The organism is Pseudomonas rosaeacicularis, assembly GCF_057128745.1.
Genome location: NZ_JBSKHT010000010.1, coordinates 169898 through 227252 on the forward strand (window position 1 = coordinate 169898; position 57355 = coordinate 227252).

At 57.6% G+C, this 57355-nt stretch carries 53 protein-coding genes and 3 pseudogenes; 32 read left to right on the forward strand and 24 right to left on the reverse strand.

What is annotated here, in order from left to right:
• The first annotated feature begins 161 nt into the window (after nt 1-161).
• The 7 genes from glnA to ntrC all read left to right on the forward strand — a co-directional run bounded on the left by glnA (nt 162) and on the right by ntrC (nt 6877).
• Nucleotides 162-1568: a glutamate--ammonia ligase gene (gene glnA, locus ACWKWM_RS14865; protein WP_483837250.1), complete on the forward strand. Its 1407-nt coding sequence runs from the start codon at nt 162-164 to the stop codon at nt 1566-1568.
• A gap of 281 nt (nt 1569-1849) precedes the next feature.
• On the forward strand, nt 1850-2431 hold the full coding sequence (locus ACWKWM_RS14870) for a chorismate mutase (protein WP_483846861.1): 582 nt from the start codon (nt 1850-1852) through the stop codon (nt 2429-2431).
• 11 nt (nt 2432-2442) lie between these two features.
• A complete protein-coding gene (locus ACWKWM_RS14875; protein ID WP_483846934.1) occupies nt 2443-2838 on the forward strand; it encodes a cupin domain-containing protein in 396 nt (131 codons plus the stop codon).
• Between the two features lie 47 nt (nt 2839-2885).
• Entirely contained in the window at nt 2886-3410 is a 525-nt protein-coding gene (locus ACWKWM_RS14880) for a DUF4124 domain-containing protein (RefSeq protein WP_483846862.1), read from the forward strand.
• Between the two features lie 28 nt (nt 3411-3438).
• Complete coding sequence (locus tag ACWKWM_RS14885; RefSeq protein ID WP_483846935.1) at nt 3439-4050, forward strand: DUF4124 domain-containing protein; 612 nt, start codon at nt 3439-3441, stop codon at nt 4048-4050.
• 308 nt (nt 4051-4358) lie between these two features.
• A complete protein-coding gene (gene glnL, locus ACWKWM_RS14890; protein ID WP_268798505.1) occupies nt 4359-5444 on the forward strand; it encodes a nitrogen regulation protein NR(II) in 1086 nt (361 codons plus the stop codon).
• Nucleotides 5441-6877 carry a nitrogen regulation protein NR(I) gene (gene ntrC / locus ACWKWM_RS14895; RefSeq protein WP_483846863.1) on the forward strand — a complete coding sequence of 479 codons (1437 nt, stop codon included), beginning with the start codon at nt 5441-5443 and terminating at the stop codon, nt 6875-6877. The genes glnL and ntrC overlap by 4 nt, the downstream gene beginning before the upstream one ends.
• A 101-nt stretch (nt 6878-6978) precedes the next feature.
• Here ntrC and mgrA read toward each other — a convergent pair whose 3' ends face one another.
• The 3 genes from mgrA to epsC form a co-directional block, all read right to left on the reverse strand.
• Nucleotides 6979-8016 carry an L-glyceraldehyde 3-phosphate reductase gene (gene mgrA / locus ACWKWM_RS14900; RefSeq protein WP_483846864.1) on the reverse strand — a complete coding sequence of 346 codons (1038 nt, stop codon included), beginning with the start codon at nt 8014-8016 and terminating at the stop codon, nt 6979-6981.
• A 60-nt stretch (nt 8017-8076) separates the two neighbouring features.
• A complete protein-coding gene (gene betT / locus ACWKWM_RS14905; RefSeq protein ID WP_483846936.1) occupies nt 8077-10035 on the reverse strand; it encodes a choline transporter BetT in 1959 nt (652 codons plus the stop codon).
• Between the two features lie 383 nt (nt 10036-10418).
• Nucleotides 10419-11372 carry a serine O-acetyltransferase EpsC gene (gene epsC / locus ACWKWM_RS14910; protein ID WP_483846937.1) on the reverse strand — a complete coding sequence of 318 codons (954 nt, stop codon included), beginning with the start codon at nt 11370-11372 and terminating at the stop codon, nt 10419-10421.
• 217 nt (nt 11373-11589) lie between these two features.
• On the opposite strand from epsC, the gene ACWKWM_RS14915 reads away from it, so the two are divergent.
• The 15 genes from ACWKWM_RS14915 to ACWKWM_RS14985 all read left to right on the forward strand — a co-directional run bounded on the left by ACWKWM_RS14915 (nt 11590) and on the right by ACWKWM_RS14985 (nt 26000).
• Complete coding sequence (locus ACWKWM_RS14915) at nt 11590-12591, forward strand: D-cysteine desulfhydrase (RefSeq protein WP_483846865.1); 1002 nt, start codon at nt 11590-11592, stop codon at nt 12589-12591.
• Nucleotides 12592-12879: 288 nt separating this feature from the next.
• Complete coding sequence (gene tcyJ, locus ACWKWM_RS14920; RefSeq protein WP_483846866.1) at nt 12880-13677, forward strand: cystine ABC transporter substrate-binding protein; 798 nt, start codon at nt 12880-12882, stop codon at nt 13675-13677.
• A complete protein-coding gene (tcyL, locus tag ACWKWM_RS14925; protein ID WP_483837332.1) occupies nt 13677-14342 on the forward strand; it encodes a cystine ABC transporter permease in 666 nt (221 codons plus the stop codon). Before tcyJ ends, tcyL begins: the two co-directional genes overlap by 1 nt.
• A 2-nt stretch (nt 14343-14344) precedes the next feature.
• On the forward strand, nt 14345-15088 hold the full coding sequence (tcyN, locus tag ACWKWM_RS14930) for an L-cystine ABC transporter ATP-binding protein TcyN (RefSeq protein WP_483846867.1): 744 nt from the start codon (nt 14345-14347) through the stop codon (nt 15086-15088).
• Nucleotides 15089-15658: 570 nt separating this feature from the next.
• Nucleotides 15659-16393 (forward strand): hypothetical protein, encoded by a 735-nt coding sequence (locus ACWKWM_RS14935; RefSeq protein WP_483846868.1) that lies wholly within the window; start codon nt 15659-15661, stop codon nt 16391-16393.
• A gap of 552 nt (nt 16394-16945) precedes the next feature.
• Nucleotides 16946-18187: an SfnB family sulfur acquisition oxidoreductase gene (locus ACWKWM_RS14940; protein WP_483846869.1), complete on the forward strand. Its 1242-nt coding sequence runs from the start codon at nt 16946-16948 to the stop codon at nt 18185-18187.
• 22 nt (nt 18188-18209) lie between these two features.
• On the forward strand, nt 18210-19430 hold the full coding sequence (locus ACWKWM_RS14945) for an SfnB family sulfur acquisition oxidoreductase (RefSeq protein ID WP_483846870.1): 1221 nt from the start codon (nt 18210-18212) through the stop codon (nt 19428-19430).
• On the forward strand, nt 19430-20794 hold the full coding sequence (locus ACWKWM_RS14950) for an LLM class flavin-dependent oxidoreductase (RefSeq protein ID WP_483846871.1): 1365 nt from the start codon (nt 19430-19432) through the stop codon (nt 20792-20794). The genes ACWKWM_RS14945 and ACWKWM_RS14950 overlap by 1 nt, the downstream gene beginning before the upstream one ends.
• Before the next feature lie 144 nt (nt 20795-20938).
• On the forward strand, nt 20939-21727 hold the full coding sequence (locus ACWKWM_RS14955; RefSeq protein ID WP_483846872.1) for a MetQ/NlpA family ABC transporter substrate-binding protein: 789 nt from the start codon (nt 20939-20941) through the stop codon (nt 21725-21727).
• A 2-nt stretch (nt 21728-21729) separates the two neighbouring features.
• A complete protein-coding gene (locus ACWKWM_RS14960; RefSeq protein ID WP_483846873.1) occupies nt 21730-22854 on the forward strand; it encodes a methionine ABC transporter ATP-binding protein in 1125 nt (374 codons plus the stop codon).
• Complete coding sequence (locus ACWKWM_RS14965) at nt 22844-23488, forward strand: methionine ABC transporter permease (protein WP_483846874.1); 645 nt, start codon at nt 22844-22846, stop codon at nt 23486-23488. The genes ACWKWM_RS14960 and ACWKWM_RS14965 overlap by 11 nt, the downstream gene beginning before the upstream one ends.
• A gap of 279 nt (nt 23489-23767) precedes the next feature.
• Nucleotides 23768-24346, forward strand: a complete 579-nt coding sequence (locus ACWKWM_RS14970) for a hypothetical protein (RefSeq protein WP_483846875.1) — start codon at nt 23768-23770, stop codon at nt 24344-24346.
• Nucleotides 24327-24581 carry an acyl carrier protein gene (locus ACWKWM_RS14975; protein WP_483846876.1) on the forward strand — a complete coding sequence of 85 codons (255 nt, stop codon included), beginning with the start codon at nt 24327-24329 and terminating at the stop codon, nt 24579-24581. The genes ACWKWM_RS14970 and ACWKWM_RS14975 overlap by 20 nt, the downstream gene beginning before the upstream one ends.
• A gap of 64 nt (nt 24582-24645) precedes the next feature.
• Nucleotides 24646-25272 carry a class I SAM-dependent methyltransferase gene (locus ACWKWM_RS14980; protein ID WP_483846877.1) on the forward strand — a complete coding sequence of 209 codons (627 nt, stop codon included), beginning with the start codon at nt 24646-24648 and terminating at the stop codon, nt 25270-25272.
• Nucleotides 25273-25502: 230 nt separating this feature from the next.
• On the forward strand, nt 25503-26000 hold the full coding sequence (locus ACWKWM_RS14985) for a hypothetical protein (protein ID WP_483846878.1): 498 nt from the start codon (nt 25503-25505) through the stop codon (nt 25998-26000).
• 260 nt (nt 26001-26260) lie between these two features.
• Here ACWKWM_RS14985 and ACWKWM_RS14990 read toward each other — a convergent pair whose 3' ends face one another.
• From ACWKWM_RS14990 to ACWKWM_RS15005, 4 genes and pseudogenes are all read right to left on the reverse strand, one after another.
• Entirely contained in the window at nt 26261-26719 is a 459-nt protein-coding gene (locus ACWKWM_RS14990; protein ID WP_483846879.1) for an REP-associated tyrosine transposase, read from the reverse strand.
• Between the two features lie 348 nt (nt 26720-27067).
• Nucleotides 27068-30109, reverse strand: a pseudogene (locus ACWKWM_RS14995) (efflux RND transporter permease subunit); the annotation flags it as partial.
• Nucleotides 30106-31176 (reverse strand): efflux RND transporter periplasmic adaptor subunit, encoded by a 1071-nt coding sequence (locus tag ACWKWM_RS15000; protein WP_483846880.1) that lies wholly within the window; start codon nt 31174-31176, stop codon nt 30106-30108. The gene ACWKWM_RS15000 and the pseudogene ACWKWM_RS14995, both read right to left, overlap by 4 nt.
• Entirely contained in the window at nt 31173-32264 is a 1092-nt protein-coding gene (locus tag ACWKWM_RS15005; protein WP_483846938.1) for an efflux RND transporter periplasmic adaptor subunit, read from the reverse strand. Before ACWKWM_RS15005 ends, ACWKWM_RS15000 begins: the two co-directional genes overlap by 4 nt.
• A gap of 202 nt (nt 32265-32466) precedes the next feature.
• On the opposite strand from ACWKWM_RS15005, the gene ACWKWM_RS15010 reads away from it, so the two are divergent.
• Nucleotides 32467-33633: an AAA family ATPase gene (locus ACWKWM_RS15010; protein WP_483846881.1), complete on the forward strand. Its 1167-nt coding sequence runs from the start codon at nt 32467-32469 to the stop codon at nt 33631-33633.
• A 51-nt stretch (nt 33634-33684) separates the two neighbouring features.
• Here ACWKWM_RS15010 and ACWKWM_RS15015 read toward each other — a convergent pair whose 3' ends face one another.
• Nucleotides 33685-34830, reverse strand: a complete 1146-nt coding sequence (locus ACWKWM_RS15015; RefSeq protein ID WP_483846882.1) for a sterol desaturase family protein — start codon at nt 34828-34830, stop codon at nt 33685-33687.
• Nucleotides 34831-35193: 363 nt separating this feature from the next.
• Between ACWKWM_RS15015 and ACWKWM_RS15020 the strand changes: the two genes are divergently transcribed.
• The 4 genes from ACWKWM_RS15020 to gcvH all read left to right on the forward strand — a co-directional run bounded on the left by ACWKWM_RS15020 (nt 35194) and on the right by gcvH (nt 39612).
• Complete coding sequence (locus ACWKWM_RS15020) at nt 35194-36195, forward strand: extracellular solute-binding protein (RefSeq protein ID WP_483846883.1); 1002 nt, start codon at nt 35194-35196, stop codon at nt 36193-36195.
• A 132-nt stretch (nt 36196-36327) separates the two neighbouring features.
• Nucleotides 36328-37944 carry an ABC transporter permease gene (locus ACWKWM_RS15025; protein ID WP_483846884.1) on the forward strand — a complete coding sequence of 539 codons (1617 nt, stop codon included), beginning with the start codon at nt 36328-36330 and terminating at the stop codon, nt 37942-37944.
• A gap of 155 nt (nt 37945-38099) precedes the next feature.
• Nucleotides 38100-39182 (forward strand): glycine cleavage system aminomethyltransferase GcvT, encoded by a 1083-nt coding sequence (gene gcvT / locus ACWKWM_RS15030; protein WP_483846885.1) that lies wholly within the window; start codon nt 38100-38102, stop codon nt 39180-39182.
• 46 nt (nt 39183-39228) lie between these two features.
• Complete coding sequence (gene gcvH, locus ACWKWM_RS15035; protein WP_483846886.1) at nt 39229-39612, forward strand: glycine cleavage system protein GcvH; 384 nt, start codon at nt 39229-39231, stop codon at nt 39610-39612.
• 281 nt (nt 39613-39893) lie between these two features.
• On the opposite strand, the gene ACWKWM_RS15040 is transcribed toward gcvH, so the two are convergent.
• From ACWKWM_RS15040 to ACWKWM_RS15055, 4 genes and pseudogenes are all read right to left on the reverse strand, one after another.
• A complete protein-coding gene (locus ACWKWM_RS15040) occupies nt 39894-40211 on the reverse strand; it encodes a DUF2388 domain-containing protein (RefSeq protein ID WP_483846887.1) in 318 nt (105 codons plus the stop codon).
• A 76-nt stretch (nt 40212-40287) separates the two neighbouring features.
• Nucleotides 40288-40749, reverse strand: a complete 462-nt coding sequence (locus ACWKWM_RS15045) for a YaiI/YqxD family protein (RefSeq protein ID WP_483846888.1) — start codon at nt 40747-40749, stop codon at nt 40288-40290.
• A 123-nt stretch (nt 40750-40872) separates the two neighbouring features.
• Entirely contained in the window at nt 40873-41802 is a 930-nt protein-coding gene (gene tagQ / locus ACWKWM_RS15050; protein WP_483846889.1) for a type VI secretion system-associated lipoprotein TagQ, read from the reverse strand.
• Between the two features lie 81 nt (nt 41803-41883).
• A pseudogene (locus ACWKWM_RS15055) lies at nt 41884-42081 on the reverse strand (type VI secretion protein); the annotation flags it as partial.
• A gap of 4 nt (nt 42082-42085) precedes the next feature.
• Between ACWKWM_RS15055 and tssI the strand changes: the two are divergent.
• Nucleotides 42086-43096: pseudogene (gene tssI / locus ACWKWM_RS15060) on the forward strand (type VI secretion system tip protein TssI/VgrG); the annotation flags it as partial.
• Nucleotides 43097-43138: 42 nt separating this feature from the next.
• Here the strand turns inward: tssI and ACWKWM_RS15065 are convergent.
• The 6 genes from ACWKWM_RS15065 to ACWKWM_RS15090 all read right to left on the reverse strand — a co-directional run bounded on the left by ACWKWM_RS15065 (nt 43139) and on the right by ACWKWM_RS15090 (nt 46724).
• On the reverse strand, nt 43139-43534 hold the full coding sequence (locus ACWKWM_RS15065) for a DUF6911 family protein (protein ID WP_483846890.1): 396 nt from the start codon (nt 43532-43534) through the stop codon (nt 43139-43141).
• Nucleotides 43535-43621: 87 nt separating this feature from the next.
• Nucleotides 43622-43897 carry a hypothetical protein gene (locus tag ACWKWM_RS15070; RefSeq protein WP_483846891.1) on the reverse strand — a complete coding sequence of 92 codons (276 nt, stop codon included), beginning with the start codon at nt 43895-43897 and terminating at the stop codon, nt 43622-43624.
• Between the two features lie 58 nt (nt 43898-43955).
• Complete coding sequence (locus tag ACWKWM_RS15075) at nt 43956-44342, reverse strand: DUF6911 family protein (protein WP_483846892.1); 387 nt, start codon at nt 44340-44342, stop codon at nt 43956-43958.
• Between the two features lie 85 nt (nt 44343-44427).
• Nucleotides 44428-44961, reverse strand: coding sequence for a hypothetical protein (locus ACWKWM_RS15080; RefSeq protein WP_483846893.1), 534 nt, complete (start codon nt 44959-44961; stop codon nt 44428-44430).
• Nucleotides 44958-46253, reverse strand: a complete 1296-nt coding sequence (locus ACWKWM_RS15085) for a PAAR domain-containing protein (RefSeq protein WP_483846894.1) — start codon at nt 46251-46253, stop codon at nt 44958-44960. Before ACWKWM_RS15085 ends, ACWKWM_RS15080 begins: the two co-directional genes overlap by 4 nt.
• Before the next feature lie 33 nt (nt 46254-46286).
• A complete protein-coding gene (locus ACWKWM_RS15090; protein WP_483846895.1) occupies nt 46287-46724 on the reverse strand; it encodes a DcrB-related protein in 438 nt (145 codons plus the stop codon).
• Between the two features lie 275 nt (nt 46725-46999).
• On the opposite strand from ACWKWM_RS15090, the gene ACWKWM_RS15095 reads away from it, so the two are divergent.
• The 3 genes from ACWKWM_RS15095 to ACWKWM_RS15105 all read left to right on the forward strand — a co-directional run bounded on the left by ACWKWM_RS15095 (nt 47000) and on the right by ACWKWM_RS15105 (nt 49586).
• Nucleotides 47000-47695: a sulfotransferase family 2 domain-containing protein gene (locus ACWKWM_RS15095; protein ID WP_483846896.1), complete on the forward strand. Its 696-nt coding sequence runs from the start codon at nt 47000-47002 to the stop codon at nt 47693-47695.
• A complete protein-coding gene (gene cysC / locus ACWKWM_RS15100; RefSeq protein ID WP_483846897.1) occupies nt 47688-48347 on the forward strand; it encodes an adenylyl-sulfate kinase in 660 nt (219 codons plus the stop codon). Before ACWKWM_RS15095 ends, cysC begins: the two co-directional genes overlap by 8 nt.
• 108 nt (nt 48348-48455) lie before the next feature.
• Nucleotides 48456-49586 (forward strand): mechanosensitive ion channel family protein, encoded by a 1131-nt coding sequence (locus ACWKWM_RS15105; protein WP_483846898.1) that lies wholly within the window; start codon nt 48456-48458, stop codon nt 49584-49586.
• 36 nt (nt 49587-49622) lie between these two features.
• On the opposite strand, the gene ACWKWM_RS15110 is transcribed toward ACWKWM_RS15105, so the two are convergent.
• The 6 genes from ACWKWM_RS15110 to gabT form a co-directional block, all read right to left on the reverse strand.
• Nucleotides 49623-50951, reverse strand: a complete 1329-nt coding sequence (locus tag ACWKWM_RS15110) for an OprD family porin (RefSeq protein ID WP_483846939.1) — start codon at nt 50949-50951, stop codon at nt 49623-49625.
• A gap of 98 nt (nt 50952-51049) precedes the next feature.
• Nucleotides 51050-52255: an acetyltransferase domain-containing protein gene (locus tag ACWKWM_RS15115; protein ID WP_483846899.1), complete on the reverse strand. Its 1206-nt coding sequence runs from the start codon at nt 52253-52255 to the stop codon at nt 51050-51052.
• Nucleotides 52256-52364: 109 nt separating this feature from the next.
• On the reverse strand, nt 52365-53141 hold the full coding sequence (locus ACWKWM_RS15120; protein WP_483846900.1) for a DUF4198 domain-containing protein: 777 nt from the start codon (nt 53139-53141) through the stop codon (nt 52365-52367).
• Nucleotides 53142-53530: 389 nt separating this feature from the next.
• Complete coding sequence (locus ACWKWM_RS15125; protein WP_483846901.1) at nt 53531-54019, reverse strand: Lrp/AsnC family transcriptional regulator; 489 nt, start codon at nt 54017-54019, stop codon at nt 53531-53533.
• A 48-nt stretch (nt 54020-54067) separates the two neighbouring features.
• Nucleotides 54068-54724: an HAD family hydrolase gene (locus tag ACWKWM_RS15130; protein WP_483846902.1), complete on the reverse strand. Its 657-nt coding sequence runs from the start codon at nt 54722-54724 to the stop codon at nt 54068-54070.
• 97 nt (nt 54725-54821) lie between these two features.
• Nucleotides 54822-56120, reverse strand: a complete 1299-nt coding sequence (gabT, locus tag ACWKWM_RS15135) for a 4-aminobutyrate--2-oxoglutarate transaminase (RefSeq protein WP_483846903.1) — start codon at nt 56118-56120, stop codon at nt 54822-54824.
• Nucleotides 56121-56404: 284 nt separating this feature from the next.
• On the opposite strand from gabT, the gene ACWKWM_RS15140 reads away from it, so the two are divergent.
• The gene (locus tag ACWKWM_RS15140) at nt 56405-57331 is read left to right on the forward strand and encodes a 2-hydroxyacid dehydrogenase (RefSeq protein WP_483846904.1); all 927 of its coding nucleotides are present in this window, start codon (nt 56405-56407) and stop codon (nt 57329-57331) included.
• Nucleotides 57332-57355: the final 24 nt, after the last annotated feature.

The window sequence follows — 57355 nt, forward strand, 5'->3', positions numbered from 1 at the left end:
TGAGCGCAAAGCCGCTAATAAGACCAGAAAACCCAACACAGGGCACTGGCATGCAAATTGCTCCCTTGTGAGGCAGGTTGCCTTGGCCGACTATCGCGCCCGGCATCACCCAAATTAAAGGGCGTACAACTACCCAGCCCTAATCCACCCCGGAGGACAACATGTCGAAGTCGGTTCAACTCATCAAAGATCATGACGTTAAGTGGATTGATCTGCGCTTCACGGACACCAAAGGCACTCAGCACCACGTGACCATGCCTGCTCGCGATGCGCTGGAAGACGACTTCTTTGAAGTCGGCAAAATGTTCGACGGTTCCTCCATCTCTGGCTGGAAAGGCATCGAAGCCTCCGACATGATCCTGCTGCCGGACGACGAAACTGCCGTTCTGGACCCGTTCACCGAAGAGCCGACTCTGATCCTCGTTTGCGACATCATCGAACCTTCGACCATGCAAGGTTACGATCGCGACCCACGCGCCATCGCTCACCGCGCCGAGGAATACCTGAAGTCCACCGGTATCGGTGACACCGTATTCGCGGGCCCAGAGCCAGAATTCTTCATCTTCGACGAAGTGAAATTCAAATCCGATATCTCCGGCTCCATGTTCAAGATCTACTCTGAACAAGGTTCGTGGATGTCCGACGCCGACATCGAAGGCGGTAACAAGGGCCACCGTCCAGGTATCAAAGGCGGTTACTTCCCGGTTCCACCGTTCGACCACGACCACGAAATCCGCACCGCAATGTGCAACGCCCTGGAAGAAATGGGCCAGGTCGTCGAAGTTCACCACCACGAAGTGGCAACTGCTGGCCAGAACGAAATCGGCGTGAAATTCAATACGCTGGTTAAAAAGGCTGACGAAGTTCAGACCCTCAAGTATGTCGTGCACAACGTTGCCGACGCTTACGGCCGCACCGCTACCTTCATGCCTAAGCCTCTGTACGGCGATAACGGTTCGGGTATGCACGTTCACATGTCCATCTCCAAAGATGGCAAGAACACCTTCGCTGGCGAAGGCTATGCCGGCCTGTCTGACACCGCTCTGTACTTCATCGGTGGCATCATCAAGCACGGCAAGGCGCTGAACGGCTTCACCAACCCGGCGACCAACTCGTACAAGCGTCTGGTCCCAGGCTTCGAAGCACCGGTAATGTTGGCCTACTCGGCTCGCAACCGTTCCGCTTCCATCCGTATTCCTTACGTCAACAGCCCTAAAGGCCGTCGTATCGAAGCACGCTTCCCGGATCCAGCAGCTAACCCGTACCTGGCGTTCGCTGCACTGTTAATGGCTGGCCTGGACGGCATCCAGAACAAGATCCACCCTGGCGACGCAGCTGACAAAAACCTGTATGACCTGCCACCTGAAGAGGCTGCAGAGATCCCACAAGTTTGCGGCAGCCTGAAAGAAGCCCTGGAAGAGCTGGACAAAGGTCGTGCGTTCCTGACCAAAGGCGGCGTTTTCAGCGACGACTTCATCGACGCTTACATCGCCCTGAAAAGCGAAGAAGAAATCAAAGTACGCACCTTCGTACACCCACTGGAATACGAGCTGTACTACAGCTGCTAATCCAGTCACGTCGGCTGTATCGACGTAAAGAGAGGCCTCCTTCGGGAGGCCTTTTTTGTTTCCGGAACAAACGCCTGCCCTTGGGCACGGACATCTGTTCAAATCCAAATCCGAAGGCAGTCGCGAGACGTTGCTTTCCAAGCGGGAGAGTCTGAACTGAAAAAACAACCTGTGTGGTGGTATCCCGTTACCGCACCTGCATCTGCGTGAAGCGTAATACTTGATGCCTCGCCCATGCTGCGAATTGGCCTGGGCATCAACTTATTTCACACGGAACCGCTATGAGAAACCTCTTCGCATATGCCGCATTGGCGCTTGCGCTCCCCTCGTTACCTCTGCAGGCGGCCGATGCTACGCGCACACTTCCCCCTGAAGCATTGACCCCACTGATCATCAAGATCAAACAGCGAATCGACATCGGTGAAGAAGTTGCACTGAGCAAGTGGTACAGCGGCAAACCTGTGCAAGACACTGATCGCGAGAAACAAGTCATCGCGGACGCAACGTCCAAGGCTAGCGAGTTCGGGCTTGGTAAGGATGACGTCCGTCAACTCATGACGGCGCAAATTGAAGCCAACAAATTGGTGCAGTACGCACGCCTGGCGCAATGGCACGCAACGGGTACCGCACCGGAGAAATCAGGGCAAAACCTGGCGAATAACATACGAGCAAGACTGGACAGTTTACAGCCAGAGTTGCTGAGCACGTATGCAGCATTCGTCCCGTATCGCAAAGACGTGGACTGCCCAACGTGGGTAAAAAACGTTACAGAACGGCAGGTGACAGACCCTGTAGTTGCCATCGCTATGCTGCGCGCGGCCGGCGAGCTGTGTACTTCATCCCGGAAAGGAAACCGCTCGTGAACAAATCATGCATGTTGATTGCAGCAACCGTATTTATGCTGGGCGGATGTGCGGCGCAAGCACCTCAGGCGGTTCAGTCTGCCGTGTTGCTGAAAACCACCTCGTCCTGGGACGGCACGCCCTATACCGCATATCCGGCCGGCCAACCCGAACTCACCGTGCTCAACATAAAGATTCCTGCCAATACAGCGCTCAAATGGCATCAACATCCCATGCCCAACGCGGCGTATGTGGTCTCTGGAAACTTAACGGTGCAGGCCAGGGAAAGTGGTCAGTCGATAACGCTCGCGCCGGGTGACGTTCTGCCCGAAATCGTCGATAAAGTGCATCGCGGTGTGACAGGCGATAGCGCTGTGGAGCTGGTTGTGTTCTATGCTGGCACCCCGGAGATGCCACTGTCACAGTAGGCGCCTGGTCACGACTCGTTGACCTGGTCGTTGTCATTGGAGCGTTCATGCGTCAAAGCCTCATCCTCTTGCTGCTGTTGTTTTCGTTGCCCGCAGTTGCGCAGATTTACAAATACACCGACGCCAATGGCAATACGGCCTACAGCAGTCAGCCGCCCAACGGCACCAAGGCTGAAACCGTGAATTTGCCTCCGTTGAAAAGCGTCAACACGGTCGTCCCGGCGGTGCAACCGTCTGCCGGGCGAAACGAGAGCAGCCCGGCACAAAGCAGCGCGGCTTACCAGACGCTGCAACTGACCGATCTGCCTGACGATGAAGCTTTGCGCGCCAACAACGGCACCTTCACCGTCGGCGTAAAAATCGATCCACGCCTGCAGTCAGGGCATCGGCTGCAGTTGCTGCTGGACGGCGCTCCATATGGTCAGCCTACAAACGTCCCGCGCCTTCAGCTCACGGAACTGGACCGAGGGGAACACAGCCTGGCGGTTCAGGTTCTGCAGGATCGGCAACCCATCCAGACCAGTCAAACAGTGACACTTACGGTGCAACGAGTTCATGTCGGCAGGCCTTGACTGCTTGGTTCTCGGCAGCCGCTGGTATGTGCGCTGCGCAGTAATCTGCCTGTTGATGGCTGCGGGGCATTCGGCGCTGGCCGACGTTTACACCTACATCGACGCAGAAGGTAATCGGGTCTACACCGATCAGCCGCACCGCAACGCGAAAAAAGTCGACATCGCCCCAAGCAACAACATGGCCGTGCCGCCTAAAAAACCACCGCCCAAATCCGCCAGTCGAACACCGCCTCCACTGTTCGTCTATCAGCTGCTGCGGATTCTCGCGCCCGAGCCTGATGCGACGATCCGTGACGTGCAGGGCAACCTGATTGTGACCGTCACCAACGATCCAGCCCTGCAACCAGGCCACAGTTACCGCTTGCTGCTCGACGGCGCCCCATACGGCGCAGCAGGACGAAGCCCAGTGTTCTCGCTGAGCAACATCGATCGCGGCACCCATCAGCTTTCGGTTGAAATCGTTGACCAGTACGGCCGGGTGGCAGAGCGCACACCCAACCAGCCGTTTCATATGCTGCGAATTTCTCTGGCCCAGAAGCGCATGACCCAACCGTGTGCCAAGGAAGATTACGGGGTCCGTCCCGAGTGCCCACTCAAAGACAAACCCGAAGAAGAAAGCAGCATCCTCCCGTTTTTCTGACTCCTTGAACCTCACCACTCCTCGCCCCATCATGGTGCGCAAGCTGAACGAATCACGCGCAAGACAGCCCATTTTGGTTCGACAATCATGTGCTTTTGCCGTGTGGTGGCGCACTCTGTCCAAATAAAGTCCGGATCGACTGAAATAACGCTTCTTTTCGGAGCTTTGGTTTGGTTTTTGCATTTTCTTACAGATAAGCAATAAATCCGCACCCTTCAGCGGCTTTACGACGCTGACGAAGACCAACCAGTGCCTGCGATTTCGGGCCCGCCCGATGTGCAATGTGCCAAAAGAGGTCAACGACGTTCATGACTATCAGCGACACGCTGCACCGATTGTTACTCGACAACTTGACCACTGCCACCATTCTGCTCAACTCGGATTTGCGCCTTGAGTACATGAACCCGGCAGCCGAGATGCTGCTGGCGATCAGCGGACAGCGCAGTCACGGGCAATTCATCAGCGAGCTGTTTACCGAATCCGCCGAAGCGCTGAGCTCCCTGCGTCAGGCAGTCGAGCAAGCCCACCCCTTCACCAAGCGTGAAGCCATGCTCACCGCCTTGACCGGTCAGACCTTGACTGTCGACTACGCGGTGACACCGATTCTGTCGCAGGGCGAAACCATGCTCCTGCTGGAGGTTCACCCCCGTGATCGCTTGCTCAGGATCACCAAGGAAGAAGCCCAGCTGTCGAAGCAGGAAACAACCAAAATGCTGGTACGCGGCCTGGCGCATGAAATCAAAAACCCGCTCGGAGGCATTCGTGGCGCCGCGCAACTGCTGGCACGCGAGCTGCCCGAAGAAAGCCTCAAGGACTACACCAACGTCATCATCGAGGAAGCCGACCGCCTGCGGAACCTGGTGGACCGCATGCTCGGCTCCAACAAGCTGCCGTCGCTGGCCATGACCAACGTGCATGAAGTGCTAGAGCGCGTGTGCAGTCTGGTTGAGGCCGAAAGCCAGGGCTGCATCACGTTAGTGCGCGATTACGACCCGAGCATCCCCGACGTACTGATCGATCGCGAGCAGATGATTCAGGCCGTGCTCAATATCGTGCGCAATGCGATGCAAGCCATCAGTGGACAGAACGAACTTCGACTGGGCCGCATTAGCCTGCGAACCCGCGCTATGCGTCAGTTCACCATCGGTCACGTTCGTCACCGGCTGGTGAGCAAGATCGAAATCATCGACAACGGGCCCGGCATTCCTGCCGAGCTACAAGAAACCATTTTTTACCCGATGGTCAGCGGCCGCCCGGATGGTACGGGGCTCGGTCTTGCCATCACCCAGAACATTATCAGTCAGCACCAGGGGCTGATCGAGTGTGAGAGCCATCCTGGCCATACCACGTTCTCGATCTTCTTGCCGCTGGAACAAGGAGCAGCTTCGACATGAGCCGTAGTGAAACTGTCTGGATCGTCGACGACGACCGTTCCATCCGCTGGGTACTGGAAAAAGCCTTGCAACAAGAGGGCATGACCACGCAGAGCTTCGACAGCGCCGATGGCGTGATGAGTCGTCTTGCGCGTCAGCAGCCGGACGTGATCATTTCCGACATCCGCATGCCCGGTGCCAGTGGTCTGGATCTGTTGGCACGGATTCGTGAGTCGCACCCGCGTTTGCCCGTCATCATCATGACCGCCCATTCAGACCTCGACAGCGCAGTGGCCTCGTATCAAGGCGGCGCGTTCGAATACCTGCCCAAGCCGTTCGACGTCGATGAAGCGGTCTCGCTGGTCAAGCGCGCCAATCAGCACGCTCAAGAGCAACAAGGCCTGGAAGTCGCACCCACGCTGACCCGTACCCCGGAAATCATCGGTGAAGCGCCGGCGATGCAGGAAGTGTTTCGCGCCATCGGGCGCTTGAGCCACTCCAACATCACCGTGCTGATCAACGGCGAATCGGGTACCGGTAAAGAACTGGTCGCCCACGCCCTGCATCGCCACAGCCCACGTTCAGCCTCGCCGTTCATTGCGTTGAACATGGCGGCGATCCCGAAAGATTTGATGGAATCCGAGCTGTTCGGCCACGAGAAAGGCGCGTTTACCGGCGCGGCCAACTTGCGCCGCGGTCGTTTCGAGCAAGCTGACGGCGGTACGCTGTTTCTCGACGAGATCGGTGACATGCCAGCTGACACCCAGACGCGCCTGTTGCGTGTATTGGCGGACGGTGAGTTCTATCGTGTTGGCGGTCATACGCCGGTCAAGGTCGATGTACGCATCATCGCCGCGACACACCAGAATCTGGAAACCCTGGTGCAAGCTGGCAAGTTCCGTGAGGACTTGTTCCACCGCCTGAACGTTATCCGCATTCACATCCCGCGCATGTCCGATCGCCGGGAAGACATTCCGACGCTGGCCAGACACTTCCTGGCTCGCGCGGCGCAGGAACTGGCGGTCGAGCCGAAACTGCTGAAGACCGAAACCGAGGAATACCTCAAGCACCTGCCGTGGCCGGGCAACGTTCGTCAGTTGGAGAACACCTGCCGCTGGATCACCGTCATGGCCTCGGGTCGTGAAGTGCACATCAGCGACCTGCCGCCAGAACTGTTGAGCCTGCCTCAGGACTCGGCGCCAGTCACCAACTGGGAACAAGCGCTGCGTCAGTGGGCCGATCAAGCACTAGCTCGCGGCCAGTCCAGTCTGCTCGACAGCGCAGTGCCGACCTTCGAACGCATCATGATCGAAACAGCCCTCAAGCACACCGCCGGCCGCCGTCGCGACGCCGCTGTATTGTTGGGCTGGGGCCGCAACACCTTGACCCGCAAGATCAAGGAGTTAGGCATGAAGATCGATGGTGGGGATGACGATGATGGGGATGAGGCGTAACCGCCCCTGATCTGTAGGAGCCAACTTGTTGGCGAGCCAATCGACGCGGTATGTCAGATACGGCGTCTCGCGAACAAGTTCGCTCCTACAGGGTTATCGCATCACTCCGCCGTTGACGGTTTTTCCCACAGATTGATCCCGCCTTCCACTGCAAACCCATCGATTTCAGCCAGCTCTTCCGGGCTGAATTCGAGGTTTTTCAATGCGCCGACGTTCTCGATGATCTGCTCGGGACGACTCGCGCCGATCAACGAGGTGGTCACCCGTGGATCACGCAGCGTCCAGGCCAGAGCCATTTGCGCCAGGCTTTGACCACGACGCTTGGCGATCTCGTTCAAGGCTCGCACATGGGCAATGTTCTGCTCGGACAGGTGCGAGGCCTGCAACGAACCACCCCCCGGACGATTGACCCGAGCATCTTCTGGAATGCCGTTCAGGTATTTATCCGACAACAACCCCTGAGCCAGCGCGGTAAAAGCAATCACGCCCGCGCCCACCTCTTCTGTGACGTCAAGCAGGTCCTTTTCAATCCAGCGATTGAGCATGTTGTAGGCCGGTTGATGAATCAGCAGCGGGACTTTCCACTCTTTAAGCAGTGCTGCCATCTCACGGGTTTTGGTGCCCGAGTAGGACGAGATACCGATGTACAGCGCTTTGCCCTGCTGCACCGCAGTGGCGAGCGCGCTGGCGGTTTCTTCCAGCGGAGTGTCGGGGTCGAAACGGTGCGAGTAGAAAATATCGACGTAATCCAGCCCCATGCGCTGCAGGCTTTGATCCAGGCTCGCCAGCACATATTTGCGTGAACCGCCGCCCTGACCGTACGGCCCAGGCCACATGTCCCAACCGGCTTTGGTGGAGATGATCAGCTCGTCGCGGTACTGCTGAAAATCCTCCTTGAGCAAACGACCGAAGTTGACCTCGGCACTGCCATACGGCGGGCCATAGTTGTTCGCCAGATCGAAATGATTGATGCCGTGATCGAACGCAGTACGCAACATGGCGCGCTGGGTATCGATTGGCGTGCTGTCGCCGAAGTTATGCCACAGCCCCAGCGACAGTGCTGGCAGCACCAGACCACTGCGCCCGACGCGGCGATAAGGGATGACGTCGTAACGGTTTTCGGCAGCAATATAAGTCATCGAATCCTCTCTTGTTGTCAGCAATATCTTGTATGGAGTCCGCCACAGAGTAACCCGCCGCTAGCGCACCAAATGTAAAAACTGCAGGTGCCGCTCGTATTGATCGAGGATGTCGTTGATCACCTGTTCTTTGGTGTAGCCCACCAGATCGTAATCCTGACTGCCCTCGCTCAAATGCACTTCAGCGCGGTAGTAACGTCGATTGTTCAGCTGTTTGGAGCCCATTCCACCTCGAGCGAACGATGGCGTGAAGTAGCCGCGCATCGTCACTTGATAGATGAACGGACGCTCTTCGCCGTGGCCAATCTCCAGGCCTACCGTGTGATTTTCAGGGTCCGGCTGGGTGACGACGCTCAAGCCCTTCTCAGCGAATACCGCCGTGACGTCTTCAATCGCCGGGCGCACGGTCTGCTCAAGGAAGCGATACACCTCGTCACGGGACGGGAACGCCACTGCTTGAGTCAAACGCTGTCGCCAGCCGCCCCGTCGAGCGGCGCCAGACACGGGCGCAAGCGAATACAACTGCGCGATCTGACGCTGTGACTCCATGTAGAACGCCTTGTGCAGCCCCCACATCATCAACAACAAAATCAGCGAGAACGGCAGCGAAGTCAGCACCACTGCGGACTTCAACGCATCGATACTGCCGGAGAACAACAGCCCGCTGGTGATCAATGCAGTCATCACGCCCCAGAACACACGCAGCCATTTAGGCCCGTCTTCGTCAGGGCTCCCGCCTTTGGCCGAGAGGGTCGACAACACCACGGTGCCGGAATCGGCTGACGTCACAAAGAACACAAAGCTGATGAACACCGTGACGGCAATGACCGTTTTGCTCCACGGGTAGTTTTCCAGCATCAGATACAACGCCATGGACGGATCGTCGATGGCGGCCTGGCCCAAGGCGGTCATGCCGTGGTTGAGCACTTGATCGATGGCGCTGTTGCCGAAGATCGACATCCACGCCAGCGTGAAACCCAGCGGGATCAACAGCACGCCACAGACGAACTCGCGGATGGTACGACCACGGGAAATACGGGCGATGAACAGGCCCACAAACGGTGACCAGGCGATCCACCAGGCCCAATAGAACACGGTCCAACCGCCGAGCCAGTCGCTCTTCTCGTTGTAGGCGTAGACGTCGAAACTCTTGACCGGCAACGCGCCCAGGTAATCGCCGATGTTCTGCACCAGCGTATTGAGCAAGTGCTGAGTGGGGCCGGCAAACAGTACAAACAGCAGCAACGCGCAGGCCAGCAGCATGTTGATATCGGACATGACGCGCACGCCTTTATCGACACCGGCAATCGCCACCAGAATCGCTGCGCCCATCATCAGCGTGATCAGCCCCACCTGAATCCATTGGGTGTGCGGGACGCCAAACAGGTAATCGAGCCCGGAGTTTAGGTGCAACACCCCAAAGCCCATGTCGGCGCCCAGACCAAAGATCGTCGCGATGATGCCGAAACCGTCCACCGCGTAGCCGATCGGGCCGTTGATGCGCTTGCCGATCAGCGGGTACAGCGCCGAGCGCAGGGCCAGCGGCAGGTTGTGGCGGTAAGCAAAATACGCGAGCGCCATGCCGACGAACGCGAATACCCCCCAACCGTGCAGGCCCCAGTGCAGAAACAGCAGCTGCATGGCCTGCCGCGCAGCTTCCGGATTGCCGCCTTGACCTTGGGGCGGCTGAAGCATGTGAGTCAGGGGTTCGGACACGCAGAAGAAAAACAGTGTGATGCTGATCCCGGCGGCGAACAGCATGCCGGCCCAGGACAGATAGCTGAACTCGGGCTCGTCATGGTCGGCGCCGAGCTTGATCTTGCCGTAGCCGGAGAGCGCCGTGAACACGACGAACAGCAGGTACAGGGTCATCGCCAGCATGTAGTACCAGCCGACCGTATTGGCAGCCCAGTTTTGGGCCGCCAACAACCATGCCCCAGAGGCCTCTGGAAAAGTGATGACGACTATGCCGAATATCAGAATGAAGCTGGCTGCAAAATAGAAAACCGGCCCATTCATGCGCACCGGTGAGCTGGAGTGAGCGTTGACGGCGCTCATGTGCGGCACGCGTCGGTGAATCGGACGTGAGAAGAAAAAAGCGGGTACGGCAAGGGTAAGCCTCCTGTTGTGAGCGGGCAGCGAACCACCGGTTTATATTGAACGAGCGTTCAATTAAAACACAAATAGCTACAAAAGGACCAATTGACGGCCTTTGGACGCTGGCTGACGCGAGGCTAAGACGTGCGGGATAAAGGGATCGTTCCCACTCGTCGGAGGCAGGTTTACTGACCGCGCAGATCGCCAAAACCCTGTAGGAGCCAACTTGTCGGCGAGCGCGTTCAACGGGCGAGACGCTTCGCGAACAAGTTCGCTCCTACAGATTGAGCTCCGACTTCGGCCGTTTACTTTTGACTGCCGTCATCATGCTGCAGGCTGGCCTGATTGACGTTGCTGCCGGCGGGCACGCCCCGCGTCAGCCAGACATTGCCACCGATAGTCGAACCCTTGCCGATGACAATCCGGCCCAGAATCGTCGCGCCGGCGTAGATCACCACATCGTCTTCAACGATCGGATGGCGGGCGTGGCCCTTCTGCAACTGACCATCTTCGTCTGCCGGGAAGCGCTTGGCGCCTAAAGTCACTGCCTGATAGATGCGCACACCCTCGCCAATGATCGCAGTTTCGCCGATGACCACACCCGTTCCGTGATCAATAAAAAAGCTCGGACCAATCTGCGCACCGGGGTGGATGTCGATGCCGGTGGCCGAGTGAGCCAGCTCCGAACTGATCCTGGCCAGCAACGGCAGGCCATTGCGATACAAGTGGTGCGCGAGCCGATGATGAATCACCGCCAGAATCCCCGGATAGCACAGCAATACCTCATCGACGCTGCGCGCGGCAGGATCGCCGTGATATGCCGCAAGCACATCGGTGTCGAGAATCCTGCGGATTGCTGGCAGGGCACTGGCGAAATCCTGAATCAGCCGCTCGGCATGCACGTCGGCACAGCTCGCGTCTTCCCCGCGTTGACGTGCGACATAACGCAATTCAAGACGCGCCTGGTGCAAGAGCGAGTTAAGAGCGACGTCGAGGGTGTGGCCGACGTAGAAGTCTTCGCTCTCTTCACGCAGATCGACCGGACCCAATCGCATTGGGAACAACGCCCCGCTCAGGGATTCGAGAATATCGCGCATGGCCTCGCGGGACGGCAGCTCACGACCGCCCATTTCGCCACTGACACGCCCGTTGAGGGTGCGCCAATCATCACGGGCAGCGCGCAGCTCACCGACGATCCGGTGCAATTGCCAATGACCGGTCAAGCCTTCGGCGCAAGCCTCTGAAGACGGTTCGGGAATAGTGCTCACGCAGGTTTCTCCTCAATTTGACGGTGCATCTGCCAAGACCCAGCCGACGGTTGCGCCACTCTACGGCAATCTTTTACGGCGAAAAAATAACAATTTTCGTGAGGCTTTAGAGCATAGGCCGTAAGTAATCGTTTGGTTGCCCTGTAGGAATCGTCTGCCTATAGTCCTGCGACCGGTCCTGCGACTCATTTGAAGACTCACCACCATCATGATCAAAGAACAACTCGCGCGCTTTAACCGTCTTCAATTGCTCGGCGCTCCAACGCCGCTGGAAAAGCTCGAGCGTCTGTCGAGGTGGGCCGGGCGCGATCTTTACGTCAAACGAGACGACATCACGCCATTGGCGCTGGGCGGCAACAAGCTGCGCAAACTTGAATATCTGGCCGCCGATGCTTTGGCTCAGGGCGCCGACACGCTGATTACCGCTGGCGCGATTCAGTCCAACCATGTTCGCCAAACGGCCGCACTCGCTGCCAAGCTGGGCCTTGGCTGTGTGGCACTGCTGGAAAATCCTATTGGCACCGACGACAGCAACTACCTGAGTAACGGCAATCGTCTGCTGCTGGACTTGTTCGACGCCAAAGTCGAGCTGGTGGAAAATCTGGACGATGCCGACGCGCAGTTGCAAGCACTGGCCGGGCGCTTGAGCTCCAGCGGCAAGAAGCCGTATCTGGTGCCGATTGGTGGCTCGAATGCCTTGGGGGCGCTGGGTTATGTACGCGCCGGCTTCGAGTTGGCCGAGCAGATTCAACAGACCGGGCTTGAATTTGCCGCCGTGGTCCTGGCCTCCGGCAGCGCCGGCACCCACAGCGGCCTGGCACTGGCGTTGGCCGAAGCCTTGCCGCACCTGCCGGTGATCGGCGTGACCGTGTCTCGTCCCGAGGAAACCCAAGCGCCCAAAGTGCAAGGCCTGGCCGAACGGACTGCCGAGTTGCTCGGTGTGCCATTGCCCTCGGCTTTCAAGGTGCAGCTGTGGGACGAATATTTCGGGCCGCGCTATGGCGAGCCGAACGCCGGCACCCTGTCTGCGATCAAGCTGGTGGCGAGTCAGGAAGGTCTGTTGCTGGATCCGGTCTACACCGGCAAGGCCATGGCGGGGTTGCTCGATGGCCTCGGTCGGCAACGCTTCAACGACGGTCCGATCATCTTTCTACACACAGGCGGTGCGCCAGCGTTGTTTGCCTATCCAGACGTTTTTTCCGAGCAGTAGCGGTCTGTAGGAGCCAACTTGTTGGCGAGGCGGCCCGAAGCGGTGTTTCAGGCATGTCGCCTCGCGAACAAGTTCGCTCCTACAGATCGGGCAAGGTTATATATTCAAATGGTATAAATTCGGCAGTTTTTATTATTTTTATTCCTATAGCCGCGCTCTTATCATCCACATCAGCACAGCGGTCGTAGCCCGGCAGGCCACTGAAAAAGCTGGATAAACTTTCAGGGCCACAGTAGCTTTCGTTCAGGTTTGATTCTTGCCTGACATTCCAATAAACAGGGGACTCTCATGAACATGTCTGCAATTCGCCGGACTTTTTTACTGTCGGCATTTAGCTTGGTACTGGGTACCGGTTTGGTCAGCCAAGCCATTGCTGGTGATCAACTCGATACGATCAAAAAGAACGGCACCCTCAAAGTTGGTCTGGAAGGCACTTATCCACCGTTCAGCTTTGTCGACGCCGACGGCAAGCTGACCGGTTTCGAAGTCGAGTTCTCCGAAGCGCTGGCCAAGGAGCTGGGCGTGAAAGTCCAGCTGCAAGCGACCCCATGGGCCGGCATCCTGGCCGCTCTGGAATCCAAGCGTCTGGACGTTGTCATCAACCAAGTGACCATCTCCGACGAGCGCAAGAAGAAGTACGACTTCTCTACGCCGTACACCATCTCCGGTATTCAGGCGCTGGTACAGAAGAAAGACGCGGACAAATTCAAGACAGCAGCTGACCTGAAAGACCACAAGATCGGCGTCGGCCTGGGCACCAACTATGAGCAATGGCTCAAAGAAAACGTGCCGGGCGCCATCGTCAAAACCTACGACGACGATCCAACCAAATACCAAGACCTGCGCGTAGGCCGTATCGACGCAATTCTGGTCGACCGCCTGGCAGCACTGGAACTGGTTGGCAAAACCAAGGACACCCTGGCCGTTTCCGGCGAACCGTTCTCTCGTCAGGAAGCGGGTATCGCCCTGCGCAAAGGCGAGCCGGAACTGTTGGCCGCTATCGACAAGGCCATCGACAAACTGCGCGCGGACGGCACTCTCGCCAAGCTGTCGCAGAAGTACTTCCAGGCTGATGTAACTAAATGATCGAATCGTTTTTCCAGCTCTTCTGGGAATCGTTGCCGTTCCTGCTCAAGGGGATGATGTACACCATTCCCTTGAGCCTGGGCAGCATGGTTTTCGGCCTTCTGCTGGGCTTCGGCCTGGCGCTGATGCGCCTGTCGCGCTTAACGATCGTGCGCGGCATCGCTCGGGTTTACGTGTCGTTCTTTCGCGGCACGCCGCTGCTGGTCCAGCTGTTCATGATCTATTACGGCCTGCCGCAGCTGGGGATCGAGCTTGACCCGATTCCCGCCGCGCTGATCGGGTTATCGCTGAACATGGGCGCTTACGCCTGTGAAATCCTGCGTTCGGCGATCTCTTCGGTAGATCGGGGGCAATGGGAAGCAGGCGCCAGTATCGGCATGACCCGCGCGCAAATCATGCGCCGGGCTATTTTGCCGCAAGCTGCGCGCACCGCCTTGCCGCCGTTGGGCAATAGCTTCATTTCGCTGGTCAAGGACACTGCCCAGGCCGCGACGATTCAGGTGCCTGAGCTGTTCCGTCAGGCGCAGCTGATTTCGTCGCGCACCTTCGAAATTTTCTCGATGTACCTCACCGTTGCGCTCATGTATTGGGTTCTTTCCACGATCCTGTCGCACTTCCAGAACCGCCTGGAAACCAGGGTCAATCGTCATGACGTGGAGGCCTGAAGATGATCGTGGTTGAAAAACTGACGAAGGAATTCCGTGGGGTTCAAGTGCTCAAGGGTATCGACCTGCGCGTCGAGCCCGGCGAAGTGGTGGCGATCATCGGGCCCAGCGGCTCGGGGAAAACCACGCTGCTGCGCTGCTTGAATTTTCTCGAAGAGCCCACCAGCGGCACCATCGTGGTAGGTGACATCAAGATCGATGGCAGTCGTCCACTGAGCCAGCAACAAGGCCTGATACGTCAACTGCGCCAGCACGTAGGCTTCGTGTTCCAGAACTTCAACCTGTTCCCTCATCGCACCGCGTTGGAGAACGTCATCGAAGGCCCGGTTGTGGTCAAGAAGATGGACAAGGAAAAGGCGCTGGCATTGGGTCGTAGTTTGCTGGCGAAAGTCGGATTGGCCGGCAAGGAGGACGCCTATCCGCGTCGCTTGTCAGGCGGCCAACAGCAAAGGGTGGCCATTGCGCGAGCGCTGGCGATGGAGCCGGAAGTCATACTGTTCGACGAACCGACTTCGGCGCTGGACCCGGAGTTGGTGGGCGAAGTCTTGACGACGATTCGGGCCCTGGCCGAGGAGAAACGCACAATGGTGATCGTCACCCACGAGATGAGCTTTGCGCGGGATGTGGCCAATCGGGTGGTGTTCATCGACAAGGGCGTGATCGTCGAACAAGGCGACGCCAAAGCGTTGTTCGCCAATCCGAAAGAAGAGCGCACCCGACAATTCCTCGAGCGCAGCAGGAACTGATCCTACACACGCACTGCCAAAAACGGCGCTAATCAGCGCCGCTTCTTACGGCCTCACATTTCCACAAGTTTTATCCCATCTAAAGACTGGATCAATCAGGCCAATCGACATTGGCGGGATCAATCGAGCTTTGCGCCGTAAACTTTGCAAATCAATTCCGACACGGCAAACCGCTAAATCCCGGCACTGCGCTCTTCGACCGTCGCGGCGAGCTATATCGCGCAACTTCCTACGCTTAGGGAAAACATCTCTTACAGCGAGTAGGAATAACTCTCTTCATAAATTTCAATTCGACGATCAAACTGTAGGACGTATCTTTGATTTATGAATTTTGTAGCACAACCCGAACATCGCCATTGACAGACGCTTGAAAACTCAATTACCTCAGGACTCACAGCCACGGCCGTTTATAACTATCAACTGGCAATTTGAGACTGATTGTAATGTTTGCCATAAGTCCGCACTCAGCGTGTACTAATCCCCGTTGAAAGACTTGCGCCATTAGTGCGTTCTCAAGGCGCTGCACCCTTACTCCAGATAACCAGCGCTACCCTGAAAGAGTGTTCTGACATGACCTACGACCCAAGCAAATTCGTACATCTCAAACTGTTCGCGCCCTATCTTCCACAAGCCAATAAACACGGGATCGGCCTTACTGCGGCATGCAATGTCGCCGTCAACATCGACCCTTATCCCGACATGGATATTGGCGATCTCATCGAACTGTTCTGGGGCGATTGTTACGTCGCATCGAAAGTGCTGACAGCGTCCGACATTGGCTACACCTCAATACTTCACGTACCAGAAAGCTTCCTCAACACCGGCAAGGTTAAAACCTGGTACAGCGTGAAAAAGATAGGCGGCGCACTGGCTCAATCGCCGTCCAGCAAACTGTGGGTCAAGCTGGATCCGCCCGGCGGGCAGTTGATCGAGCCCACGCTGGACGAAAACCAAGGATTGCCAGCCTTATCGTTTCCTGCGGCCATAATGCGCGACGGGCTGGCCCATAAATGCATCAACAAGGGCATTGACGTGGTGATCCAGCCGTATCCCAACATGGACGCTTATGACGAAATAACACTGCGCTGGGGTGATTCACGCATTGATTTGCCCGTAGTCATTCACGATCAAATTGGCAAGCCCATCACGTTTCATATTCCTGGCTCGCTCATCAAAGAAGCTGGCACGGACGAGCATCATGAAGTGACCTATTGCATCATCGACCGCGTGGGCAACAATTCGAGATGGGCTCCGCCGCGATTCATCAAGGTTCAGATTATTGAACAAACTGCATGCGAGGTTTAGCGGTTGCGATTATCTCTGCGCCGGCGTAGCCAGGGTTCAACGACTAATTCTGACTGCGTCGAGCGCAACAGCGGTAAGAAAGAGGGTGCAGCCATTAAATGGGAACCCGTGCACACATATTCGTCCTTACAGAAACTTCCCACATTATTTAAAACTTCGCCCTACATTCAGCCCAACAACTGAGCAGTCAAGCGCTGCTAGCCTTCGGTGAATCCTTCAATAGAGGCTCACTCATGAACAGCAGACGCATCGTAAAGTACATGCTCCTGACGCTGATACTCAGTTCTTGTCTGGCCTACGCCCAAACGACCTGACGCTAACCGCCGCTCCCCAGATGCGCCTCGGGCCAGCCCGACCTTCACCTTCTATGCTTATTCCAAAATCAGAGTTTATTTAGTTTTTATACGCGCTTAGGGTATATGCACCGGACCACCGGACCTTCGTCAGTTTCTTCGCCGCTCTCGCGGTTTTTTCTCGAGGTTCGCATGGTCATTTTCACAATTACCCCCGTGTATAACGCCAGGGCATTGAGCGCTTGCAGAGGTCGCCACCATGACTGATCTGAGCGCCGGTTCCGTCCAGCACACCCTGGACGTCGCGCCTCCCCTGTTGCCTACCACCGTACTGCGCAATGACGCCGAAGCCCTCGCCGCTGCCCACCAGCTGGCTGCCTCGGTGCGCCTGAGCGCGGCCAAACGCGACCGAGACCGGCAATTACCCTGGTCAGAAATCGAGCAATTTACCCGCAGTGGTCTGGGCGGCATATCGGTACCGCGCGCTTATGGTGGCGCCCACGTGTCATTCGTCACGGTTGCCGAGGTGTTCCGGATTCTGTCAGCGGCAGACCCTGCTGTCGGGCAAATCCCACAAAACCACTTCGGTATTCTCAACTCGCTGATTGGCAGCGCCAGCGAAGCGCAGAAAAAAGCTTTGTTCGCCGGCATTCTTCACGGATGGCGGATTGGCAATGGCGGCCCCGAGCGCGGCACCAAAAACACCCTGGATATCCGCACCCGTCTGACCGCTGACGGTGATCAATTCCTACTCAACGGGCAGAAGTTTTACTCCACCGGCGCGCTGTTTGCGCATTGGGTCGCGGTCAAGGCGTTGAACGACGAGGGCAAGCAGGTGCTGGTCTTCGTCGAGCGCGGTACGCCCGGCCTGCACATCGTCGATGACTGGTCCGGCTTCGGCCAACGCACCACCGCCAGCGGCACCGTGCTGTTGGAGAACGTACGCGTGAGCGGCGATCTGGTGATCGAAAACTGGAAGCTGGGTCTGGCTCCGAGCATTCAGGGGGCTGTGTCTCAATTGATTCAGGCCGCCATCGACGCAGGTATCGCGCGTGAGGCCATCGACGACAGCATCAGGTTCGTGAAAGAGCGTTCCCGCCCCTGGATCGAGGCCAATGTTGAGCGCGCCAGCGATGACCTTTATGTGATCGCCGACATCGGCAAATTAAAGCTCGAGCTGCACGCGGCTGAAGCGCTGTTGCGCAAAGCGGGTCGCGTACTGGATGACATTGCCGCCAGCCCGATCACTGAGCAATCCGCCGCCAGAGCCTCCATCGTTGTGGCAGAAGCCAAGGTGCTCACCACCGAAATCGCCCTGCTCGCCAGCGAGAAGCTGTTCGAACTGGCGGGCAGCCGCGCCACCCTTGCCGAATTCAACCTCGACCGGCACTGGCGCAACGCGCGGGTCCACACCCTGCACGACCCGGTGCGGTGGAAGGTCCACGCCGTCGGCGCTTATCACCTGAACGGCGCCCTGCCTGCCCGCCACTCCTGGATCTAACCAGACCACTGGAATCAATTTTATGAGCCTGACTCATTCGCTGCCTGAAACCCAGACGGCAGCCCCCATCGTGGTCGTCAAAGACGACGAACAAGCGCTGCATATCGCCCATGAGTTGGCAGCGCATTTCAAACAAGGCAGCAGCGTGCGCGATCGCGAACGCCGCTCGCCCCATGAAGAACTGGAGCAGTTTTCACGCTCCGGCCTCTGGGGTATCAGCGTGCCAAAAGCCTTCGGTGGCGCGGGCGTTTCCTACGTCACGTTGGCCGAAGTCATTCGCATCATTTCCGCAGCCGACGGCTCGCTGGGACAAATCCCACAAAATCATTTTTACGCGCTCGAAGTGCTGCGGGTGAACGGCAGCAACGAGCAGCAGCGACGTTTATTCGCGGAAGTCCTCTGCGGTCAACGCTTCGGGAACGCACTGGCCGAACTGGGCACTAAGAATGCCCATGACCGGACCACACGTTTGAGCCCCGACGGTGAGGGATTCCGGATCAATGGCCGTAAGTTTTATTCCACCGGCGCGCTGTATGCGCAGCGTATTCCGACATCGGTGATCGATGATGACGGCATTCAGCAACTGGCTTTCGTACCCGCCGATGCGCTCGGTCTGACCGTGATTAACGACTGGAGCGGCTTTGGTCAGCGCACCACTGGCAGCGGCTCGGTGGTGTTCGACAACGTGTTTGTCAGCGCGCAAGACGTGGTCCCGTTTCAAACGGCGTTCGAACGCCCGACCACCGTTGGCCCGCTGGCGCAAATTCTTCACGCGGCCATCGACACCGGCATTGCCCGCGCAGCATTTGAAGATGCGCTGCATTTCGTTCGCACTCGCACTCGGCCCTGGATTGATTCAGGCATTGAGAAAGCCGTTGACGATCCGCTGACGCTGCACAGCTTCGGCAAGCTCGGCATCCGCCTGCACGCCGCCGAAGCGCTGCTCGAACGTTCCGGCGAATACCTCGATCGCGCCCAGGCCGACAGCAGCGCCGATAACGTGGCAGCGGCGTCGATTGCCGTGGCCGAAGCCCGCGCCATCAGCACCGAAGTCTCGCTCGCTGCCGGCAGCACGCTGTTTGAATTGGCTGGGTCACAAGCAACGCTGGCCGAGTACAACCTCGACCGCCACTGGCGCAATGCGCGGGTGCATACGCTGCACGATCCCGTGCGCTGGAAGTACCACGCCATCGGCAACTTCTATCTCAATGACGTCAATCCGCCACGTCGGGGGACCATCTGATGAGTAAGAAAAAGATCCTCCTCAACGCGTTCAACATGAACTGCATCGGCCACATCAATCACGGTCTCTGGACCCACCCGCGTGACACCTCGACCCAGTACAAAACCGTTGAATACTGGACTGATCTGGCGAAGTTGCTGGAGCGCGGCTTGTTCGACGGGCTGTTCATCGCGGACATCGTCGGCGTGTACGACGTTTATCAACACTCCGTGGATGTGACGCTTGAGGAGTCGATCCAGCTGCCGGTCAATGATCCGCTGCTGTTGGTTTCGGCCATGTCTGCGGTCACCCAACACCTCGGTTTCGGGCTCACGGCCAACCTGACCTACGAAGCGCCGTATCTGTTCGCACGTCGCATGTCGACGCTCGATCACCTGAGCTGCGGTCGCGTGGGTTGGAACATCGTCACCGGCTATCTGGACAGCGCGGCCAAGGCCATGGGGCTGAATGAGCAGATCGAGCATGACCGTCGTTACGATCAGGCCGATGAATACCTGGAGGTGCTTTACAAGCTGTGGGAAGGCAGCTGGGAAGACGATGCGGTCATTGAAGATCGCCAAGCCCGGGTTTATGCCCAGCCGAGCAAAGTGCACAAGGTTCGGCACAAGGGCGAGTTTTATCAGGTGGAGGGCTATCACTTGTGCGAACCCTCCCCGCAGCGCACGCCAGTGCTGTTCCAGGCGGGCAGTTCGGAGCGCGGTTTGCAGTTCGCTGGCACCAACGCCGAATGCGTGTTCATCAGCGGCCAGAACAAAACCTCGACTCGGGAGCAAGTCGATAAGGTACGCGCCGCCGCCCAGGCCGCAGGCCGAAACCCTGACGACATCAAGGTATTCATGGGTCTGAACGTGATCGTTGGCGCAACCGAAGACGCAGCGCGCGCCAAGCACGCCGAATATCTGGAATACGCCAGCGCCGAAGCGGGTCTGGCGCATTTCGCGGCGTCTACCGGCATTGATTTCGCCGAATACGAGCTGGACGAGCCGATCCAGCACGTGAAGGGCAACGCCATTCAATCGGCGACCAAGATCCTCAAGAACAACGACTGGACCCGGCAAAAACTGCTCGATCAGCACGCGCTGGGCGGGCGTTACTTTACGTTGATCGGCTCCCCCGAGCAGGTGGCCGATGAGCTGGAATCGTGGATCGACGAAACCGGGCTGGATGGCTTCAACCTGACGCGCATCGTCACGCCGGAAAGCTACGAGGATTTCATTGATCTGGTGATTCCCGAGTTGCAACGGCGCGGCTCGTACAAGACTGCGTACGACCACGGCACCTTGCGCGAGAAGCTGTTTCCGGACGGCGGCGCGCGATTGCCGGATCGGCATGCGGGGGCGGGATATCGCAACACAGAATCATGATGTTCACAGCCTGATATGACGCCTTCGCGGACAGGTCCGCCCCCACAGCAAACCGCAATTGAACCGTGGGAGCGGACCCGTCCGCGAAGACTGACTCACCGACGCCGCTGCCTTTGAACCCAACAAATCACCGGACTACCGAACATGACAAAAACCCTCATCGCCCTGGCCCTCAGCGTTCTGACGCTGAGCACCCACGCCGCCGACAAACCGCTCAAAGTCGGTACCACTGCAGCTTTCGCCATCCCGCTGGAAGCCGCCGTGGCTGAAGCCGACAAGCAAGGGCTGAAGGTCGACCTCGTCGAGTTCACCGACTGGATCGCACCCAACGTCAGCCTCGCGGCGGGTGATATCGACGTGAACTACTTCCAGCACATTCCGTTTCTCGAAAACGCCAAGGCAGCGGCCGGGTTCAATCTGGTGCCGTATGCGCCGGGGGTCATCAATAACGTCGGCCTGTATTCGAAGAAGTACAAAAGCTTCGATGAGCTGCCGACCGGCGCCACAGTCGCCATCGCCAACGACCCGATCAACAGCGGCCGGGGCCTGCAATTGCTGGCCAAGGCTGGCTTGATCACCCTCAAGCCCGGTGTCGGCTACAAAGCCACCGAAGATGACATCACCGCCAATCCGAAGAAGATCAAACTGATTCAGGTCGAAGCCGTGCAACTGGTTCGGGCCTATGACGACGCCGATTTGGTGCAGGGCTACCCCGCCTACATTCGTCTGTCGAAAACCTTCGACGCAGGCTCGGCGATCTTGTTTGACGGCCTCGATCACCCTGAATACGTGATTCAGTTTGTGATCAAGCCAGAGAGCAAGAATGACCCGCGGCTGGCCAAGTTCATCGACATCTACCAGCACTCGCCGGTTGTCCGCGCCTCGCTGGACAGGGTCAACGGCACTCTGTACCAAGTCGGCTGGAAGGACTGAACATGAACGCGACGGTACAACGGCAGGTCCCTCTGAAACCCATTGCCCACCAGGCTGAGCACGCTCAACTGCACCCGGACAAGAGCCGCGCCCATGTGCGTTTCATTGGCCTGGGCAAGACCTATCAAGGTCATCAGGGGCCGGTCAACGCACTGCAAAACATTGATCTGGATATCCAGCGCGGTGAGGTGTTCGGGATCATTGGCCGCAGTGGCGCGGGTAAGTCTTCGCTGATCCGCACCATCAACCGCCTTGAGCAGCCGAGCACGGGGCGGGTATTGATCGATCAAGTGGACATCGGCGACTTCAACGAAGACACGCTGGTGGAACTGCGTCGGCGCATCGGCATGATCTTTCAGCACTTCAACCTGATGTCGGCCAAGACCGTGTGGCAAAACGTCGAGCTGCCGTTGAAAGTCGCAGGCGTCCCCAAGGATCAGCGCCAGCGCAAAGTGGCCGAACTGCTGGAACTGGTGGGGTTGCAGGACAAGCACAAGGCCTATCCGGCGCAGTTGTCGGGCGGGCAAAAGCAGCGTGTCGGCATCGCCCGCGCCTTAGTGCACGACCCGGCGATTTTGCTGTGCGATGAAGCCACCTCAGCTCTTGACCCGGAAACCACGCAATCGATTCTGGGGCTGCTGCGCGCGATCAATCAGCGCTTGGGTTTGACGATCATTCTGATCACCCACGAAATGGCGGTGATCCGCGAAATATGCGACCGGGTCGTGGTGCTGGAGCAAGGCCACGTCGTCGAGCAAGGCCCGGTCTGGCAAGTCTTCGGCGATCCGCAACACGAAGTCAGCAAGACCTTGCTCGCGCCGCTGCAACACGCTCTGCCGGAGGACTTGCAAGCCCGCCTTCACGTCCATCCCCAGCAGCCCGATGCGGCCTTGGTGCTGGACCTGCAATTCAGTGGCGCCGACAACAGTGAGCCTGATCTGTCGGCGCTGTTCAGCGCCTTTGGCGGCAAAGTCAGCTTGCTGCACGGCGGTGTCGAGCGCATTCAAGGTCGCTCCCTTGGGCATCTGGTACTGGCGATTGCCCATTCACCTCTCTCAACGGAAGAACTGCTCACTTGCGCCCGCAAGCTGGCGCAACACGCGAAGGTGCTTGGCTATGTGGTTTGATCGTTTGCTGCAAGGCGTCATCGACACCTTCCTGATGGTGGGCGTCTCATCGCTGATCGCGCTGATTCTCGGCATCCCGCTGGCGGTAATTCTGGTCACCAGCGGCAAGGGCGGCATCTACGAGGCGCCAAACCTGAATCGGGTGCTTGGGGCCATCGTAAACGTGTTCCGCTCGGTACCGTTTCTGATCCTGATGGTCGCGCTGATCCCCTTCACGCGACTGATCGTCGGCACCACCTACGGTGTCTGGGCTGCCGTGGTGCCGCTAACCATCGCCGCAACGCCATTCTTCGCGCGCATCGCCGAAGTCAGCCTGCGCGAAGTCGATCACGGTCTGATCGAAGCTGCCCAGGCCATGGGCTGTCGGCGCTGGCATATCGTCTGGCACGTGTTACTGCCTGAATCGCTGCCGGGTATCGTCGGCGGCTTCACCATCACACTCGTCACAATGATCAACTCCTCGGCCATGGCCGGCGCCATCGGCGCGGGAGGTTTAGGTGATATCGCCTATCGCTACGGCTATCAGCGCTTCGACACTCAGGTGATGCTGACAGTGATTGTGCTGCTGGTGGCGCTGGTGGCGGTTATTCAGTTGGGCGGGGATCGGTTGGCGTTGCGGTTGGATAAGCGCTAAGGGCTTATGAACGCACACTGTCTGTAGGAGCGAATTCATTCGCGAGAAATAATTCAGACGCCGAATGCTTGTCGGCTCTGCAGACGTCTCGCGAATGAATTCGCGCCTACAGAAAGTGCGGTGTGCAGGTTGTGCGCTTAAATAAATCTGTCCCTTTTTTGTAGGACGCATCCATAAAACGTGAGAGAAAGCTCTCGACGTGAGATCAGGCGAAAAACCGGGCAGATGATCAATTACGCTCCGAGCAGGAAAGCTACTTTCACTGCTTGGAGCTAGACCATGGAAGAAATAGACCTAACCACCGCTGTCATGGATGCAAACCTGGAAATCATTCGACAAGGGGTAAACCTTGGCCCCTCTACCCGGGTTGAGTTCAGCCTACGTAGTTCGATGATGAGTTCTTGCCCGGGCACATTGATTCTTCCGTCGCAATCTTGGACCAGTGGCGGCATTGGCCATGAAGTGATCAATGGAGTACGTAGAAACACGCCGGTACCGGACACAACATTCGAAACATTATGGAGATGTACCAAAGAGCATTACGGCCTGACTACGGCGACAGCACTTACTGCTGCTGCCGGCATACCCATCAGCAAAACAGCCATAGGTACGTGGGTCCACGCAGGGTCGAGCAAGACGACAAATATTTCGAGCCTGATTGGAATGCGCTTCTTCCCGCGGACCCTGATCAGGCAACCGACGGTGGCGAAATTGGCGAAGGCGACCTTTGGCACCGTCCGGGTTTTTGGCGTGATAGGTCGGGGAATTCCTTTCGTAGCGGTCGGGTTGGCAGCGTTTGACTTGGTTAGTATCGGACTGTGTGCGTACGAGGCAAAAAATGGAAACCGAGCACAATAAATCGCAGCTAACCGATGCCATCATTGATTTGTTCGTATCGATCATCGGCTTCATTCCTCGCAGCGAAGTCACAGCACAGACCAACTTCATTCACGATTTCGAAATCATCGACGATGACCTCACGTGCTTCATGATGCAGGTGAAGTGGCAATATCAATTGCAGGTGGCTCAAGAGGATTGGGATTGCATCGAGACCATTGAGGCGGTTGTGAATTTAGTCATCAGCAAACGCTGAACGATTGATTCAGGTTCGTCCGGGGGTATATTGACGGCTTCCCCCGCTCAGACTGCCGCCCGCCATGAAGCTTGATTCGCAGGACCTCGCCCAAATCACCTCCACTACGCTGGGTAATTACAACAGTACGGCCGAGGGCTTTCGCGAGGGTACGCGTGATCATGACGTGAGCCAGAACATCGATGCCCTGCTACGCCATATCCGCAGCGACAAGCCGTGGCAAATTCTGGATTTCGGCTGCGGGCCGGGTCGGGATTTGAAGACGTTTACCGCCATGGGTCACGTTGCAACCGGTCTTGACGGTTCGGAGCGGTTTGCCGAAATGGCACGCACCGACAGTGGCTGCGAGGTCCTGAAACAGAACTTCCTCGAACTTGATCTTCCCGTTGAACGCTTCGACGGCATCTTTGCCAACGCCTGTTTGTTTCATATCCCTAATCAGGAACTGCCGCGGGTGTTGCGTGAGCTGCGCGCCAGCCTGAAACCGGGCGGCGTGTTGTTCAGCTCTAATCCTCGGGGCCATAACCAAGAGGGCTGGAAGGGAGAGCGGTATGGCTCGTATCACGACCTCCAAGCATGGCGTGCCTTACTGACCGAGGCTGGTTTTGTTGAGTTGGAACATTACTTTCGACCGGCAGGGTTGCCCAGAGAGCAGCAGCCGTGGCTGGCGAGTGTTTGGCGCAAGGGGTGATGATTCCTGCGCTAACTATGGATGGTATTGCATTAATTATTTTTCCCCGTTGACATTCATGATGAACTGTTATTAAAAGAAGTCTGTCCCCAGGACTTCTTTTCGTTAAAATCCATTTAATGACTTGAATCAAAAATAGCGCGTTCCGGCATGTTTCTTTACGAAGCCCGGATACTCATGCGCTCGACTTTATATTAGCCATATTCAGCAACTTAAATGGTAGGTGACTTATGTCCGCAACTATTATCCATACTGCAACTAACCGACTGATCAATGGAAACTTCTCGACGAGCACACTTGAACCATGGACTGTTTCGGCGGAACGACATCACACGATCCGCAAGCACGATGACAACGAAGGCTACTTCATTCGCCTGCTACCCGGCACGACGCTGGCGCAGAGCACCAAAGGCATTACCCGCCGCGTGCGCGCCAGTTTCAGGGTGCGAGCGCCCAAGGTAGCCGCCGATGAATTTGCGTTTGGTGTAGTTTCTCTATTTATGGGCGGTGACGCCGTCGGAACGCCTGTTATGCGTGAAGTGAGAGCAACGTCTGAATGGCAAAACAAGGAGTATGTGTTTGAACTGCCGAACTTCCCGGTGATCGAGTGTAACTTTGCTGTCTCCTGCATGGGGCCGGTCAAACCTACTGATAAAAAAGACAACCCAGAGCTGGAGTTGGTGATCAGCTCGATGGATTACAGTGACTTCAAGCTTGAATATGTTTGATTCAAATCGGTGAAGTAGCTTAGGGGCGCCCCGTGATAGGCGTGGGCGCTCTCAATACACCGATCGTCAGCTTCGCGGGCAAGCCTCGCTCCAACAAGATCAACAGCTGACCGACGGCAGCCGTTGATACCGAGTCATCAGCTTCGCGGGCAAGCCTCGCTCCAACAAACCTCGAAGGCCCGTTGAGGCAAGGGCAGCGCTTTTGATTTTGTTGGAGCGAGGCTTGCCCGCGAAGCTGACGCCGCCGCATAAAGGTCGAGTCAGATCCAGATAGCATTCCAGAGCGGGTACTCTCCAACGCGCCGAACAAGACCGGCACGGACAGGGTTTAAAATCACGTAACGGGCGACAGCTTTTAGATCCTCCTCCCGGCGAAGGGCGCGATCATGAAATCCACGCTGCCAAATACTGCCTGTTCGCGCCAATGCCTTGTTTACCAAGTGATTGCCCTTCGATTTTGCACGGGCAACCACTTCGCTTAGCGGCTTCTCTCTCACCGCTATCAGCCAGTGGAAATGATCGGGCATTACCACCCAGGCCAATGAATCAACGGCGTGATCGCGGTCGGCCTGTTCAAATTGCTGTGCGACAAGTGCGCCGATTTTCCAGTCAGAAAAGAAGGGCTCGCGGTTTTTGGTGATCGCCGTGAGCAGATAGATTTGGCCGGACTCGCTGTGCCGGCCTTTTCGCGTGTTTCTTGTTTGGTAATGGGGCTGCATTCCATCGCCTTTGAGTTCTTCGAGAGGAACTCAAACGCTAGCGTGTTGGATGATTATCGAAGTCCGATTGCGTCGCGGAATGTGTCCACTCTTTGATACCGAGTCGTTAGCTTCGCGGGCAGCCTCGCTCCTACAGGAGCGGGAAGTCCTGCTGGTGCGAGGGCAGCGCTCTTGATCTTGTTGGAGCGAGGCTTTCCCGCGAAGCTGTCACCGCGCAGGCGCTGGCTCCCCGCGATCCTCATCATCCGCATCCGCATCCGCATCCGCATCAGTGCCCGAGCCCGAGCTTGAGTCATCATCCTTCCTAGCGTTCTTATCAGCCTCAGCCTTTTTACGATCCTCATCACTAGGCTCTCTGATCTTGTACCAGGCCACATACAGCGCGGGCAGGAACAACAACGTCAGCAACGTCGCGATGATGATGCCGCCGATCATCGCGTAGGCCATCGGGCCCCAAAACACTTCGCGAGCGATAGGGATCATGCCCAGGCTCGCAGCCGCAGCAGTCAACAGAATCGGCCGACGACGATGCTCGGTCGCCTCAGCCACCGCATCCCACGGCAGATAACCGGCTTTCTCGTAAGCGTCGATCTGCGTCACCAGAATCACCGAGTTGCGGATGATGATGCCGATCAACGCAAGAATCCCGAGGATCGCCACAAAACCCATTGGCGTTCCCGTTGGCACCAGCGCCAGCACTACGCCGATCAGCCCAAGCGGTGCAACGCTGGCCACAAGGAACATCTTCTGCACACTGTGCAGCTGAATCATCAGGAACGTCGCCATCAGGAAGATCATCAGCGGCACGACCTTGGCAATCGGGCCTTGCGCCTTGCCGCTTTCCTCCACAGTCCCGCCGGTAGCGACTTTGTAGCCGCTGGGCAAACCGGCAGCAAACTTGTCGATCTCAGGCTTGAGTTCCTTGACCAGATCGGTCGGCTGCATATCGTCGCGCACGGCCGCCTTCAGGGTGATGGTCGGCTTGCGATCGCGACGCCACACCAGCGGCTGCTCCAGTTCATAACGCACCGTGGCGAACGCCAGCAACGGAATCGACGTCCCGCCAGGCGTCACGATCTGCAGGTTTTGCAGGGTCTCGGGCGAACCGCGCTCAGCATCTTCGGCGCGCCCAACTACGTTGATCAGGTAAATATCATCGCGCACCTGGGTCACTGCAGAACCGGTGACGATGCTGTTCATCAATTGCGCCACGTCCTCGGAGGACAGTCCCAACTGCCGCGCCTTGTCCTGGTTGATGTCGATCCGCAGGACTTTGCCCGGCTCATTCCAGTCGTAAATCATCTCACCGATGTGCTGGTTTTTGTCCAGCAGCGTTGCCAGGTCGATGGCGTGCTGGCGTACCTTGTCGATGTTCTCGCCGCTGACTCGATACTGAATCGGACGCCCCACCGGCGGGCCCATTTCCAGCGCCTGCACGTAGGTGCCGATGCCGACGAAATCCTTGCGCAGCCGCTGTTTCAAACGCTCGGTCAACGCGCCCCGCTCTTCAAGCCCTTTGCTGACGATGACCAGTTGCGCGTAGTACGGGTTTTCAAGCTGTTGGTCCAATGGCAGATAAAAACGCAGCGCGCCCTGGCCGATGTAGGTGCTCCAGCGCACGATGTCCGGATCATCCTTGAGCGTGGCTTCCAGGCGATCCACGGCTTTGCGTGTCTCATTGATCGAAGCGTTTTGCGGCAGGTTCAGATCCACCAAAATCTCGGGCCTGTCTGACGATGGGAAGAACTGGTTCTGCACGAAACGCATGCAAAACAGAGACACGGCGAAGATCAGGATTGTGATGATGATGGTCAGCCAGCGATGGCGCATGGCCCAGAACATACTGCCGTTGAAGGCCCGGGCGATACGGCCTGGCTTGGCGTGTTCGTCTTTCTTCTTCACGTTTTCGCTGAGGATGTGCACCCCGATGACCGGCGCGAACAACACGGCCACCACCCACGACACCAGCATCGCCACGGCAATCACCGCGAACAGCGTGAAGGTGTATTCCCCCGCGGAGCTAGCGTTCAGGCCAATCGGCACAAAACCTGCGACGGTCACTAGCGTACCGGTGAGCATCGGGAACGCGGTCGAGGTGTAGGCGAACGTTGCGGCTTGCTCTTTGGTATCGCCCATTTCCAGGCGCGTGACCATCATCTCCACGGTAATCATGGCATCGTCGACCAGCAGGCCGAGGGCGATGATCAACGCGCCCAATGAGATCCGTTGCATGGTGATGCCGCTGTATTCCATGAACACAAACACCATGGCCAATACCAGCGGAATCGAGCACGCCACTACTAATCCGGCGCGCATCCCGAGGCTGATGAAGCTGACGATCAACACGATCACCACCGCCTCGAAAAGCGCGCTGGTGAAGCCACCGACAGCTTTTTCGACTACTTGCGCCTGATCCGACACATTGTGTACGCCGACGCCGACCGGCAAGTCGCCGGTGGCTGCGTCCATTTTCGCGTGCAGCGCTTTGCCGAATTCCTGGACGTTGCCGCCCTTCTTCATGGCAATCGCCAGACCGATCGCCGGCTTGCCGTTGAAGCGGAACAGGGGCTTGGGTGGATCAACGTATCCGCGTGAAATCTCAGCGATGTCACTCAGGCGATAGAAACGATCATTGAGCCGCAGGTTGACGGCGGCCAGGTCCTTTTCCGATTCAAACTGACCGGAAGTTCGCACGGAAATGCGCTCAGGCCCCGCTTCGATTACTCCCGCTGGCGTCACGGTATTTTGCGATTGCAGGCTTTGCACCACTTGCCGCTGATCCAGCCCGAGCGCGGCCAGCTTGCGGGTGGAGAAATTGAGGTACAGCACTTCGTCCTGCTGGCCGACCATTTCAACCTTGCCCAGGCCCGGCACATCGCGGATCTGCACGCGGACCTCTTCGACGTAATCACGCAGCTGGCGCATGGTCAGGCCGTCTGCCGTGAACGCGTAGATCGAGCCGTAGACATCACCGAACTCGTCGTTGAACGCTGGACCTTGCAGCCCCTGCGGAAACTGCCCTCGGATATCGTCGATCTTCTTGCGCACCTGATACCAGATGTCAGGAATCGCCTTCGCATCGGTGGTGTCGCGCAGGTAAACGAAGACGGTTGATTCGCCAGGCCGCGTATAGCTTTTCACGTAATCGAGAGAATCCAGCTCTTCGAGTTTCTTCTCGATCCGGTCGGTGACCTGTTCAAGCGTTTCATCCACCGTCGCGCCGGGCCAACGGGTCTGTATGACCATGGTCTTGATGGTGAAGGATGGATCTTCCTCGCGCCCCAGGTTCATGTAGGAAAAAACGCCCATCAGCAGCCCGACGAACATCAGGTACCAGACGAAGGATTGGTGTTTCAGCGCCCAATCGGAGAGGTTGAACTTCCCTTTCATTTCGGGCTTTCCTTATCGACTTTGACTTTCTGCCCCGGCTTGAGGCTGTTTACGCCGGCCGTCACGACACGTTCGCCAGACTTGAGCCCACCTGCCAGCACGATGCGATCATCCTCTCGGCTGAGCACTTTGACCTCGCGCGGCGAGACCGTCTGGTTTTGCATGTCGATGGTCCAGATTTGTGTCTTGCCGTCGACCTCCTGCAGAGCAGTGACGGGCAATTCGATGCGCGGTTCGATGGCTGAACTGGCGGTCACGCTGATCGCCGTACCCAAGCGGAATGCAGCTGGCGTATCGGCGAGAGTCAAACGGGCGCGGCGCGTGCGCGTGCTGCGCTCGGCTTGCGGCTCAAGTTCTCGAACAGTCGCTGTGGTGTTGATACTCGGCTCCAACTGACTCGCGACCGTAAACACGACATCGGGCGGCAATTGTTCGGCGAGCCCGGCAGGCAGATCGATCACGGCTTCCTTGATATCGGGACGCGCCAGCGTGACCACCTGCTCACCGGCACTGACCACCTGACCGGCCTCGACCTTCCATTCGGTGACCACCGCGTCGTGATCAGTGCGCAGCTCGCTGTAGCTCAATTGATCCTTTGCCTGTTGCAGCGCGGCCTTGCCCTGATCGTATGAAGATTGCGTGGTTTTCAAATCTGTCACGGCCACGTCCAACGCCGCCTGCGCGCCGACACCGCGATCAAACAATTCCTGCTGGCGGCGGGCGTTGGCCTGCGCATTGATCAGCTGTGCCTCAACGCGAGCCAGATCGCCTTGGGTGGAGCGGACCTGATTCTGTTGGTCGGTGGGGTCAAGCACAGCTAGCAAGTCACCTTTTTTGACTTCGCTGCCAACATCCACTTTGCGTTGCGCGATACGGCCCGACACCCGAAAACCGAGGGTGCTTTCATAGCGGGCGGCGATATTACCGGCAAAGCGACCCAGGCTTTGTTCCGATTGAGACTGGACTTCGACAAACAGCACCGGACGCACCGGTTCAGGTGGCGGCTCGTCCTTGCCGCATGCGCTTAGCAAAGCGCCAAGCAGCACGATACCTGTAACGCGCTTCATGGGTGCGCTCCGGTCTGCTGCTTATAGACGTCAGCAAGCTCGACCTGCATGTCCGGGTGCAGCAATTGTCCACCAGCCACCACCACTTTATCTCCGTTTTTCAAGCCATCGCTGACCACGATCTTGCTGGTCAGATAACGACCAACCGTCACTGAACGCAGGTTGGTTTTGTTCTGATCATCGACAACCCACACCGCCGGCTGTCCCAATTGGTCGCCCAAACCTTTGGTCAGCGCGGACCACGGCAGTTCGACACTGGTCTTGGCCGGTACCGTCAGCGCCGCGCTGACCACCGAGCCTAACTCCATGCCGGCCGGCAGCGAACTGAGTGCAATCTTCACCTGCAGGGTTCCGGTCTGCGCCGACACCGCAGGGGTGACTTCCCGGACTTTGCCAGACGTTTTGATTTTCGGATTGTCGAGCAGTGTCACGTCCACCGGCAGATTGGTCGGCGGATCGACAAACAGCGACTCGTAGACGTTGAACACCGCGTCCCGATCGCCGTCGCGGGCAAGGCTGAAAATCGGCGCGGTCGCCTGTACAACCTGGCCGACTTCGGCCTGACGCGCAGTAATGATGCCCGGCGCTTCGGCTATCAGCGCGGTGTAGCTCAGTTGCTCGCGGGCATTGGACAGCTGCGCCTGCGCGGCTTTGAGCGCGCTCTGGCTGCTGCGCAAGGCGGCTTGCGCTGAGTCATATTCGCTGTGGCTGGTGTAGCCCTTGGGCAGCAGTTTTTGCTGACGAACAAACGCGGCACTGGTTTGTTTGACGCGGGCCTGTTCAGCGGCTTCGGCGGCAATGGCCGAATCGACGTTGGTCTGCAGGTCTTTGGGATCGAGTTTGGCGAGCACCTGCTTGGCCGAAACCCGGTCGCCGACGTCCACCATGCGCTGGATGATTTTGCCGCTGACGCGGAAAGACAGTTGCGTCTGCACTCGCGCCTGCACATCGCCTGTGAGCGCGACAGCGGCTGCGTATTCAGTGGTTTTGACTTCTTGAATCTGCACTCGCGGAAGCTCGGGTTCTTGCGGCTTTTCTTTGCCACAACCGGCAAGAAGCGCCAGGCACAGGGCAGCGCCGACAGACATGAGGCCAGAACGTAAAAAAAAGGGTTGAGCCGGCATGCAAACTCCTTGTGCCAATGCCATTCGCTGCGACGATCCGAGCGGTGCGCTTGAGGACGTGATCGCGCTGTGATCATGCGACTGTGAGCGTAGATCAGGGTTCCTTGCGCGGCTAAACTCCCTTGGACGCTGATGCGTTCAAACCACCGCCGCCATGGAATGCCCGATGCTCACCACCCTCGCTGTCGCCAACTATCGATCAATCAATACACTGGTTGTACCGCTTGAGCGGCTGAATTTGATTACCGGCCCCAACGGCAGCGGAAAATCCAATCTCTATCGCGCCCTGCGCCTGCTGGCTGAAACCGCTCAGGGCGGGGTGATTAATGCGCTGGCTCGCGAAGGCGGCCTGGATTCGACGTTTTGGGCCGGGCCGGAAAGCATCAGCCGGCGTATGCGTAATGGCGAGGTGGAGATTCAGGGCGGGCCACGCAAAGACGTGAAGCGCTTGCGACTGGGCTTTGCCGCTGAAGATTTCAGCTACGCCATTTCTCTCGGCCTGCCGCCGCCACCTGGCGCTCCTACCGCGTTTTCGCTGGACCCGGAAATCAAGCGCGAATGCATCTGGGCCGGCGCGCTGTATCGCCCTGCCACCTTATTGGTAGATCGCAAAGGTCCGATGGTGCGCACGCGGGAGGGTCGGGAGTGGGATGTGTTGGCGCAAAGCCTGCCGACGTTCGACAGCCTGTTCGATCAAGTCGGCAGCTTGCGCGCGTCGCCGGAAGTGCTGCGTTTACGCGAAAGCATTCGTGGCTGGCGCTTTTATGATCATTTTCGCAGCGACGCCGAAGCGCCAGCCCGCCAACCCCAACTCGGCACGCGCACGCCGGTCCTGCACCACGACGGTCGCGACCTGGCCGCTGCGTTGCAAACCATCCGTGAAATCGGCGACCCCGAAGCGCTCGACGCCGCGATAAGCGACGCTTTCCCCGGCGCCCGCGTGAAGATCAACGCCGCGGCAGGCGGCCATTTTGCCATCGAGTTTTATCAGCAAGGTTTGTTGCGACCGTTATCGGGGGCGGAACTGTCGGACGGCACCTTGCGCTATCTCCTGCTGATTGCCGCACTGCTGACCCCACGCCCACCGACGATGATGGTGCTGAACGAGCCGGAAACCAGCCTGCACCCTGACCTCTTGCCCGCGTTGGCGCGATTGATCATTCGGGCCTCCCAGCATTGCCAGGTCTGGGTCGTATCCCACGCCAGCCGCTTGATCATCGCCTTGGAGCAAGACCCCGCGTGCAACTCCATCGTCCTGGAAAAAACCCTTGGCCAGACAGAGATTGTCGGCCAAGGGATGCTTGATCAACCGGCTTGGCATTGGCCGGATTGAGGCTCAGCCGTTCATCTACGTTTTAGGCAAACTGGATCGGTAGTGCGGTTATCAATCTGCCCTCTTCGATACAGGCTTGTGTAGTGGGTAAAGGTGCTGGCGCAAAATGCCTTTTGGGAGAGGTTTGCCAAACACTCCGTACTTAACAGGCCATTCCTTTGCCGGTAATTTGAAGGTGCCAAATAACATGTCCACCAGAGGCAAGTGAATGGCGTAATTTTTGTAAATGTAGTCCGGGTGACGGGCATGGTGCCAATGATGGTAACGAGGAAGTACCAGCACGTAGTCCAACCAACCTCCACTAATTCGTACATTTGCGTGAGCAAGTACAGCCTGAACGCCTACCAGAATCACGTAGGCATTTAACGCTTGAGGCGCAAAGCCCAGCAGCATCAATGGCACCATTACGCCGGTGCGGGTAAGCAGAATTTCGACTAAATGCACGCGCGATCCGGCCAACCAGTCCATTGCCGTACTCGAATGGTGAACCGCATGCACGCGCCATAGCAAAGGTACTCGGTGGTACAAACGATGAATCCAGTACTGCCCTAGATCTGCTACCAACACAGCAAGAAGAAACTGCAGCAGTAATGGCAGACGCTGAACGGTTTCCTGGAAGCCGGGGGATACAGCCCAGCCAGCGACAGACTCAGAAAATCCCGTGATAAAAATCAGTATGAATTGCACCAACATGTGGCTGACAAAAAAATACGCCAGATCAGTCCGCCACTGTGGCCGCAAAATATTCTGCTCAAGGTCCTTGGCGTAAAGTTTCTCAAGAGGGATGAATACAATTGCCGAGACGAGCAGCGCTAATACAAACCAATCTAACCCTAGGGAATAGGGCGTTTCGCCGATGGCATTAACTTGTATGTTTGTCCCTCCCATAAAAACGGCCAGACCGGAGGCAAAAATTCCGACGCCTCCAAGGCGTTTATGCTGGTTTAGAAATACGCTTAACGTGCCTAAGCTGAACGAAACGACCAGTCCAAGTAATAGTAGTGTCCTTGCAAACTGTTCATTGTAAACATTGCGTAGTTCACTGGTGGTCAGCCATTCCGGAAGCAGAAAGCAAAAGACTGCCAGCAGGCTAAGTAGTCCCAAGGCTGCAGAAATACCGCCACTGATGCGCCCTGCCGCAAAACTAAATGGCTTGGCTGGACCCGCACCGAACGTTTTCCGTGGTTGCTTAAGCAAGTTTGAAACTCCCTAACCCGTTTCTTATAGGGCGGGTGTTGATTCCATCCGCGCCCATGGCCTCGCAGAATTCTAGAATCTCGCAGGCGGGGGAATAGGAAGCCCCGATGCGTCACGTAGGATCTATCCGAGTATTGGGTGCGGCCCGTAAGCCCTTTTAGATAGACATGACCTTGTTCGCGAGGCGCCGGTATTGGAGAGATGCGTGGGCCGTATCGCCAACAAGTTGGCTCCTACAGAGGCAGGCCTCACAAACGTCGGGCCGCCCGCAACATCTCGTAACGCCTCCAACCCGAGTTCGGTTGAGATGCCAAATGTGATTCACTACCATTTCGCCTCAATTCGCAATTACGAGACTTCACCATGCAGGCGAGCAAGCGTTTACTGGCTGTTCTGGCACTGACCGTGCTCGGCAGCACCGCCCAAGCCGCAGACGAAGTAGTCGTCTATTCATCACGTATCGATGAACTGATCAAACCGGTCTTTGATGCGTACACCGCCAAGACTGGCGTGAAGATCAAATTCATTACCGACAAGGAAGCCCCGCTGATGCAGCGCATCAAGGCCGAGGGCGAAAACGCCACCGCCGACCTGCTGCTGACCGTGGATGCCGGCAACCTGTGGCAAGCCGAGCAAATGGGCATTCTTCAGCCTTTCACTTCGGCGATCATCGACGAAAATATTCCCTCGCAATATCGTTCCTCCACTCACAGCTGGACCGGTTTGAGTTTGCGCGCGCGAACCATCGCCTATTCGACCGACCGCGTTAAGCCCGCCGAACTGACCACGTACGAAGCCCTGGCAGACAAACAATGGGAAGGCCGCTTGTGCCTGCGTACAGCCAAAAAGGTCTATAACCAGTCGCTGACCGCCACGCTGATCGAGACCCACGGTGCCGAGGCGTCCGAGAAGATTTTGAAGGGCTGGGTCAACAACCTGTCTACCGACGTGTTTTCCGATGACATCGCGGTATTAGAGGCAATCAACGCCGGGCAATGTGACGTTGGCATCGTCAATACCTACTACTTCGGCCGTCTGCACAAACAGAATCCGGATCTTGCAGTGCGCTTGTTCTGGCCGAATCAGTCGGACCGCGGCGTGCACGTCAACCTGTCGGGTATCGGACTGACCAAATATGCGCCGCACCCCGACGCCGCAAAAGCGTTGGGAGAGTGGATGACAGGCCCGGACGCGCAGAAAATCTTTGCCGGGACCAATCAGGAGTTCCCGGCCAACCCAAAGGTGGCACCGTCGGAAGAAGTAGCGAGCTGGGGCGAATTCAAGGCCGACACCATACCGGTTGAAGTCGCCGGCAAGCGGCAGGCCGAGGCGATTCGTATGATGGATCGGGTGGGTTGGAACTGATCGAAAAACACTGAAATACCTGTAGGAGCTGCCGAAGGCTGCGATGCGGATCGCCTGACACACCGCTTCGCAGCCTTCGGCGGCTCGTCAGCTCCTACAGGCATAGCCACCTAGTCAACTGAGCTTCTTCCCTTGGCCCATCCCGCCCAGCGCCGCTGGTACCCTCTGGTTTTCACCATCGCCGCGCTGGTGCTGTTGCCTCTCAGTGTCTTGCTGTTTTCATGGCAAACCATCGATCACGAAATCTGGTCGCACCTGTGGGAAACCCAGATGCCGCGCCTGCTGGGCAACACCCTGACGCTAGTCATGGGCGTCGGGGTAGGCGTGACTTTGCTCGGCGTCAGCCTGGCCTGGCTGACCAGTCTGTGCGAATTCCCCGGCCGGCGCTGGCTCGACTGGGCTTTGATGCTGCCGTTCGCTATTCCCGCTTATGTGCTGGCGTTCGTATTCGTTGGGCTGCTTGATTTCGCAGGCCCCGTTCAAACCCTGCTGCGCGAATGGTTTGGCTCCGGACTGCGACTGCCCCGGGTGCGATCCACGGGCGGCGTGATCATCGTGCTGGTGCTGGTCTTCTACCCGTACGTTTATCTGTTGGCACGCACGGCGTTTCTCGCCCAAGGCAAAGGCTTGATGGAGGCTGCACGCATGCTCGGACAAACGCCCTGGCAGGCCTTCTGGCGAGTCGCGTTACCGATGGCGCGCCCTGCAATCGGCGCTGGCGTAGCGCTGGCGCTGATGGAGACCCTGGCTGATTTCGGCGCAGTGGCGGTGTTCAATTTCGACACCTTCACCACGGCCATTTACAAAACCTGGTACGGCTTTTTCAGCCTCTCGACCGCCGCCCAACTGGCCAGTTTGCTGTTGCTGGCCGTGATGCTGGTGCTGTACGGCGAACATCGCGCCCGTGGCGCAAGCCGTCCAACCAATGAACGGCCAAGAGTTAAAGCGCTATATCACCTGCGCGGGATGAAGGCTTTTGCCGCAACCTTTTGGTGTGGACTGGTGTTCATCTGCGCCTTCGCCGTCCCAATGCTGCAGCTGATCGTGTGGGTATGGCAGCGCGGCCGCTTCGATCTGGATGAGCGCTACACCGGGCTGATATTGCACACGCTTTATCTGGGTGCAATTGCGGCGTTGATCACGGTCAGCGTGGCGCTGATCCTGGTGTTTGCCCGCAGGCTGGCACCGACCCAAGGCATCCGCACGGGCGTCAGTCTGGCGAACGTCGGCTACGCGTTGCCAGGCTCTGTGCTGGCGGTGTCGATCATGCTGGCGTTCAGTTATCTGGATCGCGAACTGGTGGTGCCGCTTTCGGGCTGGCTGGGCGGAGCAGGCAAACCGCTGCTGCTCGGTAGTCTCGCGGCGTTGGTGCTCGCCTATCTGGTGCGCTTCATCGCGGTGGCTTACGGACCGCTGGAAAGCAGTCTGGCGCGTATTCGACCTTCGCTGCCGCAGGCGGCGCGCAGCCTTGGGGTCAGCGGGCCGAGATTGTTTTTCACGGTGTATCTGCCGTTGTTGATGCCCGGCGCCCTCAGCGCTGCGCTGCTGGTATTCGTCGATGTACTCAAAGAAATGCCTGCCACCCTGCTCATGCGTCCGTTTGGATGGGACACCCTGGCCGTCCGGATTTTTGAAATGACCAGCGAAGGCGAGTGGGCAAGAGCTGCGTTACCCGCACTCACCTTGGTGCTTGTCGGATTACTCCCAGTGATTGGCTTAATCAGACGTTCGGCCAGACCGATCGGCTAGGTGCGGGGTCACAACCTTGCGGCTACAATGCGCCGCAATCGGTGCGGTCTGTCAGACGTTTCGGCATGCTTACAACAGCGGTATACCCCATTTCACGGGGGGAATGCCCTCGTTTTGACCGTGCGCACCTTCGCCACGCCCGGAAGGAGAAACCCATGGGACAGCGCACACCGCTCTTTGACCTGCACCTCGCCCTGGGCGCGAAGCTGGTCGATTTTGGTGGTTGGGATATGCCGTTGCACTACGGTTCACAGGTCGAAGAGCACCATCAGGTGCGCAAGGACTGTGGCATTTTTGACGTGTCGCACATGCGCGTCATCGACGTTTCCGGCAGTCAGGCAAAGGCTTGGCTGCAATACCTGTTGGCCAATGACGTCGACAGGCTCAAGCAGTCAGGCCGCGCGTTATACAGCGCCATGCTCGACGCCGATGGCGGGATCATCGACGACATGATCGTCTACCTCACCGACAGCGGTTATCGCCTGGTGGTCAATGCGGCCACCGGCGCCAAGGATCTGGCCTGGATGCAAGCGCATCTGGACGATTTCGACGTGCAGCTCAATCAACGTTCAGAACTGGCCATGCTGGCGATTCAGGGCCCGCATGCGCGTCATAAAATCGCTGAGCTGGTCACCCAGGCGCGAGCCGAACTCATTCATCAGCTCAAGCCGTTCGAAGGCCGCGCCCAAGGCGACTGGTTCATCGCGCGCACGGGCTATACCGGAGAAGACGGGCTCGAGATCATTCTTCCCGCCGAGCAGGCCCCCGGTTTCTTTAATGACATGGTCGGTGCCGGCATTTCACCCATCGGCTTGGGCGCGCGCGATACCCTGCGACTGGAGGCTGGCATGAACCTGTATGGCCAGGATATCGATGAGCAGGTATCGCCTTTGGTCTCCAATATCGGCTGGACTGTCGCATGGCAACCTGCGGACCGGAACTTCATCGGCCGAGCCGCGCTGGAAGCCGAAAAGACGCAAGGCGTGACGTCGAAACTGGTGGGATTAGTGCTGGAAGAGCGCGGCGTTTTGCGCGCGCATCAGGTTGTCCGGATAGCGGAAGTTGGCGAAGGAGAGATCACCAGTGGTAGTTTCTCTCCTACGCTAAGCAAGTCGATTGCCTTGGCACGTGTTCCAATGGCCACCGCCGACCGCGCCGAGGTGGAAATTCGCGGCAAGTGGTACCCGGTTCGGGTGGTGCAGCCAACGTTCGTGCGTCACGGCAAGGCCCTAATTTAAACTCCCTGGCGGGTTTCTCCGCTGACTTGATGTAGAGGATAACTAAATGAGCGATATTCCCGCCGAACTGCGTTTCGCCGAAAGCCACGAATGGGCGAAAAAGGAAGGTGATCTGATCGTTGTGGGTATCTCCGACCACGCTCAGGAAGCGTTGGGTGATGTGGTATTCGTTGATTTGCCGGACGTCGGCAAGGTGTTCACCGCAGGCGATACCGCTGGCGTGGTTGAATCAGTGAAGGCCGCTTCCGACATCTACTCGCCAGTAGGCGGCGAAGTGGTTGAAGTGAACAAAGCGCTGGTCGACTCCCCGGAAGATCTGAACAACACGCCGTACGAATCGTGGATCTTCAAAGTCAAGCCAAGCGCTGCCGATGCTGATCTGGCGAAGTTGCTGGATGCTGCGGCTTACAAATCGGCAATCGGCGAGTAAGTCACGGGGTCCTGAATAATTTGTAGGAGCTGACGAGCAGCGCGAGGCTGCGATGCGGTGTACCAGATGCACCGCGATCGCAGCCTCGCGCTGCTCCTACAAAGTGATGTGTGCGCCGCACAATGCCGGGCACACAAACCCTGTAGGAGCGAACTTGTTCGCGAAGCGTTCTGACTGACACACCTTATCAGCCGCATCGCCAACAAGTTGGCTCTTACAGAGGCCAGATAAAAAAATGCCGCTCAAGTGAGCGGCATTTTTGTTTCTGCAAAACGGGGCTTTTACTGCTCAGCCACCAGGTTCTTCGCCAGAATCGCGTTCGCCAGATCCATATCCGAAGCCTTCAGCCCAGGATTGTCGTTACGAACTTGCTCCATCGCAGCCTCCAGGAATGGGCCCCGGATCGCGCCATTGCTGGCGACATAGCTACCGGCATCATCTTGTGCTGCGACAATCAGTTTGTGGTGCCTGAAGGTCAGGTAGGTCGACCCGGTAGTGGCGCCTGAAGAGAGCACATCGCGCAAAAAGCCGTCAGCCATGGCTGAACCGACCGGAAGGGAGAGCAAAGCCAACGTGGCAACAGCAAGTTTAAGACGCATGACGGGGTTACTCCGACTTTGGATGTTCTGAAACGGTTTGATACGTAAAGGCGGTGTCTAGTTCCGTAGTGGCCAATCAGCCATGAAACTCTCGCACCAACCGCGTCAGAATCCGATCCAGAGCATTGGCAAACGCCTGCTTCTCGCGATCGCCGTAGGTGCCCTGCCCGCCGCCCACTTGTCCTTGCTCGCGCAGGTCAGTGAACAGATTACGTACCGCCAGCCGATCACCCATGTTCCGCGCGTCAAACTCCTTACCACGAGGGTCCAGCGCCGCGACGCCCTTCTTTACCAGGCGATCGGCCAGCGGCACATCGCTGCAGATCACCAGCTCGCCCGGCACGGCGTGTTCCACCAGATAATCGTCCGCCGCGTCGGGGCCGCTGGGCACCACGATCAATTTGACGATCGCGTAAGTCGGTTTGACCTGACTCTGCCCCGCCACCAGCACCACTTCGAATTGCCGCTTCAAAGCGAACTTGATGACTTGATCCTTGGCCGCCTTGGGGCAGGCGTCGGCATCGATCCAGACGCGCATGGGTGTTCTCCGCTGTCACTGCTCACATCGCGCCATCAAAGCAGCGATCCGAGGGGATAAACAGCGCAGGATACCGGTTTTCACAACCGGCACCTGAGCGATCAGCCCTTAGACGAGGGAGTATCAGACATTCGGGCAAGGCACCGGCGCCCAATCACCCAGATCTGCGTTGTTGCACATGCTGATGACTTGGGACTGCCCAGTGGCCGCCACCTGCTGACCGGCCGCTTGCCTGGCAGTGGCCTCCTGCAGCGTTTTTTCAGTGGCAACTGCTTCTTTCGGCACGTTCGGCAGCTTCTTTTTGGCCGGGACTTTTTTGCGGGGGGATGCCTTGACCACCGGCGCCGGACTGACAGCGGCAACGGTCACCACATCGGCGCGGGTTACGCCCACGGTCTGCAGGTCTTTTTCGTAGGCTTGGGTGTAATTGTTCAGGTCTTCATTGGCGCGGCCGTTGACTGCGACGATCAGATCATTGGACTCCTTCAACCCGGCAACGATTTCGGCCAGGCGTTTACGGCCCTCGATATCGTTCAAGGTGTTGGCCTTGCGCGCCAGAATCAGGCCGGCGAACTGGGTCTGGTAGCACGCTTGCGAGGCCTTGGCGTAGGCGGTGCTGCGGTCGATGTCAGCTGCGTTTTTACTGACGTCGGTGGCGTAGGACCCGATGCGCTCTTTGTCGTCAGCAATCTGCTTTTGCTTTTCGGTGTAATACCCGACAGCACCTCCGGCCAACGCGCCACCTGCTGCGCCGATCGCTGCATTGCGCGCGCGGTGTTCGCCACTGCCAGTCAGCGCGCCGACCAACGCGCCACCAACGGCGCCAATGGCCGCGCCGCCCGCAACGGACTTAGTAACGTCAGCGCTGGAGTCGCGCAAATACTGCACCGGCTCGTAGCAGGTTGGGTAGTACTCAACCTGAGTGGTTGCGCCGACTTTGGACACCGGCGAGGTGGCGCATCCACCGATCATCACAGCGCCAAATCCGGCAATGGCCAGCGATAGCGCGCGGACGTTGGCAGTGCGCACGAAGGTTTTACAAACTGACTGCATGTTGATGCTCTCTTCTCTGGTTTTCACGCCGGTACGACAAATCGCCGCCCGGACTTCCTTTACGCTCGCGGGACGCGCCGGTCAGGGCTGACTGGCCGCCGCGAGCAATTGCTTCAATGTCGTGGCCGGGTCTGCCCGCTTCTTCTGGCGATAGTCCCCGACGTGACGAACGAACAGCGTCGCGCGTGCCATCAGGCTATTGCCCAGCACCGGTTTGCGACTGAGTGCTTGCCTGACCTGCTGAAACTGCGCCTGAATCACCGCATCGGTGTAACGGGTGACCCGTCACGATCAAAACCGCGAGTATTTGATCGTCAGAACGGGCTACGTCGTCCGGCAGGAAGGTCTGGAAAGCGGTGGCGGTTCAGCCGGGGCGCAATTCACCAGCAACCTGACGTGCATCGACGCGCAGCAAAGCTTTCGCCCACAACCCAGCACCCGACGCCCCTTCGTCCAAGGCCCGCAAACCGCGCGGGTGGTCGGCCCTGAGGGCGAGGAAATCTGGACTGATCAGTTTGGCCGGGTGAAGGTGCATTTCTTCTGGGACCGCCACGATAAGTCGAACGAAAACAGCTCCTGCTGGATTCGCGTATCCCAGGCCTGGGCGGGGAAAAACTGGGGCTCGATGCACATTCCGCGCATCGGCCAGGAAGTCATCGTCAGCTTCCTCGAAGGCGATCCGGATCGACCGATTATCACCGGCCGCGTGTACAACGCCGAACAAACCGTCCCGTACAAGCTCCCCGCCAACGCCACGCAAAGCGGCACCAAAAGCCGATCCAGCAAAGACGCTACGCCAGAGAACTTCAACGAGATTCGCATGGAGGACAAAAAAGGCGCGGAGCAGCTGTATATCCACGCCGAGCGTAATCAGGACATCGTGGTCGAGGTGGATGAAACCCACTCAGTGGGGCATGACCGGGATCGCAGCGTTGGGAACGATGAGCTTGTGACTGTCGGACGAGACCGAACGCGCGCGGTTCGAGCCAATGACACGCTGCAAGTAGGCGGCAGCAAGACCGACAGCATCAGCGCCAACTATCTGATCGAAGCCGGCTCGCAAATCCGTTTGGTGTGCGGCAAGAGCGTGCTGGAGTTCAATGCCAACGGCGCGATCAATATTTCCGGGACGTCATTCACGGTATTCGCGAGTGATACCGGAGTGATTGAGACCGGTAATCGATTGGATATCAACGGGAAGATCGCGGGCGAAGTGGATGCCAAGGGGCAGGGGGTAAAGGGGGCGATTGAAGGGCGGGTTGAGGCGTTTTTTGGGGAGAAGCCTGAGTCGTAATGGCAGTTGCTACCGGGGAAGTTGAGGCCAGTAAGGCTGACCTCAACTTAGCCAATGGCGGGACACATCCCCGATCTCGAAGAACTCCTTGAACAGCATCACAACCAGATCGAAGTCGTCGGTAAGCATTCGGGAGTCCCAATAGTCTCCAAGGACCTCCACCATCTGAGCGGTTGCCGTTGGGTTATCGTAAGCCCTGACATCCAGGTCGTCGCCTACATCTTCGAGCAAGGTAATCAAATAAGTATTGTTATCCGACTCCAAAAATATACTGATCGGGCCGGGTTCAGGTGGGTTGATTAAATCCAGGCATAGTGTGCCGGCTGTCATTTGGATGCATTTGAGCGGCCATATTACGTCCACCCAATCTTCGAAGTAACCCCTGCCGCCTGACCACACGCCTTGGATCAGCACTTTCCCTGAAATGAGCATTTTCATCTTAATAGAGTCCATTCTAGCAACACCCTAAGCTAAGTCTTGACCGACTCTTGCAGCTAGTCGGGGGAGCAGGCGTTACACCTAGTGCTACCAAATTTTCTCAGCAACAGTAAAAGCTGGACCCAATTCCTTGCGCAGGCATTCGGCGAGTCGATGCCCTTCAACTCTAAACTTCCTTTCCAACTCCTCACTTTTGAATCCGGAGTCCTGCGGCGATTCCATGTTCAGCGTTTCATCATATAGACGGGCCCACTCACTCAATCTGTGCTTTAGCTCGTCAGAGAGGGGAAGATCTGCTGGGTTGATGTCCCGATATTGGCCAGTGGTCATGTCCCAAAGCGGATGGCATTCGTAGTCTGCCATTAGCTGAATTGCTGTCGGCTTGCGACGCATTTCAGTGGTTGCCGAGAAACGGATCACATCAATTCAACCATTGGCGGGGAACGTCGCCCGTTTCAAAAAATTCTTTAAACATCATCACCACCAACCCGAAGTCCTCCGTTGAGCGGGCATCCCAAGAGTTTCCCAAAATATCTATCATTTCGGTCGTTGCTATCGGATTAGTGAAAATTCTGACATCGGAAGCGTCCTCTGTAGCTTCTAGCAGTGTAACCAGATATTTTTCGTTTTCGGAAGTCAACCCTATGCTCATCGGACCAAACTCTGGCTCATCAATGAAACTTAGCTCTACAGTCCCCGGTATCAGCTCACAAATACTCAGCCGCTGCAGCACTTCTTCCCAAATTTGGACATGGCAGTTTTCACCTGACCAGACGCCATCAATATAAGTGGCCCACGATAAATGCATTCTCTATGCTCTTACTACTCTATCTAAATGGTGATCAGCCAGACTACTGTTATGGCCGACCCTTCGTATCACCAGAAAAGAGATTTCAAGGATCTGAAGGGACAAAGTCCGGGCCACCAAGCTTGTCCCTGACGCCTATCGCCGTGCGCATCAACGGGTCCCACATGCCATGCTTACTATTCCAAGCGACACCGGCCCATCGCGTATCGACACTTAGATCTGCCTTATTTTCTTCAAGTTTTTGCTTTAGCAATGAGACCACTTCACTCAGGTCAACTTCGAAAAGTTCGGCATACATACCTTGGGGCTGAGCGTATTTTTTTGCGACGCAATACCTGTAATACCAGACCCAATCAGAGGCTGCATAGATCGCTCGATTTTGATCTGGATAGGTGGAAAGGACAGCGATCAAAGCGGAAACAAAACGAGAAGGGAATGAACTGTCGCGGCTGTCTAACCAGTACTGCAAAACCAGCTGATTGAACGCTGCGATCACATTCTGAGGCTCATCGTTATCATTCTTTGCCTCCTGAAAATAAAAAGGCTCTCCAACGATGAATTTGTCCAACTCGTCGTTTGCCAGTGCCAATAGCAAGACATTGTCTAAATTTCTGCTCATTTAATCCGTACCACGTCATAAGTAGAATTTAAAAGATCGATATCGTTAGCGTGAATGATTGGGACATTATCCAATACAGCTTCTCGCATAGCGCCTGGATTAGTTAGACCGCCAGGACGCCATAGAGGGTTTACACCCCCTTCATTTCCAGAGGGCATGACCACGGTAGGCTTCTCCAGCGTCAGCATGTAAATTTCCATACCATTGAGAAAGTTTGGCTCATAGCCCAATGCCGACTCAATTACGGACAGGTCCCCGGTTTTTCTGTACATGTTGACCACGGCATGCAGATCAGATTTTGCCATCAAAAACTTCCTCGGGTTAAATTCAGAGTACCTCGAGTTTCCCAAGTCATCCGCGGTAAACAGAAAACCGCCACCCTCCTCCTCAAAAGCTTTCAGATGTTCATCAATGTATCGCTTTTCCAAATAGCTTTCAGGCGGAGGTCTTTCCCCCTTCGGAATAGCAAGGATGTCGGCTTCTGTCATTCCGGGTTTGTAGCGTGGAGCAAATGGGGTTTCGACCGTGCGGACTCTACTCAGCTTTGCCCCAACCCCCAACAACGCCAGCCCGGCGACGCCCTGAAGCAGATCCCTACATCCCGGCCCTAACCGATCATCCAAATCCCCGAGCAGCGCCATCCCTGCCATTGCCGCAGCACCAACAACCACCGCAGTAGCAAGCACTGCCGCGCCCGCCATCGCTGCCAACACCAACCCGGCCCCTGCAGCCAAAAGACCCAGCGCCTCGAAACCGGTGTGCATCCAGCCCTGGATATCGAGGACGAAGGTCACTGAAATCGTTGGCCCACCAATAAACGTGTCCGGGCTGCCGCTTTTGATGTGGGCGCCGCACACCATTTTGCTGCCCAGGCGCGCCGCGGGTTTGCCATTGATGTAGACCGTCGCGCTGCCTTCAGCGATGACGACCGGGAATGGCCAAAACGGATGACTCAATGGCAGACCGTTGCATGACGATGCGATGTCGTCGCCAGCACGCATGGCCGGACGCCCGTTGATGTAGACGCCATTGCTGCCTTTTGCCAGAACGCCGGTCGTGGGCTCGGGTAGCTCAAAGAGTTGAAACAACCCGCTCACAACCTGAAACGTCGACAAGCCGCCGGCAGCGATCGATCCACCCATGATCGCGAGGGCGACGCCACCTGTGGCAACGGTGGCCGCCACGACAGCTGCGCCAATCAGTGCGCCAGCCACAGCTCCGCCGATCATGGCGACGACGCCAAAGCCGTGAGCGATTTCATCGCCTAAGCGTGCGGCAGGTTCTAAGTCCATTTAACGGGCATCTTCCTTAGATGACTGAATGCCTTAAACGCCAGCGTGCTTGAGTGGTTTGAAGCTCTGCATGACCTGCTTCCAAGTGGCTTCGTGATGGACGAGGTCATCAGGCGTGGTCGTCAGCGTCGCGATCAGCACTGCCGGTTGGTACTCGATGAGCATTTGTCGAAGCATCAATTCGCGACCGTCCCTCTGCCATGTGTAATCAAGCAACGAGGCGGCATGCCCATGCAGCGTGAAATCCCAATGTTTGATCAGCTTGTAATTGGGAAGCTGCTGTTCTGCGCTTATCAACTGCGCGGCGACGTACTCCTGAAATGGCGTATCGCCCTGGCCGGGGTCGCGACTGATAACGAAGCTCGCCTCCTTGGCCTGGTCAACGGCGGGCAACTTGAAGATGTTGATACTTTGATCCTGCCAGGTATCGGGGATTTCCAGATCTGCTTCTTGAAGGCGATAGGCGCTCATGTCGATAGTCATTCCCCGCATCAAACAATTAACCAGAGACATGAAGTTATCTAATGCTGACGCTTCGTATATTTCAAAAGTCCGCTCAAGAAACCTGAAAATTCTCAGATACCTGTATGTATCAGCCTACAACGGAGGTAACAACTTAAATACATTCACTCTACAAACCCGAACAACTAACACCCAACGTAAATTATATGAAAATTTCTCCCACTCATTATTATCCCCGCTGTAGCCTCACGCTCTGATCCATACAACGCTACAGGCCACTTCCCATGAATCACCTGCTATGGAAGCTATTTCCCAGGCAACACCGCGAGCTTTTGCTTGAGCGGTTGTCCGTCGTTGATCGACAGGTTGTAAACAAGACGCTGTCGCGCAAGCCCCGGTTTCCGGAGGTTTTCGATCAGTTCGAGTGCATTTTCATTCATGTGCCCAAGTGCGCAGGCAGCAGTGTCGCGACGTCATTGTTCGGCAGTACGCCTACGGGGCATTTGCCGTTGTACTGGTATGAAAAGCAATTCAAAGAGCGTTTCGACGAATACTTCAAGTTTGGTTTTGTACGTGACCCGTTACATCGCGCTCTATCGGCTTATCGCTACTTGCTGCAAAACCCGCAGCCGCGAGATAGAGCGGCGTACGAACTGGTAAGTCGCTATTCGCGCTTCGATACGTTCATTGATGGCTGGTTGCACGGGGATAATATTTGCAAGCAGATACATTTCGCGCCGCAACATCATTTTCTGCAGAACTCGATGGGGCAAATAGCCGTGGATTTCATCGGCCGTCAGGAGCACTTGGAAGCAGACTTCGCAATGTTGTGCGAGCAACTGGGTGTCAGTGCACAGCTCAATCACTTGAATCGGTCACCCGGCTCAAACCACCAGACAACAGCGATATGCTCCGCCGCCTCGCGCAAACGCATCCGGGAAGTCTATGCCCGTGACTATGAGTTGTTCGTTTATGACTGACTACATAACTGACACCCGGCCTTTGATCATCGCGCCGGAGCTGAGCGTGGATCAGGCGCAACGGCAGGCGATGAAACAGCAACGGGCGTGCTGCATCTGGCTAACCGGTTTGTCCGGCGCGGGCAAATCCACACTGGGCAATCAGCTGGATCAGACGCTGCAAGCCCACGGCCTGCACAGCTACTTGCTCGATGGCGACCGGGTGCGCAACGGCTTGTGTCAGGACTTGGGCATGAGCGATCTGGATCGCCGTGAAAACGTGCGGCGCATCGGCGAGGTCGCCAGACTGATGGTGGACGCGGGACTGATTGTCATCGTTTCGGCGATTTCGCCGTTCCGAGCGGATCGGGATATCTGCCGAGCGCATTTCGCACCCAATGATTTCATTGAAGTGCACGTGAGCACGCCGTTGTCCGAATGCATGCGCCGCGACGCCAAAGGCCTGTATCGCGCAGTGCGTGAGGGCCGAATACATAATTTCACTGGTATCGACAGCCCCTATGAGGCGCCGCTCAATCCGGAGTTTGTGATCGACACCAGCACAGGCGACAACAGCGAGCTGATTGATCAACTGATGTTGATGCAACTGGAAGCGAGTTCGCAACGCACGTTTTATCAGCCGTTCAACGAATCGAGGTCGCTCAGCCGCTGAGGTTCAAACACGTCTACGCTGGGGTTTGCAGCTCGGTTGGGGAACGATTGCGCTGTTTGCAGGCTCACAACCCTTGTCTTTGAACCGTCTTCCCTCGCGAGCATCCCTATGGAACACGTAATCCCGGACGCCTGGCTGGACGTCTTGCCATTGCCTTGGCTGAGCACTTTGATCGTCGCGGCCGTGGCGATCTGTTTCTCGTTGCTGATTCGCTGGATAGCGCTGGCATTGCTCAGGCGCGTCTCGAAGTCGTTCATTTTTGCCCAACAACTGATCTTTCGTGGCGCACCGCCCACGCTGTGGCTGATCCCGTTGTTGGCGCTGCAAACCGTGTGGACCTCGGCGCCAGACGACCTGATGCTCATCAACACCGTGCGCCACGTAAACGGCATGTTGGTGGTGGGCTGCTTCACCTGGCTGGCGTTGCGCTGCGTGAAAGCGATAGGCGAAGCAGTCGCCATCCGTAACCCGCTGGACATCGAAGACAACCTGCAGGCGCGGCGTATTCAGACGCAGGTTCGGGTGCTGGTGCGTTGTTTGAACGTATTGGTTCTGCTGTTCGGCATGGGGCTGATCTTGATGAGTTTCCCACCGGTCAGGCAGATCGGCACCAGCCTGCTGGCCTCTGCCGGGCTTGCGGGACTGGCGGCGGGTTTTGCCGCAAAACCGGTGCTAGGGAATTTGATTGCGGGACTGCAGATCGCGATTTCCCAACCGATCCGGCTGGACGACGTAGTGATCGTCGAGGGCGAATGGGGCCGTATCGAAGAGATCAGCGGCACTTACGTCGTGGTGAAAATCTGGGATGAGCGGCGGATGGTGATTCCGTTGCAGTACTTCATCGAGAAGCCGTTTCAGAACTGGACGCGCAGCACATCGAGCCTGATTGGCTCGGTGTTTTTGTGGGTGGATTACGCGCTGCCGCTCGAGGAATTGCGAGAGGAAACGGAACGCATCTGCAAGGACATTCCGCATCTGTGGGACGGGCGCGTGTGCGTGTTGCAGGTGACCGACACCACCGACAAGGCCATGCAATTGAGGGTGTTGTTGAGTTCGGCGGACTCCTCACGAAGCTGGGATGCGCGCTGCCACATGCGTGAGCGGCTGATCAGCTACATCGCCAAACAGTACCCGCAGTGCTTGCCGATATTGCGGGCAGAAATGTCGTCACGCACGCTTCAGCCAGAGCGTGACGGGCATGAGACGCCCACCGAGATCCCGCGCCAACCCCCGGTCTGAAAAGTACGCGGCGAAATTTTTCGCCGCATTCCGCCCTTAGAATTTGCCGCCCAATGGATACTCGATGGCCAAGCGCAGTTGGTCGGCGTCGAGTTCGGCCTGCGCTTTGTTGCCCCTATGCACAGCATGGCGCAGCGTGATCGCGAGCTTTTTCGCAGGCCCTGACTGCACGATGTATTTGGCTTGCAGATCGCGCTCCCAATGCTTGCCGTCCTTGCCGTAGCCCAACCAGCTATAACCGCCGCGTGGGTCCATGTGGGTGCCATCGATCCCGCTGCCGCGTACATACAGCGCGGAAAAGGTCAGCCCCGGCAAGCCGTAATTGACCATGTTCAGGTCGTAACGCCCCATCCACGAGGCTTCCTGCGGTCCGTTAAAGTCAGACAGCGCGACAGCGTTACTGAGGAAGATCGCGCCCCGGGTGACGTAGTCGTAGGGCGTGTCGCCATCAATTTTCTGATAACCGACGCCGAAACTATGCGCGTCGTAGCGATAGGTCGTCAGAAAGCTCCAGCTGGTGTTGTCGATCTGGCCGGACAAGGCTTTGCCGGTGTCCTGGGTGCGATACAAATTGAGGTCGAAGCTCAGGTCCTGGTGGTCGTTGAAAACCTGGGTGTAAACCGCGCCCACATATTGCTGACGCCAGGTGTCTTCGTACTCGGCGCTGAACAGGCTCGCCGTTAGCCCCTTGAACGCGTTGGTACGAACGCCCACCAGATCAAAACTGTCACCCTGCTTGCCATTGGAGTAATTGACCACGAAGCCACGATCATGGCTGCTGGCGTTGCGGTCAGTGCTCTCGTTGAAATGCCCACCGTAGAACGTCGTCGCGGGCACTTCCTTGCTGGTCAGCAACCAGCCAGTAGCGGTCTCAGGCAACAATCGGCTGTCGGAGGAGCCGAACACCGGCGTCTTCACCCGTTGCTCGCCATAGCGCAGTTCGGTGGACGACACACGCAGCTTCATGGCCGCGCCGCCACGGCTGAATTCATCTTTGGGATGGCCGTCGTTATCGATCCCCAGCAATCGCGCTTTGCCCGCTCGCCCGCCTCCGGTGTCCAGCTGACGACCGATATAGGTGTGGGCATCGAAACCAAATCCGACCGTACCCTGGGTAAAGCCGGAGCTGAAATCGCCCATCAGGCCGTAAGCCCACTCTTCAGCCAAGTCACTGCGTTCAGCGCGTGGTTTGTAGGCATTGCGCGCGCCGTTGCTCAGCGAACCGTGCTCGTAGTCGCGACGGTCATACAGGCTGCGGTTCAGCACGTTCCACTGGCTGTCTTCGACGAAGCCCTTTGCGTTGTCCTGCTCCGACGCGAAGGCGAGCAGAGACTGCCCTCCTAGCGCCATCAGGAAGGCGTGCATGGAAATAGTCTTCACGTAGTGCTCCTGAAAATCTTGCGTCCCGCCTCAGCAGCGCCCAAACATTCGGCGCACTACTGATGCAAGGTCATGGAGGAGAATCAGAGGTATTTGAGCCAGGCGATATCGCGACGGCGCTGCTTCAGGTTGGCGTACCAACGCGTCGGGAAGAACAGAACCACGGCCAGCACCACACTCCACATCCAGACGCCCGGGAGGTCGTCAAAGCCGTAATAGTTGCCCTGATTGGCGCCCCACAATGCCAGCGCGATCAGGTACATCGCCTTGAGCACGTAGAGGTGCAGCAAGTAGAAAAACATCGGGGCGCCGCCATAAATGGCCAGGGTTGCGGTGGACCAGCGGTCCTGCATTTTCTCAAACAGCGCCAGCAACAACAGGCCCAGACCAATGGTCGGCATGAGGAACATCAGCGACGGCGGATATTTCTTGGCGCTCATGAAGCTCATGAACGTGCGCAGCGAGTCACCGGTTTGCACCCACGGTTTTTCGCCGTAGACATTCAGATAGCGAATGAACACGAACGCCACCAGCAGACCAAGGCCCACTTTTAGCAGGCGCGAGATTCGCACGGCCGGATCAACATCTTTTCCAAACCATGGCCCAATCGCCCAGCCCAGCAGAATCACGCCGATCCACGGCAGTACCGGGTACGTCGTGCGGGCTCGTGTGAACTCGGTGATGTCGATGAACACACGCTGATGCAGGATCGACCACGGCACGAAGAACGGCGATTCAGGCCCGACCGTTACACCGTCGAGCAGGTTGTGCCCGGCGACAATCGCAACACCCAGCACGATCAACCAGCTGCGTTTGAAATGCAGCAAACCGGCCAGCACGATCATGCAGATGCCGATGCACCAGATCACTTGCAGCCAAAGAGTTTTCGGTGGGAACTCGGCGTTCCAGGCGAAGCACACGAAGGTGATTTCCAGCAGCACCAGAAACACGCCGCGCTTGAGCAAGAACACGGAGGTTTCTTTGAGCGTGTGCTTTTGGCTGTACAGATAAGCCGACAGGCCGGTGAGGAAGATGAACACCGGCGCGCAGATTTCGCTGAGCATCCGGGTGAAGTACAGATCGGGCGTGACGCTCAGCGCATCGATAGGGTCGGTGACCTGGCGATGCAGCAAGAAGGTTTCACGCACATGGTCCACCAGCATGCACAGCATCACGAAACCGCGAAGTGCGTCGATGGCCAACATGCGGGTGTTGGTGATCACGGACGCAGCGGTCCGCGCAGGGGGAATAGCTCCCGCCCGCCCCGTCATTTCAGAAGTAAGGGACATTTGAGTTACTCATGTTATCGATCATTGATCAGAGGCCTGAACCTGCGCCGGGAAGTGCGCGGTCTGGGCCTGTCGCAGTGCGGCAGACAGTGTTTGATCGGTGGACGCTTTAACCAGCCGCCTTCTTGAGCCGCGCAACTTCCGAGGCTGGGAGCTGCGCCGGTGGCCGCGATGATGGCGCCTGACCTGATCGGTGGTAGAAGGACAGCGTCGAGCTGAAGCTCTTTACGTCGTACTTTTCAACTTGCTGTTGGGCGTTGGTGCGCTCGCCGGGTACGTGCTCTTTATGCTCGGCGGCGACAACATACGTGCCTTGTCGTGGCAGCTCGAACGTGACCTTGCCAGCGTCATCGGAGGCCTGGGTGATGGCTTCACCGGAAGCGGTTTCCAGCACAACGTCCTGTGCCGCTAACGGCTTGCGCAGATAGAACACCTGGAACGTGGCCTTGCCGTCTTTGGCGACACCGGTGGGGACGATGTCGAGATCGAGTTGCGGCTCGCGCGGTCGAAGATCACCGACCCAACGGGTTGCCGGGGTCCAGTACGCTTTGAGCGTTTTGCCGTCTTCGTGCAGATCGAAAATCGGGTAGTGCGTGTCCAGCGCCAGCAGTGTGTCTTGGGCTGTCGGTTGTTGCGCAACGGCGAAGTAATCGCGCTGCAAAGTCAGACTCAGGAATTGAGCCGTGTGCCCCGACCATCCCGTCAGCCCCTTGAATCGGTCCAGCCCGCCGGGCGTCACTTCCAGCATGTTCTTGTCGTACTCGCCGTAATACAACGCAAGCGGCTGCTGCGCCGGCTGCTCGAACCAGATTTGATGCGCTTGCGCAGCACTGGCTAACAGCAACGCGCTGCACGCCAAAAGCGCTTTCGTGGTGATCCCTTTCATTCGCACTTACCCATGCCCGTCGGTTGATCCATGCTTCATTTCGTTACACTATAACATCGTGAAACGAAACGAAGCACCCTGCCCTCCCGATGAATTACAACCCACGCGAACATGAAATTTATTTCATATTCAAGACGGACAGACGCCAGAAATACCGTTTTGCGGGGGCAAACAGCGTTATATGCGGCCTGCGCCAGCGTGGCGCGAGGGATCGTCGTTTATTCGCGGGATGTGCTTTAGCGGTGCAGGTTTGGCGATGAATCGAAATTTGATGGCCGCTGCAAACACCTGTAGGAGCGAACTTGTTCGCGAGGCGATCTGACTAGCGCACAAGGGCAGCCGCCTCGCCAACCAGTTGGCTCCTACAGGGATGGGCAAACGCTGAATAATCAGTGACGCAAAAGCTTGCGCAGGGGCACGCCGTCTTTCATGACGGGGGACTTGATGACGATGTAGCTGAAGTACTTGGAGATGCCGATGTTTTTGTCGAGCAGCTCTTCAACCACTTCCTGATAGTGCTGAATACTGCGCGTCATGAAGCGCACCAGGTAGTCGTAGCCGCCGCTGATCAGATGGCACTCCAGCACCTCATCGACCAGCCGGATATTGGCTTCGAATTTGGCGAAGTCTTCGCGCTTGTGATCGCTGAGGGAGATTTCGGTGAAGACCGTCACCGAGTCGGTGATCTTCGCCAGATTGAGATGGGCTTTGTAGCTTGAGATGTAGCCGGCCGATTCAAGTCGTTTGACGCGTTGCAGACAGGGGCTCGCCGACAGACCGACAGCGTCAGCCAGGCTGACGTTGGTCATGCGCCCGTCTTTTTGCAGTTCAACCAAGATATTGATATCAATCCGGTCCAGTTTGACCAAACCTTCCATTACGCGCCTCTTGATTGCCGTTCGATGTAAGTGTCCCTTCTAACAAAATCAGCGCCGTAAAGACAGCTGATGCTGTCGCACCAGGTCGGCCATGCTGTTGATACAAAAGTCGGCTGGGCACGGCCGACGGTGCTCGGCGCGTCCACGGCGGATCAGGCAAAGCCCCCCCGACGTCAGCGGTTGCGCGGGTGCCCGCGACAGCAACAGCGTGTCGGCAGGATCAATCTCCAGCGCCGTCAGCCAGTCTGTGCGGTCCATCGGGTTGCCGGCCAGCGACAAAAGGTTTTCCGGCGCCAGCCCCAGACGCTCACACAGCACGCCCCTGTCTTCCACGTCGCGATCGACGTAAACCAGCAGGTGATAAAACTTGCGCAGGTAAAGCATCGCTCCAGGTGCATCTTCGAACAGCGTCCAGTTGGGCACCGAACGGGCGAAGGTCATGCCCTCCTCCCAACTGGCCTTGATGCCCAAACGCTCGGCCATCTGTCGATGGGCGAAACACAACAAGCCGCTGAAACCCAACTCATCGAAGCGCGGGTAGAGCGAGCGAATAACGTCCTTGTACTCGGCCAGAATCTGCTCTTTGTCGGGAGTGCCGGAACGGTTTTCCAGCAACGGCTGCAACGCCGCCCACACGCCCGAATCCCGATCCACCAGAACTTCATCGCAATCGATCAACAGCGCGCGGTAATCAGTCAGCCCCATGAGCGGAAAAGCCTCCAGTGATGCGGTTCATCTCAGTGCAAAAACCTGAAGCTGTCGGCGGTCGAGGCCTATGACATCGACCACCTGACAGCGACGCTCATTTTGCGATCAAGACCCGTGCCAGCGCTGCGCCAAGAATGCTCAGGGCTTCGTCGATCTGCGCCTCGGTCGTCACCAGTGGCGCGAGGAAGCGCAGGACGTTGCGATGGACACCGCACTTGATCACCAGCAAGCCGCCGAGGCGGGCCTGATCGATCAGCTGTTGGTTGAGTTCAGCATCCGGACTGCGCTCGGCATCATTTTTGATCAGTTCAATCGCGACCATGAATCCGGTAGCGCGCACGTCGCCGATTTCGGCGTACTGCGCCTGAAGCTTGAGCAGACCGTCATGCAGGCGCCGCCCCAACACCACGCCGCGCTCGACCAGCTTTTCTTCTTCGTAGGTTTCGATAACCGCGAGCGCCGCCGCGCAAGCCAACGCGTTGCCGCCATAGGTGCCGCCAAGACCACCGGGCAGCGGCGCGTCCATGATCTCGGCACGCCCGACCACACCCGACAGCGGGAAGCCGCCCGCCAGACTTTTCGCCACGGTGACCAGATCCGGCTGAATGCCCGAATGCTGGAAGCCGAACATCTTGCCGGTGCGACCGAAGCCGGTCTGGATTTCATCGAGGATCAACACGATGCCGTGCTTCTCGGTCAGCGCACGCAGCGCTTTGAGGAACTCGACGGGTGCAGCCAGGAAACCACCATCGCCTTGCACGGGTTCGATGATGATGGCTGCAACGCGATCAGCCGCGACCTGAGTCGCCAGCAATTCGTGCAGCGCCGCCAACGCCATTTCACTGGTGAAACCGCGATAGTCGTTGGGGTACGGCGTGTGGAAAACGTCCGGGGCAAACGGCCCGAAGTTCTGTTTGTAGGGCTGGCTCATGCCGGTCAGCGTGGTGCCCAGCAAGGTGCGGCCGTGGAAGCCGCCACGGAAGGCAATCACAGCTGGACGGTTGGTATGAGCGCGGGCGATCTTGATGGAGTTTTCCACCGCTTCGGCGCCGGAGGTGAACAGCACCGCTTTGTGCGCGACGTCGCCGCCCACCAGTTGGCTCAGACGTTTGGCCAGCTCGATGTAAGGCTGGTAGGCCGCGACCTGAAAGCAGGCGTGGGTGACTTTGGTCAGCTGGGTTTGCACCGCCTTGATCACGTTCGGGTGGTTGTGCCCGATGTTCAGCACGCCGATGCCGCCCACGAAGTCCAGGTAGCGCTTGCCGTCCACATCCCACAGCTCCGAGCCTTGGGCGCGATCGATGACCAGCGGATGCGCGGTCACGATGCCACGCGGTACGAACTGGTCGCGCTGACGCAGTAAATGATGTGCTTCGTCGACTTTGCTGTTCATGGCATTTCCCATAGTGAGCCGGGCAGCCGACAGGTGGCTGCGATGGAGTTCAGATTAATCGTTCAGCGAAACGATCTACGCCGAACTTGGCCCTCCAGATGTCCGGATCGACTGTTTTACCCCTCGCAAACGGCAGATTCCTTCAGTGCCCCTCAAGGCCAATTAATCTGCCGGTCGACGGTCTATTCCATGCTCCAAAAGCCGATGCAATCGCTGCTTTCGACAGATCATGCTCCCGCCGTTGCGGCATGATGGACGCCACCTTTTCAAACCAGGAACTAGCCATGGCGCTGCTCTATAAAGCTGACCCCGGACGTGGCGAACAGTGGAAAGCGCTGTTTGCCGAACATGCTCCCGACATCGAATGGCGCGCATGGCCAGACATCGGTGACCCGGCGGATATCGAATACCTCGCCGCCTGGCAAGCGCCGGACAATCTCGACCGAGTGCTGCCGAACCTGAAGGTGCTGTTCGCGCTGTCAGCAGGGGTTGATCAACTGGACCTGAGCCGCATACCGAACACGCTTCCGGTGGTTCGCTTGCTCGATCCGGGTATCAGCCAGGGCATGTGCGAGTACGCGTGTTTTTCGGTGCTGAGCCTGCATCGGGACATGTTGCGCTACCGCCAACAGCAGTCGGAAGGGCAGTGGCAGGCTCATCGGCTGGTGCAAGCGAGCAAACGACGTGTGGGGGTCATGGGGTTGGGGCTTCAGGCACAGCATATTCTGTCGAGCCTCAGACCGTTCGGTTTCAAGCTGTCGGGATGGGCGCGCAGTCAGCACCAGATCGAAGGCGTCGAGTGCCACGCCGGTGTCGATCAACTGCCGGCTTTTTTGGCTCAGTGCGACATTCTGCTGTGCGTATTGCCCCTGACAGATCAGACCGAGGGCATCCTCAACCGCGCGCTGTTTGAGCAGCTTCCTCCCGGTGCGGCGCTTATCAATATGGGCCGTGGTGGGCATTTGGTGGAGAGCGATCTGCTCGATGCGCTAGACAGCGGGCAACTCAGCGCAGCCGTGCTGGATGTGTTGCAGCAGGAACCGGCAGCGCCCGACCATCCATTCTGGAAACACCCGAATATCCTGGTGACCCCGCACATCGCTGCCATGACCCAGCCCGACAGCGCTTTTGCGGGACTGTTGGACAACATTCGCCGCTTCGAGCGTGGCGAGAAAATGCTGGGGCAGGTGGATCTCGGGCAGGGATATTGATCAGGGCGGACCTGTCCCGGTAGG

Coding starts and splice junctions, on each gene's coding strand:
- glnA (WP_483837250.1), top strand. CDS start 162: ATGTCGAAGTCGGTTCAACTCATCAAAGATCATGACGTTAAGTGGATT.
- ACWKWM_RS14870 (WP_483846861.1), top strand. CDS start 1,850: ATGAGAAACCTCTTCGCATATGCCGCATTGGCGCTTGCGCTCCCCTCG.
- ACWKWM_RS14875 (WP_483846934.1), top strand. CDS start 2,443: ATGTTGATTGCAGCAACCGTATTTATGCTGGGCGGATGTGCGGCGCAA.
- ACWKWM_RS14880 (WP_483846862.1), top strand. CDS start 2,886: ATGCGTCAAAGCCTCATCCTCTTGCTGCTGTTGTTTTCGTTGCCCGCA.
- glnL (WP_268798505.1), top strand. CDS start 4,359: ATGACTATCAGCGACACGCTGCACCGATTGTTACTCGACAACTTGACC.
- ntrC (WP_483846863.1), top strand. CDS start 5,441: ATGAGCCGTAGTGAAACTGTCTGGATCGTCGACGACGACCGTTCCATC.
- mgrA (WP_483846864.1), bottom strand. CDS start 8,016: ATGACTTATATTGCTGCCGAAAACCGTTACGACGTCATCCCTTATCGC.
- betT (WP_483846936.1), bottom strand. CDS start 10,035: ATGAATGGGCCGGTTTTCTATTTTGCAGCCAGCTTCATTCTGATATTC.
- ACWKWM_RS14915 (WP_483846865.1), top strand. CDS start 11,590: ATGATCAAAGAACAACTCGCGCGCTTTAACCGTCTTCAATTGCTCGGC.
- tcyJ (WP_483846866.1), top strand. CDS start 12,880: ATGAACATGTCTGCAATTCGCCGGACTTTTTTACTGTCGGCATTTAGC.
- tcyN (WP_483846867.1), top strand. CDS start 14,345: ATGATCGTGGTTGAAAAACTGACGAAGGAATTCCGTGGGGTTCAAGTG.
- ACWKWM_RS14935 (WP_483846868.1), top strand. CDS start 15,659: ATGACCTACGACCCAAGCAAATTCGTACATCTCAAACTGTTCGCGCCC.
- ACWKWM_RS14940 (WP_483846869.1), top strand. CDS start 16,946: ATGACTGATCTGAGCGCCGGTTCCGTCCAGCACACCCTGGACGTCGCG.
- ACWKWM_RS14945 (WP_483846870.1), top strand. CDS start 18,210: ATGAGCCTGACTCATTCGCTGCCTGAAACCCAGACGGCAGCCCCCATC.
- ACWKWM_RS14950 (WP_483846871.1), top strand. CDS start 19,430: ATGAGTAAGAAAAAGATCCTCCTCAACGCGTTCAACATGAACTGCATC.
- ACWKWM_RS14955 (WP_483846872.1), top strand. CDS start 20,939: ATGACAAAAACCCTCATCGCCCTGGCCCTCAGCGTTCTGACGCTGAGC.
- ACWKWM_RS14960 (WP_483846873.1), top strand. CDS start 21,730: ATGAACGCGACGGTACAACGGCAGGTCCCTCTGAAACCCATTGCCCAC.
- ACWKWM_RS14965 (WP_483846874.1), top strand. CDS start 22,844: ATGTGGTTTGATCGTTTGCTGCAAGGCGTCATCGACACCTTCCTGATG.
- ACWKWM_RS14970 (WP_483846875.1), top strand. CDS start 23,768: ATGGAAGAAATAGACCTAACCACCGCTGTCATGGATGCAAACCTGGAA.
- ACWKWM_RS14975 (WP_483846876.1), top strand. CDS start 24,327: ATGGAAACCGAGCACAATAAATCGCAGCTAACCGATGCCATCATTGAT.
- ACWKWM_RS14980 (WP_483846877.1), top strand. CDS start 24,646: ATGAAGCTTGATTCGCAGGACCTCGCCCAAATCACCTCCACTACGCTG.
- ACWKWM_RS14985 (WP_483846878.1), top strand. CDS start 25,503: ATGTCCGCAACTATTATCCATACTGCAACTAACCGACTGATCAATGGA.
- ACWKWM_RS14990 (WP_483846879.1), bottom strand. CDS start 26,719: ATGCAGCCCCATTACCAAACAAGAAACACGCGAAAAGGCCGGCACAGC.
- ACWKWM_RS15000 (WP_483846880.1), bottom strand. CDS start 31,176: ATGAAGCGCGTTACAGGTATCGTGCTGCTTGGCGCTTTGCTAAGCGCA.
- ACWKWM_RS15005 (WP_483846938.1), bottom strand. CDS start 32,264: ATGTCTGTCGGCGCTGCCCTGTGCCTGGCGCTTCTTGCCGGTTGTGGC.
- ACWKWM_RS15010 (WP_483846881.1), top strand. CDS start 32,467: ATGCTCACCACCCTCGCTGTCGCCAACTATCGATCAATCAATACACTG.
- ACWKWM_RS15020 (WP_483846883.1), top strand. CDS start 35,194: ATGCAGGCGAGCAAGCGTTTACTGGCTGTTCTGGCACTGACCGTGCTC.
- gcvT (WP_483846885.1), top strand. CDS start 38,100: ATGGGACAGCGCACACCGCTCTTTGACCTGCACCTCGCCCTGGGCGCG.
- gcvH (WP_483846886.1), top strand. CDS start 39,229: ATGAGCGATATTCCCGCCGAACTGCGTTTCGCCGAAAGCCACGAATGG.
- ACWKWM_RS15040 (WP_483846887.1), bottom strand. CDS start 40,211: ATGCGTCTTAAACTTGCTGTTGCCACGTTGGCTTTGCTCTCCCTTCCG.
- ACWKWM_RS15045 (WP_483846888.1), bottom strand. CDS start 40,749: ATGCGCGTCTGGATCGATGCCGACGCCTGCCCCAAGGCGGCCAAGGAT.
- tagQ (WP_483846889.1), bottom strand. CDS start 41,802: ATGCAGTCAGTTTGTAAAACCTTCGTGCGCACTGCCAACGTCCGCGCG.
- ACWKWM_RS15065 (WP_483846890.1), bottom strand. CDS start 43,534: ATGAAAATGCTCATTTCAGGGAAAGTGCTGATCCAAGGCGTGTGGTCA.
- ACWKWM_RS15070 (WP_483846891.1), bottom strand. CDS start 43,897: ATGGCAGACTACGAATGCCATCCGCTTTGGGACATGACCACTGGCCAA.
- ACWKWM_RS15075 (WP_483846892.1), bottom strand. CDS start 44,342: ATGCATTTATCGTGGGCCACTTATATTGATGGCGTCTGGTCAGGTGAA.
- ACWKWM_RS15080 (WP_483846893.1), bottom strand. CDS start 44,961: ATGAGCAGAAATTTAGACAATGTCTTGCTATTGGCACTGGCAAACGAC.
- ACWKWM_RS15085 (WP_483846894.1), bottom strand. CDS start 46,253: ATGGACTTAGAACCTGCCGCACGCTTAGGCGATGAAATCGCTCACGGC.
- ACWKWM_RS15090 (WP_483846895.1), bottom strand. CDS start 46,724: ATGAGCGCCTATCGCCTTCAAGAAGCAGATCTGGAAATCCCCGATACC.
- ACWKWM_RS15095 (WP_483846896.1), top strand. CDS start 47,000: ATGAATCACCTGCTATGGAAGCTATTTCCCAGGCAACACCGCGAGCTT.
- cysC (WP_483846897.1), top strand. CDS start 47,688: ATGACTGACTACATAACTGACACCCGGCCTTTGATCATCGCGCCGGAG.
- ACWKWM_RS15105 (WP_483846898.1), top strand. CDS start 48,456: ATGGAACACGTAATCCCGGACGCCTGGCTGGACGTCTTGCCATTGCCT.
- ACWKWM_RS15110 (WP_483846939.1), bottom strand. CDS start 50,951: ATGCACGCCTTCCTGATGGCGCTAGGAGGGCAGTCTCTGCTCGCCTTC.
- ACWKWM_RS15115 (WP_483846899.1), bottom strand. CDS start 52,255: ATGTCCCTTACTTCTGAAATGACGGGGCGGGCGGGAGCTATTCCCCCT.
- ACWKWM_RS15120 (WP_483846900.1), bottom strand. CDS start 53,141: ATGAAAGGGATCACCACGAAAGCGCTTTTGGCGTGCAGCGCGTTGCTG.
- ACWKWM_RS15125 (WP_483846901.1), bottom strand. CDS start 54,019: ATGGAAGGTTTGGTCAAACTGGACCGGATTGATATCAATATCTTGGTT.
- ACWKWM_RS15130 (WP_483846902.1), bottom strand. CDS start 54,724: ATGGGGCTGACTGATTACCGCGCGCTGTTGATCGATTGCGATGAAGTT.
- gabT (WP_483846903.1), bottom strand. CDS start 56,120: ATGAACAGCAAAGTCGACGAAGCACATCATTTACTGCGTCAGCGCGAC.
- ACWKWM_RS15140 (WP_483846904.1), top strand. CDS start 56,405: ATGGCGCTGCTCTATAAAGCTGACCCCGGACGTGGCGAACAGTGGAAA.